The sequence below is a fragment of the Pseudomonas sp. 1 genome (genome assembly GCF_056626735.1).
In genome coordinates this window covers 396,267-453,937 of the sequence record NZ_JBWXMQ010000002.1, presented here as the reverse complement: position 1 = coordinate 453,937, position 57,671 = coordinate 396,267, and the positions used below count along the sequence as shown (strand labels likewise).

The 57,671-nt window shown below is 57.7% G+C and carries 48 protein-coding genes (2 of these 48 cut by a window edge); 13 read left to right on the top strand and 35 right to left on the bottom strand.

Annotation, left to right across the window (positions count from 1 at the left end):
• Together AC1MDC_RS05260 and AC1MDC_RS05255 are read right to left on the bottom strand one after the other, a co-directional pair.
• Positions 1-150, bottom strand: partial view of an FAD-binding oxidoreductase gene (locus tag AC1MDC_RS05260; RefSeq protein WP_336839244.1) — the 5' end (the start) only. The gene continues 1,167 nt to the left of window position 1, outside the view; only the first 150 of its 1,317 coding nucleotides appear in the window; the start codon lies at positions 148-150; its stop codon lies off the left edge, out of view.
• A complete protein-coding gene (locus AC1MDC_RS05255) occupies positions 147-1,568 on the bottom strand; it encodes a UbiA family prenyltransferase (protein ID WP_258675576.1) in 1,422 nt (473 codons plus the stop codon). Before AC1MDC_RS05255 ends, AC1MDC_RS05260 begins: the two co-directional genes overlap by 4 nt.
• Before the next feature lie 78 nt (positions 1,569-1,646).
• Between AC1MDC_RS05255 and AC1MDC_RS05250 the strand changes: the two genes are divergently transcribed.
• The gene (locus tag AC1MDC_RS05250; RefSeq protein ID WP_336839243.1) at positions 1,647-1,829 is read left to right on the top strand and encodes a hypothetical protein; all 183 of its coding nucleotides are present in this window, start codon (positions 1,647-1,649) and stop codon (positions 1,827-1,829) included.
• A gap of 138 nt (positions 1,830-1,967) precedes the next feature.
• On the opposite strand, the gene AC1MDC_RS05245 is transcribed toward AC1MDC_RS05250, so the two are convergent.
• The 23 genes from AC1MDC_RS05245 to mtnA form a co-directional block, all read right to left on the bottom strand.
• Entirely contained in the window at positions 1,968-3,965 is a 1,998-nt protein-coding gene (locus AC1MDC_RS05245) for a class I SAM-dependent methyltransferase (protein WP_480392614.1), read from the bottom strand.
• Positions 3,962-5,296 carry an ABC transporter ATP-binding protein gene (locus tag AC1MDC_RS05240; protein ID WP_408980443.1) on the bottom strand — a complete coding sequence of 445 codons (1,335 nt, stop codon included), beginning with the start codon at positions 5,294-5,296 and terminating at the stop codon, positions 3,962-3,964. The genes AC1MDC_RS05245 and AC1MDC_RS05240 overlap by 4 nt, the downstream gene beginning before the upstream one ends.
• A gap of 92 nt (positions 5,297-5,388) precedes the next feature.
• A complete protein-coding gene (locus AC1MDC_RS05235; RefSeq protein ID WP_480392613.1) occupies positions 5,389-6,432 on the bottom strand; it encodes a glycosyltransferase in 1,044 nt (347 codons plus the stop codon).
• A complete protein-coding gene (locus AC1MDC_RS05230; RefSeq protein WP_480392612.1) occupies positions 6,432-7,376 on the bottom strand; it encodes an NAD-dependent epimerase/dehydratase family protein in 945 nt (314 codons plus the stop codon). The genes AC1MDC_RS05235 and AC1MDC_RS05230 overlap by 1 nt, the downstream gene beginning before the upstream one ends.
• Complete coding sequence (locus AC1MDC_RS05225) at positions 7,373-10,861, bottom strand: glycosyltransferase (RefSeq protein WP_480392611.1); 3,489 nt, start codon at positions 10,859-10,861, stop codon at positions 7,373-7,375. Before AC1MDC_RS05225 ends, AC1MDC_RS05230 begins: the two co-directional genes overlap by 4 nt.
• Positions 10,862-10,905: 44 nt before the next feature.
• Positions 10,906-11,736 (bottom strand): ABC transporter permease, encoded by an 831-nt coding sequence (locus AC1MDC_RS05220; protein WP_480392610.1) that lies wholly within the window; start codon positions 11,734-11,736, stop codon positions 10,906-10,908.
• A gap of 117 nt (positions 11,737-11,853) precedes the next feature.
• Positions 11,854-12,846: a glycosyltransferase family 2 protein gene (locus AC1MDC_RS05215; protein WP_480392609.1), complete on the bottom strand. Its 993-nt coding sequence runs from the start codon at positions 12,844-12,846 to the stop codon at positions 11,854-11,856.
• A gap of 383 nt (positions 12,847-13,229) precedes the next feature.
• Positions 13,230-14,192, bottom strand: a complete 963-nt coding sequence (locus tag AC1MDC_RS05210) for a UDP-glucose 4-epimerase family protein (RefSeq protein ID WP_480392608.1) — start codon at positions 14,190-14,192, stop codon at positions 13,230-13,232.
• On the bottom strand, positions 14,189-15,112 hold the full coding sequence (locus AC1MDC_RS05205) for a glycosyltransferase (protein ID WP_480392607.1): 924 nt from the start codon (positions 15,110-15,112) through the stop codon (positions 14,189-14,191). The genes AC1MDC_RS05210 and AC1MDC_RS05205 overlap by 4 nt, the downstream gene beginning before the upstream one ends.
• 53 nt (positions 15,113-15,165) lie before the next feature.
• A complete protein-coding gene (gene rfbA / locus AC1MDC_RS05200) occupies positions 15,166-16,056 on the bottom strand; it encodes a glucose-1-phosphate thymidylyltransferase RfbA (RefSeq protein WP_480392606.1) in 891 nt (296 codons plus the stop codon).
• Positions 16,053-16,946 carry a dTDP-4-dehydrorhamnose reductase gene (gene rfbD, locus AC1MDC_RS05195; RefSeq protein WP_480392605.1) on the bottom strand — a complete coding sequence of 298 codons (894 nt, stop codon included), beginning with the start codon at positions 16,944-16,946 and terminating at the stop codon, positions 16,053-16,055. Before rfbD ends, rfbA begins: the two co-directional genes overlap by 4 nt.
• Positions 16,943-18,019: a dTDP-glucose 4,6-dehydratase gene (gene rfbB, locus AC1MDC_RS05190; protein WP_480392604.1), complete on the bottom strand. Its 1,077-nt coding sequence runs from the start codon at positions 18,017-18,019 to the stop codon at positions 16,943-16,945. The genes rfbD and rfbB overlap by 4 nt, the downstream gene beginning before the upstream one ends.
• A 231-nt stretch (positions 18,020-18,250) precedes the next feature.
• The gene (locus AC1MDC_RS05185) at positions 18,251-18,490 is read right to left on the bottom strand and encodes a LapA family protein (protein WP_480392603.1); all 240 of its coding nucleotides are present in this window, start codon (positions 18,488-18,490) and stop codon (positions 18,251-18,253) included.
• A gap of 27 nt (positions 18,491-18,517) precedes the next feature.
• Positions 18,518-18,814 (bottom strand): integration host factor subunit beta, encoded by a 297-nt coding sequence (ihfB, locus tag AC1MDC_RS05180; RefSeq protein ID WP_003189779.1) that lies wholly within the window; start codon positions 18,812-18,814, stop codon positions 18,518-18,520.
• A 151-nt stretch (positions 18,815-18,965) separates the two neighbouring features.
• Positions 18,966-19,244, bottom strand: coding sequence for a hypothetical protein (locus tag AC1MDC_RS05175; RefSeq protein ID WP_085699939.1), 279 nt, complete (start codon positions 19,242-19,244; stop codon positions 18,966-18,968).
• 204 nt (positions 19,245-19,448) lie between these two features.
• Positions 19,449-21,134 (bottom strand): 30S ribosomal protein S1, encoded by a 1,686-nt coding sequence (rpsA, locus tag AC1MDC_RS05170; RefSeq protein WP_085699937.1) that lies wholly within the window; start codon positions 21,132-21,134, stop codon positions 19,449-19,451.
• 120 nt (positions 21,135-21,254) lie between these two features.
• Positions 21,255-21,944, bottom strand: a complete 690-nt coding sequence (gene cmk, locus AC1MDC_RS05165; protein ID WP_480392602.1) for a (d)CMP kinase — start codon at positions 21,942-21,944, stop codon at positions 21,255-21,257.
• A complete protein-coding gene (locus AC1MDC_RS05160; RefSeq protein WP_234206545.1) occupies positions 21,941-24,148 on the bottom strand; it encodes a bifunctional prephenate dehydrogenase/3-phosphoshikimate 1-carboxyvinyltransferase in 2,208 nt (735 codons plus the stop codon). Before AC1MDC_RS05160 ends, cmk begins: the two co-directional genes overlap by 4 nt.
• 28 nt (positions 24,149-24,176) lie before the next feature.
• Entirely contained in the window at positions 24,177-25,289 is a 1,113-nt protein-coding gene (gene hisC / locus AC1MDC_RS05155) for a histidinol-phosphate transaminase (RefSeq protein ID WP_007950914.1), read from the bottom strand.
• Between the two features lie 12 nt (positions 25,290-25,301).
• Complete coding sequence (gene pheA, locus AC1MDC_RS05150) at positions 25,302-26,396, bottom strand: prephenate dehydratase (RefSeq protein ID WP_007950913.1); 1,095 nt, start codon at positions 26,394-26,396, stop codon at positions 25,302-25,304.
• Positions 26,396-27,481 (bottom strand): 3-phosphoserine/phosphohydroxythreonine transaminase, encoded by a 1,086-nt coding sequence (serC, locus tag AC1MDC_RS05145; protein ID WP_234205761.1) that lies wholly within the window; start codon positions 27,479-27,481, stop codon positions 26,396-26,398. The genes pheA and serC overlap by 1 nt, the downstream gene beginning before the upstream one ends.
• A gap of 64 nt (positions 27,482-27,545) precedes the next feature.
• The gene (gyrA, locus tag AC1MDC_RS05140; protein ID WP_085699927.1) at positions 27,546-30,209 is read right to left on the bottom strand and encodes a DNA gyrase subunit A; all 2,664 of its coding nucleotides are present in this window, start codon (positions 30,207-30,209) and stop codon (positions 27,546-27,548) included.
• 439 nt (positions 30,210-30,648) lie between these two features.
• Complete coding sequence (gene mtnA, locus AC1MDC_RS05135) at positions 30,649-31,725, bottom strand: S-methyl-5-thioribose-1-phosphate isomerase (RefSeq protein WP_085699925.1); 1,077 nt, start codon at positions 31,723-31,725, stop codon at positions 30,649-30,651.
• Between the two features lie 108 nt (positions 31,726-31,833).
• On the opposite strand from mtnA, the gene AC1MDC_RS05130 reads away from it, so the two are divergent.
• From AC1MDC_RS05130 to AC1MDC_RS05110, 5 genes are all read left to right on the top strand, one after another.
• Positions 31,834-33,168: a TRZ/ATZ family hydrolase gene (locus tag AC1MDC_RS05130; RefSeq protein WP_227233187.1), complete on the top strand. Its 1,335-nt coding sequence runs from the start codon at positions 31,834-31,836 to the stop codon at positions 33,166-33,168.
• Between the two features lie 57 nt (positions 33,169-33,225).
• Positions 33,226-33,924: a bifunctional 2-polyprenyl-6-hydroxyphenol methylase/3-demethylubiquinol 3-O-methyltransferase UbiG gene (gene ubiG / locus AC1MDC_RS05125; RefSeq protein WP_480392601.1), complete on the top strand. Its 699-nt coding sequence runs from the start codon at positions 33,226-33,228 to the stop codon at positions 33,922-33,924.
• A gap of 4 nt (positions 33,925-33,928) precedes the next feature.
• Positions 33,929-34,600, top strand: coding sequence for an N-acetylmuramic acid 6-phosphate phosphatase MupP (gene mupP / locus AC1MDC_RS05120; protein WP_085699919.1), 672 nt, complete (start codon positions 33,929-33,931; stop codon positions 34,598-34,600).
• A gap of 90 nt (positions 34,601-34,690) precedes the next feature.
• Positions 34,691-35,431 carry a YciK family oxidoreductase gene (locus tag AC1MDC_RS05115; protein ID WP_085705398.1) on the top strand — a complete coding sequence of 247 codons (741 nt, stop codon included), beginning with the start codon at positions 34,691-34,693 and terminating at the stop codon, positions 35,429-35,431.
• A gap of 362 nt (positions 35,432-35,793) precedes the next feature.
• Positions 35,794-36,720, top strand: a complete 927-nt coding sequence (locus tag AC1MDC_RS05110; RefSeq protein WP_085705395.1) for a GGDEF domain-containing protein — start codon at positions 35,794-35,796, stop codon at positions 36,718-36,720.
• A gap of 60 nt (positions 36,721-36,780) precedes the next feature.
• On the opposite strand, the gene AC1MDC_RS05105 is transcribed toward AC1MDC_RS05110, so the two are convergent.
• Positions 36,781-37,575 carry an iron-containing redox enzyme family protein gene (locus AC1MDC_RS05105; RefSeq protein ID WP_085705394.1) on the bottom strand — a complete coding sequence of 265 codons (795 nt, stop codon included), beginning with the start codon at positions 37,573-37,575 and terminating at the stop codon, positions 36,781-36,783.
• Positions 37,576-37,621: 46 nt separating this feature from the next.
• The gene (locus tag AC1MDC_RS05100) at positions 37,622-40,084 is read right to left on the bottom strand and encodes an EAL domain-containing protein (protein ID WP_480392600.1); all 2,463 of its coding nucleotides are present in this window, start codon (positions 40,082-40,084) and stop codon (positions 37,622-37,624) included.
• Positions 40,085-40,437: 353 nt separating this feature from the next.
• Here AC1MDC_RS05100 and AC1MDC_RS05095 point away from each other — a divergent pair, with 353 nt between their 5' ends.
• The gene (locus AC1MDC_RS05095) at positions 40,438-40,620 is read left to right on the top strand and encodes a hypothetical protein (RefSeq protein WP_480392599.1); all 183 of its coding nucleotides are present in this window, start codon (positions 40,438-40,440) and stop codon (positions 40,618-40,620) included.
• An 18-nt stretch (positions 40,621-40,638) separates the two neighbouring features.
• Here the strand turns inward: AC1MDC_RS05095 and AC1MDC_RS05090 are convergent, their stop codons facing one another.
• The 5 genes from AC1MDC_RS05090 to AC1MDC_RS05070 all read right to left on the bottom strand — a co-directional run bounded on the left by AC1MDC_RS05090 (position 40,639) and on the right by AC1MDC_RS05070 (position 44,985).
• Entirely contained in the window at positions 40,639-42,456 is a 1,818-nt protein-coding gene (locus tag AC1MDC_RS05090; protein WP_085705391.1) for an ABC transporter ATP-binding protein, read from the bottom strand.
• The gene (locus tag AC1MDC_RS05085; RefSeq protein ID WP_170929764.1) at positions 42,449-43,051 is read right to left on the bottom strand and encodes a DsbA family protein; all 603 of its coding nucleotides are present in this window, start codon (positions 43,049-43,051) and stop codon (positions 42,449-42,451) included. Before AC1MDC_RS05085 ends, AC1MDC_RS05090 begins: the two co-directional genes overlap by 8 nt.
• 35 nt (positions 43,052-43,086) lie before the next feature.
• Positions 43,087-44,037, bottom strand: a complete 951-nt coding sequence (gene trhO, locus AC1MDC_RS05080) for an oxygen-dependent tRNA uridine(34) hydroxylase TrhO (protein WP_085699904.1) — start codon at positions 44,035-44,037, stop codon at positions 43,087-43,089.
• 117 nt (positions 44,038-44,154) lie between these two features.
• A complete protein-coding gene (locus tag AC1MDC_RS05075; RefSeq protein WP_065257175.1) occupies positions 44,155-44,454 on the bottom strand; it encodes a BolA family protein in 300 nt (99 codons plus the stop codon).
• A 12-nt stretch (positions 44,455-44,466) separates the two neighbouring features.
• Positions 44,467-44,985 (bottom strand): DUF2059 domain-containing protein, encoded by a 519-nt coding sequence (locus AC1MDC_RS05070; RefSeq protein ID WP_085699902.1) that lies wholly within the window; start codon positions 44,983-44,985, stop codon positions 44,467-44,469.
• A gap of 193 nt (positions 44,986-45,178) precedes the next feature.
• On the opposite strand from AC1MDC_RS05070, the gene AC1MDC_RS05065 reads away from it, so the two are divergent.
• Positions 45,179-46,573, top strand: a complete 1,395-nt coding sequence (locus AC1MDC_RS05065) for a class II fumarate hydratase (protein WP_480392598.1) — start codon at positions 45,179-45,181, stop codon at positions 46,571-46,573.
• A 123-nt stretch (positions 46,574-46,696) separates the two neighbouring features.
• Here the strand turns inward: AC1MDC_RS05065 and AC1MDC_RS05060 are convergent, their stop codons facing one another.
• Positions 46,697-47,656: a DMT family transporter gene (locus AC1MDC_RS05060; protein WP_480392597.1), complete on the bottom strand. Its 960-nt coding sequence runs from the start codon at positions 47,654-47,656 to the stop codon at positions 46,697-46,699.
• Between the two features lie 214 nt (positions 47,657-47,870).
• On the opposite strand from AC1MDC_RS05060, the gene AC1MDC_RS05055 reads away from it, so the two are divergent.
• A complete protein-coding gene (locus tag AC1MDC_RS05055) occupies positions 47,871-48,065 on the top strand; it encodes a DUF6316 family protein (protein ID WP_085696950.1) in 195 nt (64 codons plus the stop codon).
• 129 nt (positions 48,066-48,194) lie between these two features.
• On the opposite strand, the gene AC1MDC_RS05050 is transcribed toward AC1MDC_RS05055, so the two are convergent.
• Both AC1MDC_RS05050 and pap read right to left on the bottom strand, forming a co-directional pair.
• Positions 48,195-49,379 carry a thiolase family protein gene (locus tag AC1MDC_RS05050; RefSeq protein WP_064383416.1) on the bottom strand — a complete coding sequence of 395 codons (1,185 nt, stop codon included), beginning with the start codon at positions 49,377-49,379 and terminating at the stop codon, positions 48,195-48,197.
• Positions 49,380-49,481: 102 nt separating this feature from the next.
• Complete coding sequence (gene pap / locus AC1MDC_RS05045; protein WP_085704678.1) at positions 49,482-50,996, bottom strand: polyphosphate:AMP phosphotransferase; 1,515 nt, start codon at positions 50,994-50,996, stop codon at positions 49,482-49,484.
• 173 nt (positions 50,997-51,169) lie between these two features.
• Here pap and mnmC point away from each other — a divergent pair, with 173 nt between their 5' ends.
• From mnmC to AC1MDC_RS05025, 4 genes are all read left to right on the top strand, one after another.
• The gene (gene mnmC / locus AC1MDC_RS05040) at positions 51,170-53,149 is read left to right on the top strand and encodes a bifunctional tRNA (5-methylaminomethyl-2-thiouridine)(34)-methyltransferase MnmC2/FAD-dependent 5-carboxymethylaminomethyl-2-thiouridine(34) oxidoreductase MnmC1 (RefSeq protein ID WP_480392596.1); all 1,980 of its coding nucleotides are present in this window, start codon (positions 51,170-51,172) and stop codon (positions 53,147-53,149) included.
• 166 nt (positions 53,150-53,315) lie between these two features.
• Positions 53,316-55,088 carry an N-acetylglutaminylglutamine amidotransferase gene (locus AC1MDC_RS05035; RefSeq protein WP_480392595.1) on the top strand — a complete coding sequence of 591 codons (1,773 nt, stop codon included), beginning with the start codon at positions 53,316-53,318 and terminating at the stop codon, positions 55,086-55,088.
• 3 nt (positions 55,089-55,091) lie between these two features.
• Positions 55,092-56,837 (top strand): N-acetylglutaminylglutamine synthetase, encoded by a 1,746-nt coding sequence (ngg, locus tag AC1MDC_RS05030; protein WP_480392594.1) that lies wholly within the window; start codon positions 55,092-55,094, stop codon positions 56,835-56,837.
• 61 nt (positions 56,838-56,898) lie between these two features.
• A protein-coding gene (locus AC1MDC_RS05025) for an osmoprotectant NAGGN system M42 family peptidase (protein ID WP_085696955.1) crosses the window boundary here: on the top strand, positions 56,899-57,671 show its 5' portion. The gene runs 418 nt beyond the window's last position; only the first 773 of its 1,191 coding nucleotides appear in the window; it begins with the start codon at positions 56,899-56,901; the stop codon falls past the right edge of the window.

The following is a 57,671-nucleotide window of genomic DNA, read 5'->3' as shown; positions in this document are numbered from 1 at the left end:
GTAACTGCGACCGTTACCAAAAGGCAGTGTCGTGCCGTGGGTATCCACGATGCGCCGCAGTGCAACAGGCAAATCACTCTGCCACTGACAAGCCTCGCCAGTCAGCCGCTCATAAGGATAACGCCCCCAGGAATGGTACGAGGCACTCATGCTGCCGCCCAGAAAACGAGGCAGAACAATGCGCCTACCATCAGACTGACGCGATCCCGTATGGCGAATACAACCGGGTCATCATGCATCTGACCACGATGCGTCAGCATCCAGACTCGCGTCACCCAGAACAGCAAGAGCGGGCAAGCTAGCCAGATGATTTGCGGATGAGCATATAAACTGGTAGTGGCCTGATCATGGATATAAAGAGCCAAAACCATGACCGCGAGGTAACCGGATGATGCTCCCAATGAAGAGATCATCTCTAGATCGCCCGGGTAATATCCACGACCGCGGGTTTTCTGGGTAAGACCTTTGCGCCTGGCTTCTCCAAGCTCCGCGTAGCGCTTGACCAGTGCAAGACTAAGAAACATGAACATGGAAAACGCCAGGATCCAGAAGGTAAGCTCCAGACCGAAAGCCGCCGCGCCTGCGATAATGCGTAAAGTATAAAGTGCTGCCAATGCGATTACGTCCACCGCCATTTGCCGCTTCAGCCAAAGCGAATAAGCAAATGTGAGGATGTAATAGGCAACCAATGTGGCAACAAACGCCCAAGGTAAAAACAACGCGGCGCCGGCAAAGGCACCGGTCAACAGTAACGGAAACACCATAATCCCGGAACCGATGCTCAAGCGACCGGACGCAAAAGGTCGAAACCTCTTGGTTCCATGGTGCCTGTCATCCGCCAGATCCAATAAATCATTGAGAAGATAGACGCTGGAAGCACAAAGGCCAAAAAACAAAAAGGCCATGACTCCCTGCCAGATCAATAAATAATTACCCAACTGGTGTGCAGCCAAAAGCGGTACAAAAATAAGGATATTTTTCATCCACTGATGTAGCCGCAACGCTTTGCGCCAGTCTTTGACGCCGGCCACGTTGGAGAGCATTACCTCCTTGACGTTACCTATTGCCTGAGCACGCCGCTCCACCCCGCGCTCAGGGTTAACGACATAAGCGTCACGCGACACTTCCCACACAGACAAGTCGTCCGAAGAGTTCCCTACATAGTCAAAGCCTTTCACACCAAAATGCTCGACCAGCAAATCTCGCTTTCGATGGGATGACAGATTGACCTTTTCGTCGGAGGCGAGCACCTGATCGAAAATACCCAGATGCTCAGCAATACGTTCGGCCAGGGAAATGTGGCTGGCCGTCGCCAAGACTACCTTTCGCCCGGAATTTCGCGCTGAATTAACAAGATCAAGAACCGCGGGGTCATAAGGTAAAACGGTGACATCAATGTCTACCGCGCGAGCAAGATTAGCTTTGAGCGTAGCCTTGCCCTTTACAAGCCATTTGAACAGTCGGAGAGCCTTGAGAGGTCGGTGGCGAACAAAGGCCATCCCGGTTTCCAAGAGTAAATCCGAGCGCAATAGGGTGCCGTCGAGATCGACAACGAGGGGGGTATTCAAGCTTTAACTTCCTTGAGTGCGACTCTGGTTGTGCCTGTTTTAAAGCGATCTTGAGCTAGAGACCCCCATCAGCCACTGATGAACAACCAAAGCAAATCAATTCGCCGTCTGCCAATCATTTGGGCGGAGAAATTAACACAAGAGATGACTTTTTTCACGGATTCGAGAGGGCAACAACTGCAGAACGGCCTGCAGCGAGCGGCGCTAGCCCAAAGCGCCAAGGCTGCAAGAATCACAGAAAAGGACGAAAACAGTTGGTAAATCACTCCACCAGACATTTATGCGAGGACACGCAGGCCAGGGACCGAGCAAGACCTGACTGGCAACACACATCGCGGCAAAAGCCGATCGTCGTCTACACCGTATGCGCATTGCCTGTCAGAGCAGTTGACCTCTATGTCAACCTCTCGAAAAAAGGCGTCGAATAGAACGTAAACGGCAAATCAAATTCCAGCTTTTCGATTTTTTTATTGATTCAAGCTCTTCTGCCAGGGCCAGAAGCTTGTTTTCACTTTCGACTGACGAAGCCTGCATTTGCGCCTGAATCTGGCCAACTAACTGATTAAGGTGATCAATCTGCTCGCGTCGCGAGTCATTTTGTCCCTCAAGCCATTTGATCTGAGCCAGATAGGTGTCGGACAAATCCTGTAGCTGGCCAACAAACTCAACCAAAGGTTGCGTCAGAGAGCGTGATCGATCAAGAAAAGTTGGTAATTGATGTGCCGACCAATCAGTGTATTTGACCGCTTCGTTTTTTTCGCCCGAGACAAAAGTCATGAATTGGGCCTCCCGGAGGGAGTACTCCTCAAACATGGATTCGGTAAAATCGACTCCAAGATGAGCAAAAACCACACAAAACAACTGCCCTTGATTCAACAGACGCATATCGGCAGGCACAGCAAAACTGGAAATCATCCGTACCAGAGTAGTCAGTGATCGATAGGCCAGATAGCCCAGCGAGATATCACCTTTTACTGACCACTCCTGATCGATAATCGCAGGAGCGACGTCAGACAGGATAATGTTCTGAGGAATGGTGTCCAGTAACTTACCTGATACTTTGACGAAAAGATCAAGTTCAGACCCTTCCGGCTCCAGACCGGCCGACTGCCGCACGATGTTCAGGTAAGTGGAGAGAAACCGGGCAATCTGCTTCGCCGTCCAACCCGGCGTCTGGACGATACGAACAAATTCAGCACTCATCGCCTGGCCGGAGGAGAAGGCCTCTGCTGGCAAAACATGCTGGTATTCATCTTCTGAACCCACAGCTATCGCATCAGGACATAGACGCTGATGCAACACACTGACCACCTCGCCCATCTGTTTGAATTCCGCAAACTTGCAGAAAGCCGCCTGCCGCTCGCTTGAATAATGAATGGCCAGGGTTTGGTTATCAAAGATGGGCTCATCACTATTCGCAGCAGGTGATACGGCGAACAAGAAGGAGTTCGCCATATCAGGAAACAGGCCATTCTGCGCGATAACTGGCCATACACATTCAAGTGAAAAGTTCAGGTATTCGGATGAGGTTTGTGCGTCCCGAGACGCGGTCTGAGCAGCAAGCACCGAGCCATTGAAGGAAGAATTTTCTGCACTGGCAGCAGGCAATACGACGCTGGATGGCAATTTGTAATCTGGAAGCGGGAGTGCCAGCTCAATGCGCTGAAAACCCGCCTGAAGAAATCGGTTCGAGAGCTCTACGCGACCAAATGTTTCAACACCAGGCCGCTGGTATAAGCCCTGAATACCTACCATCGGAACACTTAGATGATCTTCCGGCGCTCCTGCAAAGTATTTAAGCCCCAACTGGTTTTCAATAGCGACAACAAGTATCCCTTCAGGCTTGAGCAACTTTCTGGCCGCCATAAGCATAGACTGAACCGGATCTGCGCCCGCGCCATAAACCCCGGAATATTCCAGAACACCAATCAATGTGATCACGTCAAAGCGTACTTCTGTCTCGAACAGATCAAAGTGATCGTTTATCACTGTGACATTCGGCAGGTCCCGCGTGCGCTCGGCAGCGATCATTGCACGACGACTGCTACCTTCGATTGCGATGATATTGCCACCATTTTCGCCCAGAAAACGGGTAATGGCACCGCATCCAGCACCGATCTCAAGCACATCGCCCTTAAGACGCTGCGACAATGGTCGTAATAGATTTCCCCGCGAAGCGCTCAAATGATAGCGCGTGGGCCAGTCATTACACGCGTTACGCAGCTCTTTGGAAAAAATAGAAACGTCGGATGCTTCGTGGATAATCCGATACAGCTTATTTTCGGTTCCATCGCCATCACTGTAATTAAAGGGCGCCGGTGTTGTGCGTGCCCAGATTCGCTGTTCAGCCTGAAATGCATATCCCAGTTCGGCGAGATCAAGAGATGAATGGCTCATTTAATACTCATCCCCATGTTCAAATTTGTAAGTCCAAAAAAACGAGAGTCAGTTTTGACTGCAAAGTGGATTGAGTCATAACGTCGGTCGTGCGGGACGATCTCCTCACCCTCACGAGTTGCAAGACCTAGCGATATGAAAAAATCGCCGTCACCCAGATTACAGTTGAAAGAGATGTCCGCGGTGAGCGTCTTGCCTCCTTCGTAAACGGTCTGAACACCATCACATTGTAGAAGCTCAGAGTTGCTGCCAAAAAGGGTAACACCATCTTTGGTTTTTATCGTCATGCCGAGGATCGGCCGCATCAACGGCTGGATAATTTTTATTGCAACTTTCAAATTGACCTGAGAACCATTGCTTATTAGCGCCGGAAACTCCACTCCTTCACTGAAAAACGAAAAATCAGTTATCTGAGCGCTGCCATCTCCCCAGCGATATTCGTAAGAATTATAAAGTGGACGCTTGCTAAAGCTGTCTACATCAAACGATAGCTGAGTAGTGTCCATTGGAACGGGCTCGGCTTCGCTGAGTTCGGACTCAACGTCCACTACATCTTCAGAAGGCGATGGTAGCTCTACTTTTTTCTTCTGTTCCCGGCCAAACAGCAAATCCAAGTAACTATTGATAACGTCTCGCGGGTTACCTTGCTGAACCATATGACCTTGATCAAGCAGCACGGCACTTGAGCAATGCGTCACTACCTGCTCACTACTGTGTGTCACAAGCAAAATACTAGTGCCGTTGTCTTTTAATCTTTTAAGTCGATCAAAACATTTCGCCTGAAACTTTGCGTCGCCTACTGCCAGTGCTTCGTCGACAATCAGAATCTCAGGATCAATTTGTGCCTGAACTGCGAAAGCTAGTCGCACCAGCATGCCACTGGAATAAGTCTTTACGGGCTGATCAATAAAATGACCGATATCCGCAAAAGCGGCAATACTGTCAAAGCGATTATCGATCTCTTCCTGACTCAATCCCAACAGCGCGGCGTTCATGTAAACATTTTCGCGGCCAGTGAATTCGGCATTGAATCCGGAGCCTAGCTCAAGCAGCGCCGCGACTCGACCATGACTGGCGACGGAGCCGTTGGTAGGTGTCAGTGTACCGGCGATAATTTGAAGCAACGTCGACTTGCCAGAACCGTTTCTTCCGACAATGCCGACTGTCTCACCACGAGGCACTTCGAAAGAAATGTTCTTCAGCGCCCAAAACTCTCTGAACAGGTTCTGCCGCCCACGAAAGATCATCTGTTTCAGACGATCCTGAGGATTGTCGTAAATATGGTAACACTTGCTAATATCTGAAATGATGATCGCGCTATCTGATGACATTATACAGCCTATATATTTCGGGAGCGGCAACACCACGCTCAATCAAACAATCGTTCCTAGAGCCGCTCAAAAACTGGCTCCTCACGACTCGGTTACGCCTTGATGTATTGCTTGAGCCACATTTTCAACAGCGAAAACAATGACATTCGCTGGACTCCGGCAACACTGACGGGCTCCGCGAGAGGCTGCTCAATCACAATATATTCAATGAAGCCGGCGCGAAGCTCGGCGCTATCCAGCAGAAGTAGCTCTGGCTCCATTACACCCTTGGCTTCCTGCGAGCTGATAAACTGCTGAATCATCCAATAAACTTTGTCGTTACCTTGGAGATTCACCGAATTATGCAATCGGTGGACGTCGACCAGCCAGCTCTCGACGCTCGATCCCTTATAAAACAAATCACGTTCAAAACGCCGCATTCCAGTTGCCATCACCCAACAGATCTCAAACAGCATCCATGCTCGATTTGAAGAGATGGTGTTACTCCCGTGAATCCGGTATTGCATAAGCGCTTCAGGCAAAAGGACGCACTTCGACGTTTCAGCAGCACGAAACATAAAATCCCAGTCGTGGGCAAATCTGAGATTGCGCATACCGCCAACTTTTTCGTAAAGCTTGCGGGTGAATACTATATTACTAGTGGTCGATACAAAGTTTGACACGATCAAATTCAAGGAAAAATCGTCTGTCGCTGAAAATGATTTCTCCATATCCGGGATCGACCAAGGCAGCATGTTTTTCCATGCTTCCTTGACGCCTAATGGCTTACCATCGGCATTGATAACCTCGATCCACGTGGTAACCAGGTCAGCATTTTCACGCTGAAGTGCTTCGATGCAACGCTTCAACCTATCGGGATGAAAAATATCATCGGAGTTTAGAATGGCCAGATACTCACCTTGAGCAAGCGCCAACCCTCGATTGATTGCGTTATGTGCCCCAGCATTTTTCTGTTCAACAAGCTTGAATCGCGAGTCACTGATCTGCCGCAGATAAGACAACGAGTCGTCTGTCGATCCATCATCGATAACGATAAGCTCAAGATCGTGCTCACTTTGATTTAAAACGCTATCGACAGCCTTTTCAATATAGTGGCGGTGGTTATAACTTGGAATTACTACCGAAATCTTGGTCATCAGTTACGACTCAGATGGTTCTGAACCCATTCCCAACTGCCAGGCAAGCCTGCAGCTAGAGTAATGGGTGAAAAATGAATGCAGCGACTCAGCTTTTCTACATCAAGCACGTTGTAAGCAACGTCAATCGCGCGCGCGTCCCTTCTTTCCAACTGCAGATTGTACCCCGCGCTTCTGACAATCGGCAAAACATGCTCTTCAACGAGCTGCAGAACCGAAGTCCCTACTCCGCTACCCACGTTGTAAACTTCGCCAATCTGGCCAGCTTCGAGAAGCCCGATAATTGCAAAGGCAATATCATTGACGTGCACATAATCACGTACTGCCCCGCCATCACCAAAAATCGTAATGGATTTGCCCTGCAGAGCAGACGCAAACGCCGTCGCCACCAAGCCCTGCCCCTTGAAAGGAATCTGGCCAGGGCCGTAGGCGTTTGCCGGGCGCACAACGATACCCGGCAAACCACGCTGCCGGCAGTACAAGTGCACCATATGCTCAATACAGAGCTTAGAGGTCCCGTAGAGAGAAATGGGCTGTGCTGCCGCGTCTTCTCTTAGCGGGCTTCTGGAATCCGGATTGCCGTAGACTGTGCCACCGGAAGAAACAAATATGAATCGGGCAACGCCAGCGGCAATACACTCCTCCATCAACTGGATAGCGGGGGCGATATTGCGCTGATACTCATCCGCCATATCGCAGGCCTGGTTCAATTGCAAACTGTCATGAGCCAGATGAACTACCGCGTGCGCTCCTGACAAGACTTTCCGCAACAGCTCGCGATCAGCATAATCGCCATTATGAACATCCAGATTCTGAATGACGGCGTCGGGTTCAGAATGGCTGTTGCGGCACAACAGATCAACCTTAAGGCCATCTTTTAATAAGTGACGAGCAACGTGCTGCCCAATAAAACCGCCACCGCCGATCAGGACAACCTTCTTCATGACGCAGCCTCTTCATAACCTAGACTGGCTTTATTGAAGCAATCGATGTACTGATTGGCTATCTCAGCGCTGGAGAATCGCTGCAAAATATCATTTTCAAAAGCCAGCAGTGATGCCTTGTATTGGGCCAACGATGCTAACCATTCTGCATATGCGATGTCGCGCGATTCGCCGCCAAGCTCTACCGGGATAGTTCGCCCGCCAGCATAATCGTCCAGGACATTCTGAATATCACCTGTATCCGTGGCAAAAACAGGAACAGCAAAGTTCAAAACCTCAATCATTGCAATTGGCAGACCTTCGTATGCCGATGTGATGATCAAGCCGTCCGTGACACTGGCAAGTTCAAGTGTATTTTCGACGTACGGAATACGCATGACATTATCGAGCTTTTCTCGCCGGATGAAATCAACGCACTCTTTCGCAAGCTCCCCATCACCGACAAGAACGTAGAATTCGTCCGGATATCCCTGGCGTGACTTCGCAATCTTCAGGAATTCAAGAGGGCGTTTCTGATCCGTCAGGCGCCCGACAAATGTAAACAGTTTACTGCTTGCCGGCAGTCCCAACTTTAGTCGGACAGCCTCGGGGGTGCTCTGTGTCGCCTTAAAATCGATTATCCGCTGAATATCGACTGCTGAATAAATCAAATCAACCTTACTCGCGGGAATGTTCAAATCGCCCACGAAACGCTGACGAATCTTTTGATTGATTGCTATAAACCGATCAAAGGAACGAATACCGGGTTCATGGTAACGATTAATCCATCCTTCCCTGGCGTCATATACTTCTTGGTCGACGATCGGAATATCGCGAAATAGCGCTCGCAGGTTCAATGCGTTATCGCAAAGCCATGGTGAGCCGTTGCAAATCCATACCAAATCCGGTGCAAGCCAGTTTTTCAAGCGCAGGAGAATACGCAAATACTCGGAGTGCGGCGCGATTTCCGACATCTCGATTACTCGCGCGCCCGCATCCTGGAACTGACTGGCCAAGCTACCCTGCTCATGGCGCAAGCGCTCCATCGTGACGATTACAAAATCATAGGAATCCTTGAGTCGTCGGATGACTTCTACCGTATTACGCTCCACCCCACCCACCGCGACAAATACCGGGAACACGAAAACAAGCGGGCGATTCTTTGGTGATTTTATCAGCGCGGGTAAAGACTGACCGGCTGATCGTTGTTTGAATTGGCTGGTCTGAAACCAGGAATTATGCTCATTGAACTGGACTTCTCTACCTAGGAGCTCAGAAACGGATGAAATGTTATCCGCACTGACATGCCTGCACTCAGTTCGATACAGCTTTCCGCAAAACTCCACGCCCTTCAGGTCCTGGCGCAGAATATTGATGCTAATGGCCCGCGAGAACACCATCTGATTGCGCAGTTGCTCATAACTAACGTTACCGTCATTGCGCAAGTCATAGGAAAGCAGCACGACGTCGCAAGCATTTTCGACGAGCGCAAGCCAAGCTCCGATCAGATGGTCGCGGTGCGGAAAATCGGTGAGGGTATTGGGCCAAAAGTAACAGAAATCCTGAGCTGCATCGTCACTGTCAACTTTTTCAGCAGACAACTTTCCGTCATTTTCAAGCCAGGATATCAAGGCGTCGGTACCCATAATGCCCCGAAAACGCTCGATAATTTGCTCAGACTGCGCATTGTCACGGTTTACGATCAAGCGCAACGAAACCCGTGAGCCCGATGCCGGAAAATCTTGAACCTTTACTTGCGGCGCGGCGGTACGACGCTTCACGGCCTCATGTAGACGCCTGAAAAGATAACGTGGATCCTTGGCGAGGTAGTAGAGCGCCCGGCCAGCCTGTCGTTGGAGACGAACACGCTTGTTGTTATCAGCACTTGGCTGATTGGACATAGCAAACAGCATCTCTAGTTCATCGAACGCCTGGCGCTGTATTTGAGGCTGGAGCAACTCTGAGGCAGAGCGACTGATATGAGCGGCAAATAAGTTGGACGTCAACTCGTCATCGAACTCCAGAGACTCAGTTTTGTGCTTTTCCAACTGCGTCCAGTAACTATTCCAGATCGGACCAAAATGTCGCGACATTGCTATGGCCAAAACCTGGTCACTACCCGAAATTCTTTGCAGGACGCCATATTCGTACATCGCCCGAAAGAGCGTCGTATAAATAAAACTCAAATAAGCGCCAATCACCTTTCTGGCTTTCTTTCCATTTTTCTGGATTAAGCTTTCAAGATAATTGCAACGCTCGACGAGCCTATCAAGCCTCGCCTGCCACTCTGCCTGGCTTACCCCCTGACGCTCCGTTTTGGAATTCTTCAATGCCTCCGCGAGCGTATCGATCCCGAGTATCCTGCCTACGCCCGGGTGAGCATCTCGAAAAACCACAGCCATACGACCGGCACAGATCTGGCGCTTGCAGAAACCATCCACAACGTATGGATGATAATGATCGCCCTTGGCACTGGTACTGTAGTAAATCTTCATACCCTGCAAAGAGAGGCGATATCCCAACTCGATGTCTTCAAATCCGTATTGATCAAAACGACCATCAAAAATCGTTTCCTGAGAGGCAACGAGCTCCCGATCAATACAAATATTACAGGTATAAAAGTGCCTGAAATCCACAAAGGACTCGTCCGGCAACCGATTATAACTAAATTGCTCATTACCGATTTCAGTAATGTGCTCCATCAAGTGGTTGACCGTCAGATCAGAAGCCCAATCAACAACGCCAAGCGTTGCAACATTGCGACCCAGTCGCTTTGCCAGATTTGCGTGGACATTCAACAGATCCGGTGCGGGGAAAATATCATCGCCAATGATGAGTAAGCGCTCGCCTGCGGCGGCGCCTATGGCAGCATTTCTCGCTTTCGACGCACCACCGTGATCGTTTTTCAGAACCCTGATTGGAAGATCGGAGACCTGTTCAAGAAATTCGACGCTGCCATCTTCCGAGCCGTCATCCGAAAAGATAATCTCGTACGGAAAATCAGTTTGCCTATCAACAATACGCCATGCCTCGATTACCGTGGGCAACAGGCGCAGTCTGTTGTAGGTCGGAATGATCACACTGATGTAGGGAGCCAAGTTTGACGTAGTAGATGAAAGAATCGGCACGGTTGTATCCGCATCCGTTTGCTCTGCAAGATGCTTGGCGTTTATCCATTCCAGATCCAGTGACGGATTGAGATGGCGGCCCTCATGACGCCCATGCAGCCAGTAATGCACTAACGGAGGAACGCCCAAAGCGGCCACATCCGGATAACGGGTGAGATAATAAGTCCCATCGAACTCCGCGCACGGATCACGCATCTCTCTCCAGCCGACACTCAGGTAGTGCCGTAGCGGATCAACTCCCGCGGCAGCCACATCGGCATTTTGTGCCAGATACCAAGGGGCGTTGAACAGCGCGCTCGTCTCCAACGCAGCTTGCCATCGCCGCTGCTCCAGTTTTTTTCCCAGTCTGGATGGGAGCGTTTTGAAGAGTCGTTTCATGGAATGTTCTCTACGAATACATTTATCGAACGGTTCGCGCATCCTTAAAGGACGTCGGCAAAACCTTTACGGGTTTTTTGGAACCACCAAAAGCCCGCCCAAGCGACGACGATGCTCAATAAATAATAGCTAGCCAGTGGAATGATCGAAGGCAAAGTTCCCCAGATCAAAACACCCCGGGATGTTTCGATAATGAAGGTCAACGGATTCAGGTAAAGAAGATATCTGTATTGTTCGGATACAGCGGTCATAGGGTAAAACATCGGTGACAAAAACATCAGAACGGTAGTGATGATACCCGTGAGTTGGGAAATATCCCGAAAGTAGACGCCAGTCGCAGCCAGAAACCAGGAAAACCCCATAGTGAGCAACACCAAGGGAAACAACACGACCGGAAATAATATGGCTGTCCAGGGAATCGAGCCCTTGAGCAACAACTCTGCTACCAGCAAAACAAACCAACTGATGGCTGTGTGAAACAGCGCAGCCCCCATCGAAATCCATGGCAGGATCTCTAAAGGGAAAATAATTTTTTTGACGTAGTTGGGATTACCGACGATTTGACCGGGCGCGCGGTTGAAACATTCTGCAAATAGTCCATGCACAATCATCCCCGAAAAGATAATGATAGCGAATTCACCTGTGTCGTGAGTCTCCGTATTACCCCAACGAGACTTGAAAATCACGCCAAAAATAAATGTATAAACAACCAGTAGTAAAATCGGGTTGAAAAAAGACCACGCCAGTCCCATGACCGAACCGCGGTATCTACCGATGACCTCTCGGACTGTCATTTTTTGGATAATGGATCGACGCTGCCAAAAGGTGAGGACCATATCGAACATGCTGGAAGGTGACGGTGTATGGGGGTTCATTAGCGAATCCGAGGAAAAGCGAAGTTTGAAATGAAGAGCATCATCATCTTGGTAATACGTATGCGAAAGCCCGGCTTTTGACCTTTCGGATACGTCGAAGCACTGGCAGGCGCCTCTTCAAATACCGTCGAAGATTGCCGCGAGGATCAGGCCGAGATTGCCCAAAAAAGTTTGCCGGTAGACTCCCGAGCGCCGCAGATACATAAACCGCCTCACGCCCCGGTGCGCCCTCGCCTCCTTAAAACTGTTCAATATGCTACGGCTTTCTTCGCTCAATCGGTAGTCGATCGAGTCCAAGGCACGGACATTCGACTCATTCCAACTGCGAAACCGCCCTTTGAAGATCATGCGCAGCCGATCAATCCGAGAGAAAAAGCCGGAATTCGAACCAATAATATTATCATCGTGCTGCCGGTAAAGGACGGTGGGCGTAGCATCATAAAGAATACGCCCACCAGCCCCGGTCACGGCCAGATATGCCCACCAGTCGTGGGACACGATGGTCAGATCCTTGCCCGTTTCTCGCAAGAGGCGGCAGGCTGCGTGATTGAACACCATCGTATTTCCCCCACCGATACTTTGCACCAATGCGTTGGAGAATGTGGCAGGACGATTGAATAACGGTGAGAGTCCGATGGATTGGCAATCCTCGTTGATCAACTCGGTCCTGCCGCAATACAGAGCGGGTATATCTTGAGGAATGGTCTGAAGCTGATCGAGTGCGGTCTCAAGCTTATGATCACGCCAGATGTCATCCTGGTCAGCCCAGGCGTAAAATGCTGAATCAATTTCACTCCGGCACGCCAGCGAGATGAAATTTAAAGCAAATCCTTGTCGTGGACCGGAAAAAACCTTGAGCTTTTCCTCTCCCCACTTTTCCTTGTATTCCTGAAGAATCTCCAAAGTCGAATCCGTAGAGCCGTCATCAGAAACCGCAACAACCCAGCCAGAATATGTCTGCCGTGCAATTGATTCCAACTGTTCTCTTAAAAACCGCTCACCGTTGTAAGTACACAGGAGTACTGAAACCAACGGTACTCCAGTGGCAGCATCTGAACCGAAGGATCCGGGACCCGGCTCTTGCTGAACAGATGAAAAAGGGATTACCACCGAGCACTCCATCGCATAAAAATAAAAATATTACCGTATTCATTCACTACACGAGCGCAGCAGAAAACGTACAAAGTTCCCGAGAGCCTCATCATTGAGCCAAGGCGACGCAAAACAAAGTATTGTAGCGAATTAAGCCTTGCCGTTAATAGCTCGATGACATCACCCTACGATTGATTAGATTTGCGCATCCACGGATCGGCGACAAATACGCCTCGCAGCCCAGTCAGCTAGGGTATCAAAGCGCCCCACATTGGCAAAAGGGTAGCATTCTGCCCCTCTTGTGTTTCGAATTCAAAACGTGTCGACTCATCTGCTCGTTCCGACCGAAGGCGTCAACCTCGTCGATTTTTGCAAGCCTTCCGTCCAAGAAGCCCGAGAGTTCAATGCACGCCATGTTGCAAGAACTCATTCGCTACCCTGCGCAAGGCTTGATCTATCTTCTCTGGAGGTGACCACTCCAATATCCTGCAGGTCTGCTGAATATCGACCTGCAACGAACCGCACAACCGCTGCGCTATCGCAGGACGACACACGAGAGACGCCCCCAAGCGCAACAGTACTGGTGGAACCGCCACCAGCCGCGATTTTACACCCATGGCAGCGGCCATGCTCCGGAGCAATTGAGTGGTGCTCAAATCCTCGCCATCGCTGACTAAAAAGGTGTTGCCCGCTGCAGCAGGGTGAGCAATGCAGCGTTCAATCAGATCCACCAAATTACCAATAGAGACCAGGCTTCGATTATTGCACAGCCCACCCAATGGCAATGGAACGCCCTTGGCCACCCAGCGCATCATGCTATGGAAATTGGCCTTTACTCCCGGTCCGTATACCAAAGGGGGACGGATAATGACGATTTCCATCCCCAACTGCCTACCTAGCTGTTGCAGCGCTATTTCGGCCTCCAGCTTTGAGACACCGTAAGGATCTACCGGGGTCGGCGTATCGTCAGGCATAAACCTCTCACCCCGTGCAGTACTCTCGCCGTTCACCTTAATCGAACTCAGGTAAATGAACCTCTTCACCCCCGCTTCTGCCGCCAACCTGGCAAGCCCCAAAGTCCCCTCCACATTGACCTTGCGAAATTCCGCCAGTGCATCCGTCACAGTCTCATGCATCACGTGCACTCTAGCTGCAGCGTGCACGACTACCTCGACGTCAGCGAGCGACGGCAAGGTGCGGAGTTCGACGAGATCGAAGCGGACAACGGGACACAGCCCCTGCAAACGCGTCTCGCCGCGCACTGCGGCGATCGGCGTGAATTTCTTGTCCAGAAGCAGTCGAAATACCAGCGCCTCACCAACGAAACCTTTCGCCCCCGTCACAAGCACTCTGGGTTTTCTCATCCGTTCTTACTTCCAAAAACTGCAGCGGCCCAACAGACAAAAAAGAAAAAAAACTTGTCCCGAACACGACGCCGACACTTCCAGGCACTGAAAGACAATCCCATCAGATTTCGACGGCGAAGTCCCAGCCATGGTTTTATAAACGGCTCACTCTGCAAACCGACCAGACAGGCTATGAGCTGCACCTGATGGAACCACCAGCCTTCATGAATCGTCTTGTAACGAACGACCAGGGAACTGAGGCCCTTGTTGGCCCCCACTTGGTTACGCTCATGCTGTCGGTAATTCATGGAGGGTACAGGGTCGATGTACCAACGGTAGCCATGACTGCGCGCAAAGGCGTAGCAATACCAGTCGTGAAGGCTGACATCTTGCAATCGCTGCCAATTGGCAAGCATGTCGGTTTTCAGCGCACCGGCCATTTTGTTGCTCATGACATAAGTGCAGCCAGGCCCAGCCGCCTCGAACAGATAGTCCCAAGCGACCTGCGGCTGCGCCTTGTTAACTAGATGGGTATCGCCGTTCGGCCAGAATGCGGTGACGTTGCTCGAATAGGCGTCTATATGGCCTGCCTGGATGTGACGAGTTGCACGCAAGAGCTTGTCCGCGTGCCAGACATCGTCCTGATCGGCAAAAGCGACATAATCAAAACCATGAAAGTCGACATCGCGAATCAGCCGAAAAAAGTTACGGGATGCACCGCCAAATTTACCTGCTGTTGGCAGAACAAGAACAGCTGGGTGCCGAGCAGCAAAGGCGCAGCACCATTCTTCCGTACCATCACTGGAGGGATCAATACTGATAAACAGTGTGACGTCAACAAGCGACTGCCCAAGAATCGAAGCCAACTGCTCCTCGATCCATTGCATGCCATTGAAGGCAGCCAACAAAACCGCAACCTTGGGATGTTCTACTGGCATGCCGTTCCTACTTGAACCGATTAGCGCTACCGTTCGAAAAATGCTATTTCGAATCAGTTAGAGGGCGAGTCCAGGAGCTTCTGCAGGTACTGGCCGTAACCCGTCTTTTTCAGAGCTTCAGCCTGTGCAGCCAGTTGCTCGGGAGTGATCCAGCCGTTGTGATAGGCAATCTCTTCCAGGCAAGCGACTTTAAGGCCCTGTCGCTGTTCAATGGTATGTACAAAATGACTGGCTTCCAGCAGGGAATCATGAGTCCCGGTATCGAGCCAGGCAAAGCCACGGCCCAACATTTCGACGTTGAGAGTCTTGCGCTCAAGATAGGCCCGGTTCACGTCCGTGATTTCCAACTCACCACGCTCGGAAGGCTTGATGTTCTTGGCGATCTCAACCACTTCGTTGTCGTAGAAGTAGAGACCGGTCACCGCATAGTTCGACTTGGGCTTGAGGGGTTTCTCCTCAATACTCAAGGCCCGACCGTCTTTGTCAAATTCGACGACACCAAAACGCTCTGGATCGGATACGTGATAGCCGAATACGGTAGCCCCTTTCGTTTGCGAACTGGCGGAACGCAAATTGTCGGAGAAATGCTGACCATAAAAAATATTGTCGCCAAGAATCAAACAGCAAGGATCACTGCCGATAAATTCCTCACCGATGATGAAAGCCTGTGCCAGACCATCCGGACTAGGCTGCTCAGCATAGGACAGCTTGATCCCGTAAAGGCTGCCATCGCCAAGCAGCTTGCGAAATAACGGCAAGTCTTCAGGGGTGGAGATGATCAGAATCTCTCGCATACCCGCCAGCATCAGCACCGACAACGGATAAAAGATCATCGGCTTGTCGTAGATCGGCAGCATCTGTTTGGACACGCCAAGAGTCAGCGGGTGCAGGCGCGTGCCCGAGCCGCCGGCGAGAATAATGCCTTTACGATTTGTCGTGGTCATTTGTTCAGAACTTCCCTAAGCATTCGGGTTACACCACTTTGCCAATCCGGCAAGTGTAGAGAAAAATTGTCGCGCAGCTTCTGGGTATTCAAGCGTGAATTCAAAGGCCGACGCGCGGGGGTAGGATAAGCGGTTGTATCGATCGCACTTATCGTGGTTACCGCAAGCTGCTCGCCATTGGCCTGAGCAAACTCGATAACGTAACTTGCGTAACCGTGCCACGACACCTCGCCAGCGGCGGCCAGATGATATAAACCTGACAGTTCCGGTCGTTGGAGCACTTGGCGAATCGTTAACGCAGTGACATCGGCAATCAGATCGGCACCCGTTGGCGCACCAATCTGATCGGCAATAACACTCAGTGTCTCGCGATCTTTCGCAAGACGCATCATGGTTTTGGCAAAGTTATTGCCTCGGGCGCCGTAGACCCAGCTTGTACGGAAGATCAAGTGCTTGCATCCCGACACAATGATCGCCTGCTCACCTGCCAGCTTGCTCGCGCCATACCGATTGACCGGAGCGACCGCGTCGGTCTCTTGCCAGGGGCGGTGGCCTTCGCCGCTGAAAACATAATCAGTGGAGTAATGAACCAGCAAGGCACCCAAAAGTGCGGCCTCTTCGCCCAAGAGTCGGCTTGCCTCACCATTCACACGATCGGCCAGCTCTACGTCGGACTCAGCCTTGTCGACTGCGGTGTATGCGGCGGCGTTGACGATGATATCGGGTTTAATCTGCCGGATCGTTGCCCGCAATGCTTCCAGATCGGACAAATCACCGCACAACCCATCGACAGAGTGACGATCCAGGGCGATCAACTCGCCAAGCGGCGCCAAGGACCGTTGCAACTCCCAGCCGACCTGGCCGTTCTTGCCCAACAAAAGGATTCTCATGCCTCGCTCGAACGATCCGCGTAGTTCTGGTCGATCCACTGCTGGTAGCTTCCACTTTTCACGTGGGCGACCCACTCAGAATTGTTGAGGTACCACTCGACAGTCTTGCGAATACCAGTCTCGAAAGTCTCTTCCGGTGTCCAGCCCAGCTCACGCTGAATCTTGCTCGCGTCGATTGCATAACGCACGTCATGCCCAGGACGATCCTGAACATAAGTGATCAGGCTGGCATGCGGACGATGGGCAGAATCAGGACGCAACTCATCGAGCAACGCACACAGGGTATGCACCACTTCAATGTTTTGTTTTTCGTTATGACCGCCAATGTTGTAAGTCTCGCCGATCACACCTTCGGTGACGACTTTGTATAGCGCGCGGGCGTGATCTTCGACGTACAGCCAGTCACGAACCTGGTTGCCTTTGCCGTACACCGGCAGCGGCTTGCCTTCCAGCGCGTTGAGGATGATCAGCGGGATCAGCTTCTCTGGGAAGTGGCACGGGCCGTAGTTGTTCGAGCAGTTGGTGACCAATGTCGGCAGGCCGTAAGTGCGGGCCCAGGCACGGACCAGGTGGTCGGAGCTGGCCTTGCTGGCCGAATAAGGCGAGCTTGGCTGGTAAGGTGTGGTTTCGGTGAAGAGGTCTTCCGGACCTTCGAGGTCTCCGTAAACTTCGTCAGTCGAAATGTGGTGGAAGCGGAAGTTGGCTTTGCGCGTGTCATCCAGCGCAGCCCAGTAGTGGCGCGCTGCTTCGAGTAGCGTGTAGGTGCCAATGATATTGGTCTGGATGAATTCGGACGGGCCGGAGATCGAGCGGTCGACGTGGGATTCTGCGGCCAGGTGCATGATTGCATCTGGTTGATGTTCACGCAGTACGCGATCGATCTGATCACGGTCGCAGATGTCGACGCGCTCGAACGCATAACGATCGCTACCGCTGACGTCGGCCAACGACTCAAGGTTACCGGCATACGTCAGCTTGTCGACGTTTACCACTGCGTCGGTAGTGTTGGAGATGATATGACGGATAACAGCTGAGCCGATAAACCCGGCGCCGCCGGTTACTAGAATTTTCACGCGAAACCATACCCTTGAGTTGCTGACAGGGCTGCCAACCGAGCACTGTCTAATCCATAAATGCAAAAGCCATCAATCCAGCCGCGGCTTCTGACTAGAGTCAGTCTGTACCGACGTGGGAATATGCCACTATCGGACAAGCGCAGCATTTTACAGCTTAATGAATGTTTTACTAATGGATATAGACAAGCTGTGGCTAAAGTTTAGTTCACCTTTCCCTGCATGTCGCAATCAGACCACACGCTTGCGTGAAGCTCTGGACGAACGTCCCAGAAACCAGCCAAAAAACGGCCCGATCAGCATACCCACCAGCAATGCACCAACCGTAATCACTGATACCGGAAGTTGTGGTCCTGTCCAACCAAGAAATAACAGGGAGACCGATTGCTGATTTTCGAGAACGAACGCAAGGATCGCCAATACAAGCAATAGAATTAAAACAGAAAACAAAATGCGCTTGAGATTACTCATGAGCGGCTCCTCGCGTAACGGTGACCGTCAAACCCCCTCCTCCTCTTCTTCATTCACGCGATCTCGCAGCTCTTTGCCTGGCTTGAAATGCGGAACGAATTTTCCATCAAGGCTGACGGACTGACCGGTCTTTGGATTTCGACCGACGCGCGGCGCACGATAGTGCAAGGAAAAGCTGCCAAAACCACGGATCTCGATACGATCCCCCGTAGCCAGACACTGGGACATTTGCTCAAGCATGGTCTTGATAGCCAGCTCCACATCCTTGGATGAGAGCAGACCCTGATGGGTGACAATTCGTTCGATCAACTCCGACTTCGTCATATTTTTCCCTTCTTTTTCAAGCAGCTAGATCAGCGCTTGAAAGGTTTTAGCACGCCCTGAAGATTTTGAACAGCCCAGGGCTTGACATATCTTTCCGCTCGCCGAAACGCCCATTTTCAGGGCATCGGATCGCAAGCACGCCAACGCTTATTCACCGACAAATCACCAGCATGGTTCGAGTGACGTAGCCGGCAGGATTAAAGCCAAAGGGAAACTCATCCTCATCCCGGGCATCATCAGATCGCGTAATCACCTTATAACCCGCACCCTTGCACTCCTTGGCTGCGCGCTTCTGACACCTCTCCCAGCCCGACCCCAAACCCGAGCAATCGACTTCGATGCCGCTAACTCCGCGCACCGCATGGGTCTTGGCGCTGGTAGTACACCCTGCCAACACCAACACACCCAACAGAACTATAAACTTGTTCATTCACATCCTTATGCCAGGCGCCTGCCCGACTACCGCGATCTTCAGACTAAGCCTAGACGCGAATAGACGATTGATCCGATTAAAGAAACAGACCGCCGCACAAAGGGAATGGTTTCACCGGGACAACGCACAGCATGACGCCAAATAAATCACAGGCACAAAAAAGGGCGACCGAAGTCGCCCTTTTTAATGATCAGACAGAACTCAGTTCTGTTTGGCCATTGCTTGACGCAGCAGTGCCGCCATGGTGGTGTCAGCTGCTTCACCTTCCGGAGCTGCTTTCAGGCTCTGGATGGCTTCTTTCTCTTCAGCATCGTCTTTCGATTTGATCGACAGCTGGATTACGCGGCTCTTACGATCAACGCTGATGATCTTGGCTTCTACTTGCTGACCTTCTTTCAGAACGTTGCGCGCGTCTTCAACGCGGTCACGGCTGATTTCGGAGGCTTTCAGAGTCGCTTCGATATCGTCGGCCAGAACGATGATGGCGCCTTTGGCGTCAACTTCTTTCACGGTGCCAGTAACGATTGCGCCTTTGTCGTTAACCGAGACGTACTCGGAGAACGGATCGCTTTCCAGTTGCTTGATACCCAGGGAGATACGCTCACGCTCCGGGTCAACCGACAGGATAACGGTGTCCAGCTCGTCGCCCTTCTTGTAACGACGCACGGCTTCTTCGCCGGTTTCGTTCCAGGAGATGTCGGACAGGTGAACCAGACCGTCGATACCGCCGTCAAGACCAATGAAGATACCGAAATCGGTGATCGACTTGATGGTGCCGGAGATCTTGTCGCCCTTGTTGAACTGGCCAGAGAAGTCTTCCCATGGGTTCGACTTGCACTGCTTGATGCCCAGGGAGATACGACGACGCTCTTCGTCGATGTCCAGAACCATGACTTCCACTTCGTCGCCGACTTGTACGACTTTCGAAGGGTGGATGTTCTTGTTGGTCCAGTCCATTTCCGAAACGTGTACCAGACCTTCAACGCCTTCTTCCAGCTCAGCGAAGCAGCCGTAGTCGGTCAGGTTGGTTACACGAGCGGTAACGCGAGTGCCTTCTGGGTAACGGGCTTTGATAGCAACCCATGGATCTTCACCCAGTTGCTTCAGGCCCAGGGAAACACGGTTGCGTTCGCGATCGTATTTCAGAACCTTGACGTCAATCTCGTCACCAACGTTGACGATCTCGGAAGGATGCTTGATGCGCTTCCAGGCCATGTCGGTGATGTGCAGCAGGCCGTCCACGCCACCCAGATCGACGAATGCGCCGTAATCGGTGAGGTTTTTGACGATACCTTTGACTTGCTGGCCTTCTTGCAGGGATTCCAGCAGAGCTTCACGCTCGGCGGAGTTCTCGGCTTCCAGGACGCTGCGACGCGAAACGACAACGTTGTTGCGCTTCTGGTCCAGCTTGATGACCTTGAATTCCAGCTCTTTGCCTTCCAGGTGCGTGGTGTCGCGCACTGGACGGACGTCAACCAGGGAACCTGGCAGGAACGCACGGATGCCGTTAACGTCGACAGTGAAGCCGCCTTTAACCTTACCGTTGATAACGCCCTTGACCACTTCCTCAGCTGCGAAGGCTGCTTCCAGAACGATCCAGCATTCAGCGCGCTTGGCTTTTTCACGGGACAGCTTGGTTTCACCGAAACCGTCTTCAACCGAGTCCAGAGCAACGTGAGTTTCGTCACCGACGTTGATGGTCAGTTCGCCAGCTTCGTTGTAGAACTGCTCAAGCGGGATGAGCGCTTCAGACTTCAGGCCCGCATGAACGGTAACCCAGCCATTTCTGTCGTCGATATCAACGATAACGCCGGTGATGATGGAGCCTGTCTGAAGGTTCAGAGTCTTCAGGCTTTCTTCAAAGAGTTCCGCAAAGCTTTCGCTCATTTTAATTCCTGTTGATTAGGGCGAAAAATACGCCCATCTCCACATCCCAGACGATGCGGGTCAGTTTCATGTAAAGGAAGCCACCGCAGGACTATGACTGGTCCCCTGCGGCCTTCCTGGTCACCCGGCGATATCGCGAATGGCAATCTCGCTCATGATGCGTTCAAGCACCTGATCGATGGACAACTCCGTGGAATCCAGCTGTATCGCGTCGGCCGCCGGCTTGAGCGGGGCCACCGCTCGCTGGGTATCACGCTCATCGCGCGCACGGATCTCATCTAGCAGACTCGACAGACTAACACCCTCGACTTTGCCCTTCAACTGCAAATATCGACGGCGCGCCCGCTCCTCGGCACTGGCGGTCAGGAAAATCTTCAAGGGTGCGTTCGGAAAAACCACCGTTCCCATGTCGCGACCATCGGCCACCAGACCAGGCGTTTCCTGGAAAGCGCGCTGGCGCTGCAGCAGCGCCTCGCGAACGGCCGGCAATGCAGCCACCTGGGAAGCGCCGGAGCCGACGCTCTCGGTGCGAATGACATCGCTGACTTCGTCACCTTCCAGAATGATGCGCTGCAACTGACCGTCGGTCGCGGCGATGAACTGCACATCCAGATGAGCGGCCAGTTTCTTCAGCAGCTCTTCATTGGTCAGGTCGACACCATGATTGCGCGCAGCAAACGCCAGCAGGCGATAAAGCGCGCCGGAATCCAGCAGATTCCAGCCCAGACGCTTGGCCAGAATCCCGGCTACGGTGCCTTTGCCCGAGCCGCTTGGCCCATCGATGGTGATGACCGGTGCAATGTTGTTCACGACTGAGCCTCTTGCGCCACACGAATGCCGACCTGCGCGCACAGCGCCAGGAAGTTCGGGAACGACGTCGCGACGTTGGCGCAATCATGGATGCGGATCGGTGCAGTGGCGCGCAGCGAGGCCACGCTGAAAGCCATCGCGATGCGGTGATCGCCATGACCATGCACTTCGCCGCCGCCGATCTGGCCGCCGTCGATGATGATGCCGTCCGGGGTCGGCTCGCACTTGACGCCCAGCGCCAGCAAACCGTCCGCCATGACCTGGATACGATCCGACTCCTTGACCCGCAGCTCCTCGGCGCCGGTCAGCACGGTGCGCCCTTCGGCACAGGCCGCAGCCACGAACAGCACCGGGAATTCGTCGATGGCCAGAGGAACCAGCGCCTCCGGAATCTCGATACCCTTGAGTTTAGCTGCCCGCACGCGAAGATCCGCTACTGGTTCGCCGCCTACTTCACGCTGGTTTTCCAGGGTGATGTCGGCACCCATCAGGCGCAGGATGTCGATTACGCCAGTACGGGTCGGGTTGATGCCGACGTGTTCGAGCACCAGCTCCGAACCTTCAGCGATCGACGCTGCTACCAGGAAGAACGCCGATGACGAGATATCACCCGGCACTTCGATGTGGGTCGCAGCCAGCTTGCCACCGGACTCGACGGACGCAGTCGCGCCGTCAACGCTCACCGGATAGCCAAAGCCGCGCAGCATGCGCTCGGTATGGTCACGAGTCGGAGCCGGCTCGGTCACGGTGGTCTTGCCTTCGGCGTACAGACCCGCCAGCAACAGGCAGGATTTAACCTGGGCACTGGCCATCGGCATGGTGTAGGTCAGGCCTTTGAGCTTGTGACCGCCACGAATGGTCATCGGCGGACGACCGTCGGCAGCGGTTTCGATCACGGCGCCCATTTCCCGCAGCGGGTTTGCGACGCGATTCATCGGGCGTTTGGACAGCGACGCGTCACCGGTCAGGGTGCTGTCGAAGTCCTGCGCGGCCAGCAGGCCGGACAGCAGGCGCATCGAAGTACCGGAGTTGCCCAGATAGATCGGGCCCGGCGCCGGTTTCAGGCCATGCAGGCCGACACCGTGGATGGTCACACGGCCGTGATGCGGGCCTTCGATGACCACGCCCATGTCGCGGAACGCCTGCAAGGTCGCCAGGGCGTCTTCACCCTCCAGGAAGCCTTCGACTTCGGTGACGCCTTCAGCCAGGGAACCGAGCATGATCGAACGGTGGGAAATCGATTTGTCACCCGGTACGCGAATCCGACCGGACAGGCGGCCACCAGGTTGAGCCAGGAAGATCAGATCGTTGGAATTCATAGCGTCCACATAGGCCCTGCGGGCCAGGATTTTACTGAAATGCTCGCGGGCAACCCGGGCGCGCGTGAAGACGCCCAACAATTGGTGCCCATCCCCTGCATCGACCGCGTCGCGCAAGGCGTCGAGGTCGCTGCGAAATGTATCGAGTGTGCGCAGGACAGCCTCGCGGTTGGCGAGAAAGATGTCATGCCACATGACCGGGTCGCTTCCGGCAATTCTTGTGAAATCACGGAAACCGCCCGCAGCGTAACGGAAGATCTCAAGATTTTCATTGCGCTTGGCCAACGAATCGACCAGACCGAAGGCCAGCAAGTGCGGCAGATGGCTGGTCGCGGCCAGCACTTCATCGTGACGCTCGACCTGCATGTGCTCGACGTCGGCGCCCAGCTCGCGCCACAAGCGATCAACCACCGCCACGGCAGACGGATCGGTCTGCTCCAGCGGGGTCAAAATCACTTTATGACGGCGGAACAGCTCCGAGTTGGAGGCTTCCACCCCGCTCTGCTCGGAACCGGCAATCGGATGCCCCGGTACGAAACGCGTCGGCATGCCGCCAAACGCTTCGGTCGCCGCGCGCACCACATTGCCCTTGGCGCTGCCGACGTCCGTCAGGATTGCCTGCCCAAGATCCATGCCGGCCAGACGAGCCAGCACTTTTTCCATGGCCAGGATCGGCACCGCCAACTGGATCACGTCCGCGCCCTGGCAAGCGGCCACCAGATCGTCTTCGCAGCGATCCACCACGCCCAACTCGACCGCCAGCTTGCGCGATTGCGGGTCGAGATCAACGCCGACCACTTCGCGGCACACACCGCTTTCACGCAAGCCTTTGGCAAACGAACCACCGATCAACCCAAGACCGACCACCACCAGGCGCCCGATCATAGGTGCAGCAGATTGCAGCGCAGTGACATCACCCACGAGCCAGAACCTTGCGCAGCGCTTCGAGGAAGCGGCTGTTTTCCGCCGGCAGACCGATGGTCACCCGCAGATGGTTCGGCATGCCGTAGTTGGCCACCGGACGCACGATCACGCCTTCGCGCAGCAGACCCTGGAACACCGGAGCCGCCACTTGACCCAGATCGACACAGATAAAGTTGCCCTTGGACGGTATCCAGCTCAGACCCAGCTCGCGAAAACCCGCTTCCAGCTGCTGCATGCCGGACTCGTTGAGCTGACGGCTCTGCGCCAGATATTCCTCGTCCTTCAGCGCCGCACAGGCCGCGGCCAAGGCCAGGCTGTTGACGTTGAACGGCTGGCGTACACGGTTCAGCACGTCTGCCACTACCGGAGTGGACAGACCATAGCCAACGCGCAGCGCCGCCAGACCGTAGGCCTTGGAGAAGGTGCGCGAGACCAGCAGGTTCGGGTAAGCCGCGAGGAAGTCCAGACCATCCGGCAGATCGCTGCCTTCGGCATATTCGATGTAGGCTTCGTCCAGTACCACCAGCACATGCTCAGGCACGTCCTGCAGGAACTCATCCAGCGCTTCAGCGCCGAACCAGGTACCGGTCGGGTTGTTCGGGTTGGCGATGAACACGACGCGAGTGTTGGCGTCGATGGCCGCCAGCATGGCCGGCAGGTCATGGCCCCAATCCTTGGCCGGAACGACCTTTGCCTGAGCGCCGACCGCCTGGGTCGCGATCGGATAGACCGCGAACGCGTGCTCACTGAACACCGCATTCAGGCCCGGCGCCAGATAGGCGCGCGCCACCAGTTCGAGAATGTCGTTGGAGCCATTGCCCAGCGTCACCTGATTCAGCTCGACGCGACACTGCTCGGCCAGCAGGGATTTGAGTGCGAAGCCGTTGCCGTCCGGGTAGCGGGTCAGCTCGTCCAGCGCTTCGCGGATCGCGGCCAGCGCTTTCGGACTTGCGCCCAACGGGTTTTCGTTGCTTGCCAGTTTGACGATGCTTGCCGGATCCAGGTCCAGCTCGCGCGCCAGCTCGTCCACGGGCTTGCCCGGCACGTATGGCGAAAGTTGTTGCACGCCCGGCTGTGCCAGAGCGAGGAAGTTGCCACTCATTGCTACCACCCCTTAAAGAACTGCTTTCGGGTAGGAACCCAGCACCTTGAGTGCTACTGCTTCCTGACTGATCTTTTCCAGTACACCTTTGATCAGCGGATCACGGTGGTGACCGACGAAGTCGATGAAGAACACGTAGGTCCACTTACCGCTGCGCGACGGACGGGTTTCGATCCGGGTCAGGTCGATCCCGTTGTCATGGAACGGCACCAGCAGCTCATGGAGCGCGCCGGGTTTGTTGCTCATCGACACGATGATCGAAGTTTTGTCGTCGCCGGTCGGCGGCACTTCCTGGTTACCGATCATCAGGAAGCGCGTGGAGTTGTCCGGACGATCCTCGATCTTCTCGGCCAGACGCGTCAGGCCGTACAGCCCGGCCGCCATGTCACCGGCGATCGCCGCCGAGTTCCACTCACCCTTGACCCGCTTGGCCGCTTCGGCGTTGCTGGACACCGCCACACGCTCGACATTCGGGTAATGGGCATCCAGCCATTTGCGGCACTGGGCCAGCGACTGGGCGTGGGAATAGATGCGGCTGATGCTGTCGGTCTTGGTGTTTTCACCGACCAGCAGGTGGTGGTGAATCCGCAGCTCGACTTCACCGCAGATCACCATGTCGTGCTCAAGGAAGCTGTCGAGGGTGTGGTTGACCGCGCCTTCGGTGGAGTTCTCCACCGGCACCACGCCGAAATTCACCGCACCAGCCGCCACTTCACGGAACACTTCGTCGATCGCCGCCATCGGCTTGCTGATCACCGCGTGCCCGAAGTGCTTCATCGCCGCCGCCTGGGTGAAGGTGCCTTCCGGACCGAGATAAGCGACTTTCAGCGGGTTCTCGAGGGCCAGGCACGAAGACATGATTTCGCGGAACAAGCGCGCCATCTCTTCATTGCCCAGCGGCCCCTTGTTGCGCTCCATCACGCGCTTGAGGACCTGCGCCTCACGTTCGGGACGATAGAACACCGGCTGCTCGCCCTCGGCCAGACTGGCCATCTTGACCCGGGCAACCTCTTCGGCACAGCGCGCGCGATCGCTGATCAACTGGAGGATTTTCTCATCCAGGTTGTCGATGCGAACGCGCAGCGCCTTGAGCTCCTGCTCGGACATCAGGAATGCTCCTTCTCGAATTCAGCCATGTAGCCAACCAGGGCTTCGACGGCGTCCAGCCCCAGGGCGTTGTAGATCGAGGCACGCATGCCGCCGACCGAACGATGACCCTTGAGGTTGAGCAGGCCACGGGCGTCGGCGCCAGCCAGGAACGCTTTGTCCAGACGTTCGTCAGCCAGACGGAACGGCACGTTCATCCACGAGCGGGCGTTGGTGCTGATCGGGTTGGTATAGAAGTCGCTGTTGTCGATGAAGCCGTACAGGCGATCTTTCTTCGCCTTGTTGCGCTGCTCCATCGCGGCGACGCCGCCCTGCTCCTTCAGCCACTCGAAGACCAGACCCGAGAGGTACCAGGAATAGGTGGCCGGCGTGTTGTACATCGAACCGTTGTCGGCCGAAACCTTGTAGTCGAGCATGGTCGGGCACGAACTGCGGGCACGACCCAGCAGATCCTCACGAACGATCACAACGACGAGACCACTCGGGCCGATGTTCTTCTGTGCGCCGGCATAAATCAGGCCGTACTGCGACACATCGATCGGACGCGAGAGGATGTCAGAGGACATGTCGACCACCAGCGGAACGTCACCGGCCTCGGGAACCCAGTCGAACTGCAGGCCGCCGATGGTTTCGTTCGACGCGTAATGCAGATAGGCCGCACCCGGGGTCAGCTTCCACTCGTTCTGGCCAGGGATGGCCAGGTAGTCATAAGGCTTGGCGCTGGCAGCGACGTTGACGTTGCCGAAGCGACGCGCTTCCTCGATGGCTTTCTTCGACCAGATGCCGGTTTCGACATAGTCGGCAGTGCCGTTCTCGGGCAGCAGGTTCAGCGGAATCTCGGCGAACTGCTGGCTCGCACCGCCCTGCAGGAACAGCACTTTGTAATTGGAGGGGATGGACAGCAGGTCGCGCAGGTCTTGTTCCGCCTTCTCGGCGATGGCCACGTAGTCATCACTGCGATGGCTCATTTCCATGACCGACAGACCCTTGCCATGCCAGTCGAGCATCTCGGACTGGGCACGCAACAGGACAGCTTCAGGCAGCGCAGCGGGACCTGCGCAGAAGTTAAAGGCTCGTTTGCTCACATCCACTCTCGCTATGCAATCACGGTAGCGGACAGAGCAAACACTCTGCCCTGCTACGATTTGGTTAGTCTTGCGACTCTTCTTCGTCTGCGGCGTCCGCCTGCAGGTTGTCGACCGCATCGTCCGGTTCGGCGCCGGTCACGCCTTGTTCCAGCTCGACACCTTCTTCACCTTCCAGCTCGTCACCTTCGACTTCCGACGGTTCCTGGACTCGCTCCAGACCGACCAGGGTTTCATCCTTGGCCAGTTTGATCAGGGTCACACCCTGGGTGTTACGACCCAGGCTGGAAACTTCGTCGACACGGGTACGCACCAGCGTGCCCTGGTCGGAAATCAGCATGATCTCCTCGCCGTCGAGCACCTGAACTGCACCGACCAGACGGCCGTTACGCTCGTTGCTGACCATGGCGATCACGCCTTGACCGCCACGCTTGTACTCAGGGAACTCGGTGATCGCGGTGCGCTTGCCATAACCACGCTCGGAAGCGGTGAGGATCTGGCTGCCTTCTTCCGGGATCAGCATCGAAATCAGCTTCTGCCCTTCCGGCAGACGCATGCCGCGCACACCACGAGCGGTACGGCCCATGGCACGAACGTCGGATTCCTTGAAGCGAGTCACCTTGCCGCCGTCGGAGAACAGCATCACTTCACGCGCGCCATCGGTGATGGCCGCGGAAATCAGCACGTCGCCTTCGTCCAGCTCCAGCGCGATCAGACCGACGCTGCGCTGACGACTGAAGGATTCCAGTGGAGTCTTCTTCACGGTGCCGTTGGCGGTGGCCATGAAGATGTAGTGACCTTCGGTGTATTCCTCGACCGGCAGCATGGTGGTGATGTATTCACCGTCATCCAGCGGCAGCAGGTTGACCAGCGGACGACCACGGGCAGCACGGGATGCTTCCGGGATTTCGTAGGTTTTCAGCCAGTACACCTTGCCCTTGCTGGAGAACAGCAGCAGCGTGGTGTGGCTGTTGGCAACCAGCAGGTGAGCGATGTAGTCCTCATCCTTGACGCCGGTCGCCGATTTGCCTTTACCGCCACGACGCTGGGCCTGATACGCAGCCAGCGGCTGGGTCTTGGCATAACCGCCGTGGGAGATGGTCACGACGCGCTCTTCTTCCGGGATCATGTCGCCCAGGGTCAGGTCGAGACGGGCATCGAGGATTTCGGTGCGGCGCACGTCGCCGTATTCGGCGCGGATCACTTCCAGCTCTTCGCGAATCACTTCCATCAGGCGCGTGGCGCTGTTGAGGATGCGGATCAGCTCGCCGATCTGGTTGAGGATCTCTTGATACTCGGCCAGCAGCTTTTCGTGCTCCAGACCGGTCAGACGGTGCAGACGCAGCTCCAGAATGGCTTGCGCCTGTTCCGGCGACAGGAAGTACTTGCCGTCGCGCAGACCGTATTGCGGATCGAGGTTTTCCGGACGGCACGAATCGGCACCGGCGCGCTCGACCATGGTCATCACCGCACTGGATTCCCACGGCGTGCTGACCAGCGCTTCCTTGGCTTCCGACGGGGTCGGCGAGGCCTTGATCAGGGCGATGACCGGGTCGATGTTCGACAGGGCGACGGCCTGACCTTCGAGAATGTGACCACGCTCGCGCGCCTTGCGCAGTTCGAACACCGTGCGGCGGGTAACCACTTCGCGACGGTGACGGACGAAGGCTTCCAGCAGGTCCTTGAGGTTCAGGATCCGTGGGCGGCCGTCGATCAGCGCAACGATGTTGATGCCGAATACCGATTGCAGCTGGGTCTGGGCGTAGAGGTTGTTGAGGATCACCTCAGGCACTTCGCCGCGACGCAGCTCGATCACGACGCGCATACCGTCCTTGTCGGACTCGTCGCGCAGCTCGGTGATGCCTTCGAGTTTCTTCTCTTTTACCAGCTCGGCGATCTTCTCGATCAGACGCGCCTTGTTCAGCTGATAAGGGAGTTCAGTGATGACGATCTGCTGACGGCCACCGACCTTGTCGATGTCTTCAATGATCGAACGGGCGCGCATGTAAATGCGGCCGCGACCCGTGCGGTAGGCTTCAATGATGCCGGCGCGACCGTTGATGATCGCGGCCGTCGGGAAGTCCGGACCGGGGATGTATTGCATCAGCTCATCGACGGTCAGCTCAGGGTTGTCGATGAGGGCCAGGCAACCGTCGATGACTTCACCGAGGTTGTGCGGCGGAATGTTGGTTGCCATGCCCACGGCGATACCGCTGGAACCGTTGACCAGCAGGTTCGGCACGCGGGTCGGCATGACCGCCGGGATCAGTTCGGTGCCGTCGTAGTTCGGCACCCAGTCCACCGTTTCCTTGTGCAGGTCGGCCAGCAGCTCGTGCGCCAGCTTGGTCATGCGCACTTCGGTGTATCGCATGGCCGCGGCGTTGTCGCCGTCCACCGAACCGAAGTTGCCTTGGCCGTCGACCAGCAGGTAACGCAGGGAGAAAGGCTGCGCCATGCGGACGATGGTGTCATACACCGCGGTATCACCGTGCGGGTGATACTTACCGATCACGTCACCGACGACACGGGCAGATTTCTTGTACGGCTTGTTGAAGTCGTTGCCCAGCTCGCTCATCGCGAACAGCACGCGACGGTGCACGGGCTTCAAGCCATCGCGCGCATCCGGCAGCGCACGGCCGACGATCACGCTCATCGCGTAGTCGAGATAGGACTGTTTCAGCTCGTCTTCGATATTGACCGGGAGGATTTCTTTGGCCAGTTCGCCCATGAGAAGCCTGATTCCTTTTTCTGGTGAAACTTCGCCATATCCATAGGGGACGCACGAAGCTCGTCGATGCAGGCCGAGTGCCATGCGCCGACTTACGACAAATCGACAAGTTGACCCTGGATTTGCGCAGTGAAGACAACCCCGTGGGACTGCCTCGGAAAACGCCGGATGTTATCACAAGAGCCGCCACGCACCTATCCCCCAGATGCGCATGGAGCATAGTTAGATGACCGATGACAGGCTTAACGGGGACGAGAGAGGCTCAGAGCTTCCCTGAATGCAAATTTGAGGTCAGGTTTGGGGATGTTTATTGACATTTATGGCCTCATCGCTGGCACGTCGAGTCGTCGCACCGCAGCTCCCACAAGATCGGCGGCATGCACAAAACCTGCGGGAGCTGGCTTGCCAGCGATAGCGTCCGAACAGACGCCAGAGTCAATCAATGCAGGCGCTTGCGGCACATCAACTGCGCCATTTTCGCGGTATCCGGGCGCTCGACGATGCCTTTCTCGGTGACGATCGCATCGATCAGGTCTGCCGGGGTCACGTCAAAGACCGGGTTGAACGCTTCAACGTCAGCGCCGACGCGCTTGCCGCCAACTTCCAGCAATTCGGCGCCGGCGCGCTCTTCGATCGGGATGTCATCACCGCTGGCCAGATTCATGTCGATGGTCGAACTCGGCGCCACCACCATGAAACGAACGCCATGATGCATGGCGTTGACTGCCAGTTGATAGGTGCCAATCTTGTTCGCCACGTCGCCGTTGGCAGTGATCCGGTCGGCGCCGACGATCACCCAGGTCACGCCTTTGGTTTTCATGATGTGCGCGGCGGCAGAGTCAGCATTCAGGGTCACCGGAATGCCTTCATTAGCCAGTTCCCACGCGGTCAGGCGCGAGCCCTGCAGCCACGGCCGGGTTTCGTCGGCGTAGACGCGCTCGACCATACCCTCGATGAATGCTGCGCGAATCACTCCGAGTGCCGTGCCGAAACCGCCGGTGGCCAGGGCGCCGGTGTTGCAGTGCGTCAGAATGGCCTGGGCATTGCCCTGATGCTTGCGGATCAGGTCAACGCCGAGCTGGGCCATAGTCAGGTTGGCTTCGCGATCGCTTTCATGGATGGCGATGGCTTCGGCCTCCAGCGTCGCCAGCGGATCGGCGTTTTCTTTCAACCGGTCCAGCCGGTCATGCATGCGGTTCAACGCCCAGAACAGATTCACCGCCGTCGGCCGGGAATCGGCCAGCAGCATGAAATCCTCTTCCAGCGCCGCGTACCAGTCGCCACCTTCGGCAATCCGGGCACGGGCGGCCAGCACGATGCCGTAGGCCGCACTGATGCCGATGGCCGGCGCACCGCGCACTACCATCGAACGAATCGCCTCGGCCACGCCGGCGGCGCTGGTGTAGGCGATCCAGTTTTCCTCGAACGGCAAAACGCGCTGATCCAGCAGGTGGAGCGCGCCATCACGCCAATCGATGGCCTTTACTTTCTCCGCAGCCAACAGTCGATCGCGCATCCCTCACCCCGCACTCATGAACAAAAGCCGCCGATTATAGCGATCCCCCCGCGAAGACGCTCGGGTATACTTCGCCATCCTTTACATAAGCACTGGAACCGACCCTCGATGCCGAAACCTGCCGTTGCGCTCGACTTATTATTGCTGCCGACCTGGCTGGTACCCGTCGAACCTGCAGGCGTTGTGCTCAAGGAGCATGGCCTGGGCATCCGCGACGGCCGCATCGTGTTTATCGGCCCGCGCGCCGAAGCGCTGAAGTGTAACGCCGCCGAAGTCCGCGAACTGCCGGACGTACTGCTCAGTCCCGGTCTGATCAACGCTCACGGCCACGCCGCGATGACGCTGTTCCGCGGCCTGGCCGACGATCTGCCGCTGATGACCTGGCTGGAAAACCACATCTGGCCGGCCGAGGGCAAATGGGTCGATGAAGATTTTGTGCGTGACGGCACCGATCTGGCCATCGCCGAACAGATAAAAGGTGGCATCACCTGTTTTTCGGACATGTACTTCTTCCCGAAGGTTGCCAGCGAGCGCGTGCACAACAGCGGAATCCGCGCACAGATTGCGATTCCGATCCTCGACTTCCCGATTCCGGGGGCCGCCAGCGCCGATGAAGCCATTCGTCAGGGTGTCGAACTGTTCGGCGACCTCAAGCATCACGAGCGCATCAAGATCACTTTCGGCCCTCATGCACCCTACACGGTTGGCGATGAGAACCTGGAAAAAATCCGTGTGATCGCCGAAGAACTGGACGCCTCGATCCACATGCACGTCCACGAAACCGCTTTCGAAGTACAGCAAGCAGTCGAACAGCGCGGCGAACGCCCGCTGGCCCGGCTCGGTCGCCTCGGCCTGCTCGGCCCGCGCTTCCAGGCCGTGCACATGACCCAGATCAGCGATGACGACCTGGCGTTGCTGGTAGAAAGCAACACCAGCGTGATCCATTGCCCGGAGTCGAACCTGAAACTGGCCAGCGGTTTCTGCCCGGTCGAGCGCCTGTGGCAGGCCGGGGTCAACGTGGCCGTCGGCACCGATGGCGCCGCGAGCAACAACGATCTGGACCTGCTGGGCGAAACCCGCACCGCTGCATTGCTGGCCAAAGCTGTCGCCGGCTCGGCCACTGCGCTGGACGCCCATCGGGCGCTGCGCATGGCCACGCTGAACGGCGCGCGAGCCTTGGGGATCGAAGCAGAGACCGGCTCGCTGGAACTCGGCAAGGCGGCAGACATCGTCGCCTTCGACCTGTCCGGCCTGGCGCAGCAACCGGTCTATGACCCGGTCTCGCAGCTTATTTACGCCACCGGCCGCGACTGCGTGAAACACCTGTGGGTTGCCGGCAAGCAGTTGCTCGACGACCGCCGTCTGACCCGCCTGGACGAACAACAGCTCGGCGAAACCGCCCGAGCCTGGGGCCGACGCATCAGTGGCCACACCGAATCGTAAACACCCCGGGAAAAACTCCGGGGCTACAGCCTTTTTCAAGTTTTAGAGGATTGAATCATGAGCAACGTCGACCACGCCGAAATCGCCAAATTCGAAGCCCTGGCCCATCGCTGGTGGGACCGCGAAAGCGAATTCAAACCGCTGCACGACATCAACCCGCTGCGGGTCAACTGGATTGACGAACGGGTCAATCTGGCCGGCAAGAAGGTTCTGGACGTCGGTTGCGGCGGCGGCATCCTCAGCGAAGCCATGGCCCTGCGCGGCGCGACCGTGACCGGCATCGACATGGGCGAAGCGCCGTTGGCGGTCGCGCAACTGCATCAGCTGGAGTCCGGCGTGAACGTTGAGTACCGGCAGATCACCGCCGAAGCCCTGGCCGAAGAAATGCCCGAGCAGTTCGACGTCGTCACCTGCCTGGAAATGCTCGAGCACGTACCGGATCCATCCTCGGTGATCCGTGCCTGCTTCCGCATGGTCAAGCCCGGCGGCCAGGTGTTCTTCTCCACCATCAACCGCAACCCGAAGGCGTACCTGTTCGCCATCGTCGGCGCCGAATACATCATGAAGCTGCTGCCGCGCGGCACCCACGACTTCAAGAAATTCATCCGCCCTTCCGAGCTCGGCGCCTGGAGCCGCATGGCCGGCCTGACCGTCAAGGACATCATCGGTCTGACCTACAACCCGCTGACCAAGCACTACAAACTGTCGGCGGACGTTGACGTCAACTACATGATCCAGACCCTGCGCGAGGAGTAAGCCGATGGCCATCAGAGCAGTCCTTTTCGACATGGACGGCACTCTGCTCGACACCGCGCCGGACTTCATCGCCATCTGCCAGGCGATGCGCGCGGATCGTGGCTTGCCGCCGATGAACGACAAACACATCCGCGATGAAATTTCCGGCGGTGCCAAGGCCATGGTCGCGGTGACATTCTCGATGGATCCGGAGTCGCCGGGTTTCGAGGAACTGCGCCTGGAGTTCCTTGAGCGCTACCTCGTCGGTTGCGCCGTGCACAGCAAGCTGTTCGAGGGCATGGGCGAATTGCTGGCCGACATCGAGAAAGCCAATCTGGTCTGGGGCGTGGTCACTAACAAACCGCTGCGCTTCGCCGAGCCGATCATGCAGCAACTGGGGCTGGCCGAGCGCTCGGCACTGCTGATCTGCCCGGATCACGTGAAGAACAGCAAGCCGGATCCCGAGATGCTGATCCTCGCCTGCAAGATGCTTGATCTGGATCCGTCGACCGTTCTGTTTATCGGCGATGATCTGCGCGATATCGAATCCGGCCGTGACGCCGGCACCAGGACCGCTGCCGTGACCTATGGCTACATTCACCCGGACGACAACCCTCGGCACTGGGGCGCGGACGTGGTGGTGGATCATCCGCTGGAGCTGCGCAAGGTGCTGGATAACGCACTTTGCAGCTGCTGAGGCCTGACGCGGAGCGTTATTGGCTGCATTCCCGCGCCGACAGTTCGACGCCTCGACGTGGGAATGATCTGACTCTTGATGAGGTTTTTTATGTTTGATTACTCCGCTCGCCCCGAATTGCTCAAGGATCGGGTCATTCTGGTCACCGGTGCCGGTCGTGGCATCGGCGCGGCTGCCGCCAAGACCTACGCCGCCCACGGCGCGACCGTGCTGTTGCTGGGCAAGACCGAAGCCAACCTGACCCAGGTCTACGACGAGATCGAAGCGGCCGGGCATCCGCAGCCGGCCGTAATCCCGTTCAACCTCGAAACCGCCCTGCCCCATCAATACGACGAGCTGGCGGCGATGATCGAGACCGAGTTCGGCCACCTCGACGGCCTGCTGCACAACGCCTCGATCATCGGCCCGCGCACGCCGATCGAGCAGTTGTCCGGTGAAAACTTCATGCGCGTCATGCAGGTCAACGTCAACGCCACTTTCATGCTGACCAGCACGCTGTTGCCGCTGCTCAAACTGTCGCAGGACGCGTCGGTGGTCTTCACCTCCAGCAGTGTCGGGCGCAAGGGTCGTGCTTACTGGGGCGCCTATGGCGTGTCGAAGTTCGCCACCGAAGGCTTGATGCAAACCCTGGCCGACGAAGTCGAAAACGTGGCCCCGGTGCGCTCCAACAGCATCAACCCGGGTGCCACCCGCACCAGCATGCGCGCCCAGGCTTACCCGGGTGAAAACCCGCTGAACAACCCGACACCGGAAGAGATCATGCCGGTCTATCTGTACCTGATGGGCCCCGACAGCACCGGTATCAATGGCCAGGCCTTCAACGCCCAGTAATGCCATACGTCGCATTTGTTGCCGTGGCGGAATACCGTCGCGGCATGCAATTGCCGCTCTGAGCAGCGCAAACTCAGTCAAATATCCATCATCTTTACCGCCTACAAAGCCCCAACCTGTTGATTCAAAACGGTTTTCAAAAAATATGAACCGTATGGCACGACTTTCGCTCTACATTTCCTCAAAGCACGCCGAGTGAAGGCAGTCGGGCGAGGCCCGATTCGATAGCTGACTAATCGTCATCGCGCAGACTAAACTTGTGACAAATGTCCTACGGGACTGATGGATCAGTATGACGCGCAGCCCATAGCCGCTCTCACCCAGCCTGTAAGACAGACTTACTGCTTAGGGGCTCACGCCATATGAAATCACCCTCCCAGACCACTGCAATTGACTTCGACAGTGCCAAATTGCAACGCCTGGGCTTTGGTCAGCATCCGTCTCTGCTGGCGCGACCTGTCAGCCTGGCGCAATTGCGCCAGCAAATGAGCCTGCAACTGCAAACCAGCCTCGAGCCACAACGCATCCTCGGTCTTTTTTTCCGCGAAGTTCAGCGCCTCGTGCCGCTGGACGCTCTGACTTATGTGCACAGCGGCAGCGACCTGCGCCTGGAATTCGGCGCCCGCGGACACCACTCGGCCAGTTACAGCCTCAGTCACGAAGGCGAGCACATGGGTGAACTGGTATTCCGCCGCAACCAGCGCTTCAGCGAACAGGAACTGGGCAATCTCGAGTCGCTGCTGTCGGCCCTGCTGTATCCGATGCGCAATGCCCTGCTGTACCGTGCCGCCACGCAAAGCGCCTTGCGTGATCCGTTGACCGGTGCCGGCAACCGCATTGCCATGGAGCAGACGCTGCAACGGGAAATCGAAATGTCCCGCCGACACCTGCAACCGCTGTCGTTGCTGATGCTGGACATCGATCATTTCAAACAGGTCAACGACCTTCACGGCCACGGCGCCGGCGATGACGTACTCAAAGCCGTGGCCGCATCGATCAAGGGCCAGTTGCGCAATGTCGACATGGTGTTTCGCTATGGCGGCGAAGAGTTTCTGATCCTGCTGTCCAACACCGCTCGCGATGCGGCCGCCATGGTCGGCGAGCGCCTGCGTCAGGCAGCGCAGGCCCAGGATTACTACGCCAATAATCAATTGATCGAACTCACCGTGAGCCTCGGCTGCTCGACCCTGTTGCCGGGCGAATCCGCCGACAGCCTGCTGCGCCGCGCCGACAGCGCGCTATATGTCGCCAAGCGCGAGGGTCGCAATCGCCTGACCATGGCGGGCTGATTTTTCGCAGCCGACAAAAACGGGAGCCGAGGCTCCCGTTTTTTATTGATGTCGCCGAAATCAGCTCTCGACCAGCGCCCGACGCTCACGTCCGACCATCACCCGCTCCGACAGCTCAAGCTGCATGCAGCGCTCCAGAAACAGGTACATGTAGTCGTAGCTCTTGCAAATCGCCTGTCGCAGTTCCACCTGCAAGGCCTTGCTAGGGTTCGTCCCGGCCAGGGTGCAGATGATCTCCAGCGCTTCCCAAGGGTGGGCATCGTCGTACTGGGCGTGCATCTTCAGCCACTTCATCGCCCGCTTGCGATCCTCTTCAGGGAAGGCGGCGGCATAGACACCCGTCGAACACACCAGCGCCGACCACTCCCCGGTCGCGCCTTCGATGGCGTAGTTGGTGGCCGCAATGGCCACGATCAGTGAATCCGCCGAACTGGTGTGCCAGCACCAATGGCTCAGGGCATGCAGCTCCGGTGGCACTTGCTGCGCCTGCAAATCTTCCAGGCTCACCCCATGGGCCCGGCTCCAGTGCAGCCAGTAATCGGCATGGTTGAGTTCGACGCGGATGTTGCGCATCAACCAGCGCCGCGCCATGTCTTCACCCGGGTGACGGGCGAATTTGGTTTTGGTGAGGTTCTGCGCCATGTACAAGGCGAATTGCTCAACGACGGGCCAGCCCCCGATCAGGTACTGGCGCATGGTTTTGGCGCTGAGCTTGTTATCACGCATGCGCAGATAAAGTTCATGTTCGACAACCCGGCGTTTGCTCTCGCTGCAATCCTGGATCAACTGTTGCGCCCAGGCGGGATAACTTGCAGCTTCCATGAGTGGTCCGGTTCGGTTGAATGTGTCGATCACTGTTCGGCTCCTTTTGATTTGTGATTGTAAGGATCGGCAAGAGACTTCAACGGAATTTGCCAGGCGCCTTGAATAACAGTGGCTGCGGTCTGGCGGGCCGACTTTGCAAACTGTCACAGGTAAACAACTGCGGGCGTTCCACAACATAACCCTGAGCGTAATCCACGCCGATTTCAAGCAACGCCTGCTCGATCTGCGCCGTTTCAACAAACTCGGCAATTGTCTGCTTACCCATGACATGCCCGATGTGATTGATCACTTCGACCATTGCACGGTTAATCGGGTCGTCCAGCATATCCTTTACGAAACTCCCGTCGATCTTCAGGAAGTCTACAGGCAAATGTTTCAAATAAGCGAATGAAGACATTCCGGCACAAAAGTCATCGAGCGAAAAATAACAACCCAAGCCCTTGAGTTCATTAATAAATCTGATTGCACTACCGAGATTTGCAATGGCACTGGTTTCTGTAATTTCAAAACAAATCATTTCAGGCGGTATGCCGTAGTTATCAAACTGCTCGCGTAGAAAGTGCAAAAAAGCGTCATCTCCGATAGTAATGCCTGAAAGATTAATCGCACACATTGCCAGAGGCCCTTCGCACTCTTCGTTAATACATTGAGCAATAACCTTAAATACATTCTGCACAACCCAGCGATCCAATGAGGTCATCAAACCGTAACGCTCAGCCGCCGGTATGAAACTGTCCGGGAGAATCATCCGACCCGCTTCGTCATGCAGGCGCAGCAGAATTTCGATGTGCCCGCGGGAGCCTCCGGCAACCGAATTCAGCGGAGCGATTTCCTGGGCGTAGAGACAGAAACGGTTTTCCTCCAGGGCCATGTGCAGGCGTTGTACCCATGCCATCTCGCCGAAGCGCAGAGACAGCTCCGAATCGTCGGCGTGATAGACCTGCACCCGGTTGCGGCCCTTTTCCTTGGCCATGTAGCAGGCCATGTCGGCGGCCCGCAATGAGGCTTCGAGGGTGGTCGGGGTTTGCGCGACGTGCACCAGGCCGATGCTGACAGTGGTCAGGAACGGCCGGCCCTTCCAGACGAAATGCAGGTTCTGCACGGTCTGGCGCAGCCCCTCGGCGATTTTCTCGGCCGCCTCCGGCGCGCAGTTCTCCAGCAGGATGCCGAACTCGTCCCCGCCCAGCCGCGCCAGAGTGTCGCCCTCGCGCAGGCCCGATTGCAGCAACGCACAGATATGCCGCAACAACTCGTCGCCGGCCGCATGCCCGCAAGTGTCATTGACCAGCTTGAACTGATCGAGATCGAGGAACATCAGCGCATGCCGTCCCGGCTGCCGGGTCAGGTTGTGCAGGGCCTGTTCGAGGCGGTATTCGAACTCGCGACGGTTGGCCAGCCCGGTCAGCGCATCGTGAGTGGCCTGCCACGACAGATTGGCGATGTATTGCCGCTCCTGAGTCATGTCATGTAGCACCAGCACGGTACCGCTGACCTTGCCGGCGTTGCGGATCGGCGCGCCGACCAGGGTCACTGACACGGTGCTGCCATCCAGCCGCTGGATCAGCTTCGAATGCTCGCTGCCGCCCGTGAGCTGGCCGCTGAGAATGTGCTCGATCAGCGTCAACCCCTCACTCTGGGCGTTGTCATCCAGCAGGTTGAACAACGCCGCCAGCGGGAGACCGGCAGCCTGCTCGGCCTTCCAGTGGGTCAACGCCTCGGCGGCCGGGTTCATATAGTCGATCGCCCCGCTCACATCGGTGGTGATCACCCCGTCGCCGATCGAGTGCAAGGTGACATGGGCGCGGTCCTTTTCCAGTTGCAGCGCTTCGGCGAAAGCGTGCCGCTGCTTGAGCAATTTGCGGGTGCGCAGCAGTGCCAGCACAATCAGGCCCAGCGCGGTGGCAAGGTTGGTGAACAGCAGCAGGCGCAGGATCATCCGCGAGCCTTCGCCCAAGGCATCGCTGAACGCCTTGGCGGCCGGGGTCACGCCATCATTGATGGCAAAAATCCGCTCTTTCCAGCGCCGGATATCGGCCTCGGTGGCGGCATTGGCAGTGATGCGCTGATGCATCTCCTGCGCCACGCCGTCGAGCTCCACCAGATAGGCATCGCCCAGCGTCCAGCGGTCGATGGCGGTTTCCAGGTAACTGAAGTGACGGAAATTCAGGTACAGCCAGATCAGACTGGACACGTCGTCCGGATGATTGCCGCCCTTGAGGATGCCTTCGCGCGCCGCTTGCAGGTCGGGCGGTTGCTTGTCCAGCGCCAGACGCAACTGATGGCCACCCTGAGGCACGGCAATCGCGGTCTGGTATTTGAGGTAAATCGCCTCGTCTCGGCTGTCGGCATACAGATTGAGGTAATAGATGGCGTCTTTCTGGCCCTTGGACCAGAGGCTTTCGCCCGCCACATAACCTCGAACGGCCGACAGGACGTAAAGACTCACGCCCCCCAGCAAGGCTTGAAACAACACGACGGCAATGAATGGCCAGACGATGCCCAGCAACCGAGGCGTTCCGAGAGTCCGCTTTTGTTTCATTGGATTCCTTGCGTGGTCACTGCCTGATCGTCCGTCTCTATCAGACCAACTCCCAAAGACTAGGAGGCGTTCGGGGTTCCGGCAAGCGGCGGATCGGCCCTGATTCAGTACAAACGCAGCCTTATACATATGTAACGCCACACAATTGGCTGGCGGCGTTTCACTGGCACTCCAGTTGTTCCCTCTCAGGGCGGGAAATCGTTCTCGCGGAGTGCTGCATCACATCGATCTCTCTTGCTACAACCGACACACCAGACACTCAGGAGTTTCGTGTCAGACAGGCAAAGGGACTTGATTCGGGCCCCGACATCAAAGACCTGGTTCCCTCACCCGCCGCACGGGAAAACCATCAATTGCATAACGCGAGAAACATCGCGCACGCCCACGTCGTGACCGCCAGCAATGACGTGCCGACCTCACTGGACAGCGAGGTCAAACTGGTGGGCTTGTTGCGCAAAAAGTATCGCCTCGGTGGACGTGGCCACAAGCCTGCCGCCGAGCAACAGCTGGTCACGACGCCACGACAGATGGATTGAAGGTGCTGCGCAGCTGATCTACAACCGCTGCAAATGCCCATAAAGCTTGGCGTACAACCCGCCATCGGCAATCAGTTGCTGATGGTCGCCATCCTCGGCCACTTGCCCGCCGTCGAACACCAGCACCCGGTCCGCCTGCTTCACCGCTGACAAGCGGTGGGCGATGATCAGCGTGGTGCGGCCATGGAGGAACCGCGCCATGGCCTGGTGCAGGTTGTATTCGGTGGCGGCGTCGAGGGCTGACGTCGCCTCGTCGAGAATCACCACTTTGGGTTCCGCGAGAATCATCCGCGCGATCGCCAGACGTTGCCGCTGACCGCCGGACAAACGCACGCCGGAGCGGCCGACGATGCTGTCCAGCCCGTCCGGCAAGGCGCGGATGGTGGGTTCGAGCTGGGCGATTTCCAGTGCCTGCCAGCAGGCTTCGTCGCTACGGGTGCGGCCCATGGTCAGGTTGGCGCGCACGCTGTCGTTGAACAGCGCCGGATGTTGCAGCACCACCGCGACATTTTCCCGAACCGTTTCCAGGCCGATTTCCTGCTGGGTCGATCCGCCGAAACGGATCGTCCCGGCCAGTGGCGTGTAGAGCCCCAGCAGCAATTGCACGAGGGTACTTTTGCCGCCACCACTGGCGCCGACAATCGCCACTTTTTCACCAGGAGCGATGGACAGATTCAACTGGTCCAGCACCAGTTCGTCGCCGTAACCGAAGCTCAACCCTTGCACCTGAATCCCGACGGTATCGCGGCCCTTGAACGGATCGACACCGCCGGGGTATTGCGGCTCGTCGGCGCGCGCCAGCAGTTCGTTGATCCGCGACAGCGCACCGCCTGCCGCGTAGTAGGCGTATTGCAGGTTCAGCAGTTGTTCGACCGGGCCGATCATGAACCACAGATAGCTGAACACCGCGAGCATCTGGCCGATCGACAGATCGGAGAACAACACCGTGAGCATGGCCGCCGCGCGGAAGATATCGATGCCGAACTGAAACAGCAGACCACTGGCCCGGTTCGAGGCGTCGGTCTTCCATTGCGAATTGACTGCGTAGTTGCGTACTTCTTGCGCTCGCAGGCCGAGGCGCCCGAGAAAAAAGCCCTGACGGTTGCCTGCGCGCACTTCCTGTATCGCATCAAGGGTTTCGCTCAGCGCCTGAGTGAAGCGCGAGGTGCTGTCATTCTCCAGTTTCTTCAGGTGCTTGACCCGCTTGCCCAACTGCACCGTGGCGTAGATCACCAGCGGGTTGAACAGCAGGATCAGCAATGCCAGTTTCCAGTGCATCCACATCAGGATGCTGGCGGTGCCGACCAGGGTCAGCATCGCCACCAGGAAACGGCTGAGGGTTTCGCCGACAAACTTGTCGAGGGTGTCGAGATCGGTGACCAGGTGGGTGGTGACCGTGCCGCTGCCCAGGCTTTCGTATTCACCGAGGGAAATGCGTTTCAGACGCTCGATCAGCCGCACGCGAATGCGATAAACGATGTCCTTGGCCAGCCGCGCAAACAACCGCGCCTGCAATACGCCAAAACACAGGGCGCTGCAGCGCAGGGTCAGCGTCACCACCAACATCAGGCCGATATAGCCTGCCGCCTGCTGCCACATCGAAGGCAGCACATGGTTCATGACTTTCAGCGCCGCATCGCCGTGACCGAGCAGGACTTCGTCCACCAACAACGGCAACAGCAGCGGAATCGGCACGCTGCACAGCGTCGCCAGTACGGCCACGCCGTTGGCGATCCACAGGGATTTTTTGTGATGAAGTGCCAATCGCCGGACTTCAGCCCAGCTCAGCCGGTCGACACGCTTGACGGCTGGCGTGTCATCGGCCGGGTCAGACACAGGCGGCGCGCTCCAGCCATCGACCGAGCAACGGCGACAGTTCACTGAGCGGCTGGTAACCGTTGGTCAGCAACGCCAGTTGGCCATTGCGCTCGGCGAGCAGGGTCGGGAATCCGGCGATGCCCAGATCCTGCACCCAGCTGAAATCGGCCTGGGTCGCCTTGTGTTGATCGGCATGATCAAACAGGGCAGCAAATTCGATGCGCGGGACGCCGGCCTTCTCGGCCAGCTCCACCAGAACGCTGGCCTGGGTGACATCGCGACCTTCGACGTAAAACGCGTGCTGGATCAACCCGACCAGTTTCCACGCGCAATCCGGCGCCAGGCTGCGCGCGGTGACGATGGCCCGGCAGGCAGGTTCGGTGTCGTAGACAAAACCGTCCGGCAATGCGCCTTCCAACTTGAACGGCTGGCCAGTGGCCTCGGTAACCGCCTGCCAGTGTTCGAGAATGTAGCGCCGGGTGGTCGGCTCAAGCGCCGCACCGCTGCCGGTACGCAACCCGCCGACCACCAGGTGCAGTTCCACCCCGGCTGCCTGCGCCTGCTCCACCAATGCCTTGGCTACCGGAGCAAATCCCCAGCACCACGAACACATCGGATCCATCACATAGAGCAGGCGTGCAGACATGATTAAGCCTCGGTGGATGCTTGCTTATCTTGCTTATAGTTGTAGCCGATCGGGTGCGGCATGTTGCGCGCTTTTGCCAGTTCGATCTGCTTCTGGCGGTCGATGGCGCTGCGGCGGGTCTTCTCGCTCAGGGTGTCCCAGCAGTGCGGGCAGCTGATGCCGGCCACGTAATGCTCGGAGGCGCGATCTTCAACGCTCACCGGGGTGCGGCAGGCATGGCACTGATCGTAGTCGCCTTCGCTCAGGTCATGGCGCACGGTCACGCGGTTGTCGAATACAAAGCAGTCGCCCTGCCATTTGGTTTCTTCCTGCGGCACTTCTTCGAGGTACTTCAGGATGCCGCCCTTGAGGTGGTAAACCTCTTCGAAACCTTCGCCGAGCATGTAGCTGGAGGCTTTTTCACAACGAATGCCGCCGGTGCAGAACATCGCGACCTTCTTGTGCACGGCCGGATCGAAGTGTTCTTTGATGTAGTCGGGGAATTCGCGAAAACTGGTGGTTTTCGGATCGATGGCGCCTTCGAAGGTGCCGATCGAGACTTCGTAATCGTTGCGGGTGTCGATCAGCAACACTTCCGGATCGCTGATCAGCGCATTCCAGTCCCGCGGTTCAACGTAGGTGCCGACCTTCTTGTTCGGGTCGACGCCTTCCACGCCCAGGGTCACGATCTCTTTCTTGAGCTTGACCTTGGTGCGATAGAACGGCTGCTCGTCGCAGTACGATTCCTTGTGATCGATATCGACCATGCGCGGATCGTTGCGCAGCCAGGCCAGCAGGCCGTCGATGCCTTCACGGCTGCCGGAAACCGTGCCGTTGATGCCTTCTTCGGCGATCAGCAGAGTGCCTTTGATGCCGTTGTCGACCATCGCTTGCAACAGGGGCTCGCGCAGGCTGACGTAATCTTCGAGGGTGACGAACTTGTACAGTGCCGCCACGACAATCGGTTGTGTCATGGGTATTTCTCCAGGTGGCTACCCTCGTAAAGGGTGAACCGGATGCGAAAAAAAACGCGCCGGGTCAGCGGCGCGTTGCGGATTCTAGCAAAAAACCTCAGTTCATTGCTGCAAGGCTCAATGCTTGCTGCCGCCGGCACAGGTCGGCGACGCCGGAGCGGCACCTACCTCTGCCCATTCCTGCGGGGTGTAGGTGTGCAGCGCCAACGCATGGAACTCGCCCATCAGCTCGCCGAGCGTGCCGTAGACTTTCTGGTGGCGCTTGACCCGGTTCAGGCCTTCGAACTGCGCACTGACCACCACTGCCTTGAAGTGGGTCTGCAACCCGCGACTGTGCATGTGGCTTTCGTCCAGCACTTGCAGATGCTCAGGCTGAAGCAGCGCCAGCGTCGATTCGATGCGTTGTTGCATGGTCATCACGAACTCCGCTTACTTCTTCTTGGCCGGAGCCGCGCCTTTCGGTGCCAGCTCGTTGGTCATGTCGTCCAGCAGCTTGTTGACCACCGGTACCGCGCTTTCCAGTTTGGCCTGGGTCATCTGGGCCGATTGCTGAGTCAGCTGCGGCATTTTTTCCAGGACTTTCTTGCCCAGTGGCGACTGGTAGAACGCGACCAGATCTTTCAACTCCTGTTCGCTGAAGTTGCTGGTGTAGAGCTTGACCATGTCCGGCTTCAGCTTGTTCCAGCCGATGGCCTGGTCCAGGGCGGCGTTGGCCTTGGCCTGGTAGGTATCCAGTACGGCTTTCTTGGATTCCGGCGCCTTGGTCTGTTCAAAACGCTGGGCAAACATCTGCTGAACCTGCATGTACACCGGAGTGCCCAGCTTGTCAGCGTGCGCCAGGGTCAGGAAAGTTTCGGCACTGGCGTTGTGGCTGGCGGTATCGGCAAACACCTGGCCGCTGGCGCAAACCAGGGCAACCGCGGTGCAGATGGCACGAAGACGAATCATCGAGTTTCCTTTTCAGCTAGGCGAGGTCAAACCCCAAGGGCGACCATTCTGCGCCTGAATAACGCTGCGGCTCAACCCCCGGCCCTTGCCGCGCTTGATTGGCGGGGATTTGCCAGTCAACAATCGGCCGGAGGGAACCACCCGGGCCGACACCGGCCTAAACTGCGCAAACAGACCAACAGGAGTGTGCACGATGAGCCGTAACGAAACCGACAGCCTGGGCCCGATCGAAGTCCCGGACGACGCTTACTGGGGCGCTCAGACGCAACGCTCGCTGATCAACTTCGCCATTGGCCAGGAACGCATGCCCTTGCCGGTACTGCACGCCCTGGCCCTGATCAAGAAAGCCGCCGCCCGGGTCAACGACCGCAACGGCGACCTGCCAGCCGACATCGCCCGCCTGATCGAACAGGCCGCCGACGAAGTGCTCGACGGCCAGCATGACGACCAGTTCCCGCTGGTGGTCTGGCAGACCGGCAGCGGCACGCAAAGCAACATGAACGTCAACGAAGTGATCGCCGGCCGTGCCAACGAACTGGCCGGTAACCCGCGCGGCGGCAAGACGCCAGTGCACCCCAACGATCACGTCAACCGCTCGCAGAGTTCCAACGACTGCTTTCCCACCGCCATGAGCATCGCCACTGCGCAAGCGGTGCAGGCCCAACTGCTGCCCGCCATCGCCGAGTTGTCGGGCGGCCTCGCCGAGCTGTCGGCACGGCATATGAAACTGGTGAAAACCGGTCGCACCCACATGATGGACGCCACGCCGATCACTTTCGGCCAGGAAATCTCCGGCTTCATAGCGCAGCTGGATTACGCCGAACGAGCGATCCGCGCAGCGTTGCCCGCAGTCTGCGAACTGGCGCAGGGCGGCACGGCCGTCGGCACCGGACTCAATTCGCCACACGGTTTCGGCGAAGCGATTGCCGCGGAACTGGCGGCACTGTCGGGCCTGCCATTCGTCACCGCGCCGAACAAGTTCGCAGCCCTCGCCGGCCATGAGCCGCTGACTACGCTGTCCGGCGCCCTGAAAACCCTCGCCGTGGCGCTGATGAAAATCGCCAACGACTTGCGTCTGCTGGGCTCGGGCCCACGCGCAGGTTTTGCTGAAGTGAAATTGCCGGCCAACGAACCAGGCAGTTCGATCATGCCCGGCAAGGTCAACCCGACGCAGTGCGAAGCGTTGTCGATGCTCGCCTGTCAGGTGCTGGGCAACGACGTGGCAATCGGTTTTGCCGCCAGCCAGGGTCATCTGCAACTGAACGTGTTCAAACCGGTGATCATCCACAACATGCTGCAATCGATCCGCCTGCTGGCCGACGGTTGCAGCAACTTCCAGCAGCACTGCATCGCCGGGCTTGAACCGGATGCCGAAATCATGGCGAAACATCTGGAACGCGGGCTGATGCTGGTGACGGCGCTGAACCCGCACATCGGCTACGACAAGTCGGCGGAAATCGCCAAGAAGGCCTACAGCGAGGGCAAGACCCTGCGCGAAGCCGCGCTGGAACTGGGTTATCTGACCGATGAGGAGTTCGACGCCTGGGTACGGCCGGAGAACATGATCGAGGCCGGGGCCAAGGGCTGAATCCCGTAGCGCCAGAAAGTCCGTCATCGCGAGCAAGCTCGCTCCCACAGTTGACCGCATTCCACTGTCAGGAATGCGGTTGAATGTGGGAGCGAGCTTGCTCGCGAATGAGGTTGACGCGGTTTAACTGGCGGCCATCTTCATCCGCCGGGCCCTGAGCCCGGCAATCAGCGAAGGCCCGAGCGCCACCAGCGCCGACCCCAGCACCACCAGCACCGCCCCACCATACCCCAGCAGATTGATTTGCTCGGCATGCACATACTCGGGCCACACCACGGCCGCCACCGCTACTGCGCCGAACGTCACCAGCGGCGTGATCGCGAGCGTCGCACTGACGCGTGAGGCTTCCCAATGCGCCAGTGCCTCGGCAAATGCGCCGTAGGCGATCAGGGTGTTCATGCAGCACGCCAGCAGCAGCCAGCCCTGCAACGGGCTCAGCGACAGTGCTTCGAGCGGATGCACCCAAGGCGTCAGCAACATGGCGCAGAACAGGTAGATCACCATCATCACCTGCAACGAATTCCACACCGTCAGCAATTGCTTCTGCCCCAGCGCGTAAAAGGTCCAGACGGTCGAGGCCAACAGCACCAGCAACACGCCGGCGGTGTAATCAGATAAAGAGGTGAGCAATTCCGCCAGACGCTGGTTGAAGAACAGCGCAAAACCGATCAGCAGTACCGCCAGGCCAATGCCCTGGCCGATGCTGAAGCGTTCCTTGAACACGAACAGGCTGGCGATCAGCAACATGATCGGCCCCATCTGCACCACCAGTTGCGCAGTGCCGGGGCTGAGCAGGTTCAGGCCCATCAGGTACAGCACGTAGTTGCCCACCAGCCCGAGCACGGCCATCAATACCAGCCATCCGCCCTTCGGCCCGAGCACCTTGCGACTCGGCAGCCGTTTGGTCGCCGCCAGATAAATGAACAGACAGCCGCCGGACACCAGCAGACGAAACCAGGTCACCGTGACCGGATCCATCACCATCAGCACCTGCTTGAGCTTGATCGGCAGGATTCCCCACAGAAACGCCGTCAACAGCGCCAGGAACATGCCGTACACCCAACGACCCGATGAAACGTGCATGAGAACCCCAAGCGCCAGAGACAGGAGCGCTCATTCTAGGCGCACAGATCCGCCCGACACAGGGACAGTTGCGCTCAAGCCGCAAATGAAACTGTGCAGGTCGCAGCAGAAAATTGACGAAGGGCCGTTGATCGGCTGGCCGGGCAAGGTAAGTGGTTCAGGCATAAGCTCCTTGGATCCAGCCCGGGACAACACTCACCAAGGAGACGCCGTCATGTTAGGCATGCGCGCCCAGGACACCGCCCCCGCCATGCACTTTCGCAGCGACCGCATATGCCGGGTCAATGGCGAGCTGTATTTCAGCACCCGGGAAAACACCCTCGAAGGGCCGTTCGACAGCCCCGAGAAAGCCGAGCAGCAGATAAAGGCCTACATCGCGCGGATGCAGTTGCTGGATTCCGGCAGGTAGATCCGGTCGCCCCATTCGCGAGCAAGCTCGCTCCCGCATTCGATCACATTCCTTCAATAAGAATAGGGTCAACTGTGGGAGCGAGCTTGCTCGCGAAAGCCATCGAGAGAGCAAAACAGATTCCCGGACTTAACGCACCGCCTCAAACAATCCGGTCGCGCCCATCCCGCCGCCCACGCACATGGTCACGATCCCATAGCGCAGATTGCGTCGCTGCAACTCGCGCACCAGATGCCCGACCTGCCGCGACCCGGTCATGCCGAACGGGTGACCGATGGAAATCGAGCCGCCGTTGACGTTGTATTTCTCGTTGTCGATTTCCAGTCGGTCACGGGCGTACAGGCACTGCGAGGCGAACGCTTCGTTCAATTCCCAAAGATCGATGTCCGCCACCTGCAAGCCTTTGGCCTTGAGCAGTTTCGGCACCGAGAACACCGGGCCGATGCCCATTTCGTCCGGCTCGCACCCGGCCACGGTAAACCCGCGGAAAAACGCTTTCGGCTTGAGCCCCAGTTGCAGGGCTTTTTCCAGGCTCATCACCAGCGTCATCGAGGCGCCATCGGACAACTGCGACGAGTTGCCGGCGGTCACCGAACCGTCCTCGGCGAATACCGGTTTCAATCCGGCGAGGCTTTCATAAGTGGTATCCGGACGGTTGCAGTCATCGCGATCAACGATGCCGTCGAGGATCTGCACTTCACCGCTGTTCTTGTCTTCAACGCGGTACTTCACCGCCATCGGCACGATTTCATCGTTGAACAGGCCGGCGGCCTGCGCCTGAGCAGTACGGATCTGACTTTGCAGCGAGTAACGATCCTGCGCCTCGCGACTCACGCCATAACGGCGCGCCACCACTTCGGCGGTCTGGCCCATGGTGTAGTAGATCCCTGGCGTCTGCTGCTTGAGCAACGGGTTGATCAGGTGATCAGTGTTGACGCTTTTCAGGGTCAGGCTGATCGACTCGACGCCGCCGGCGACGATGATGTCGCTGCAACCCGATGCAATCTGGTTGGCGGCAATCGCAATCGCCTGCAAGCCCGACGAACAGAAACGGTTGAGGGTCATGCCCGCCGTGCCAGTGCCCAATTGCGAGAGCACCGCCACGTTACGACCGATGTTGTAGCCCTGGGCGCCTTCGTTGGAGCCGGCGCCGACGATGCAATCCTCGACGCTGGCCGGGTCGATGTCGTTGCGCGAGAGCAACGCATTGACGCAATGGGCCGCCATGTCATCGGGACGGGTCTGGTTGAACTTGCCGCGAAAGGACTTGGCCAGGCCGGTCCGTACGCTGTCGACGATCACCACTTCACGCATGGCATACCTCATTGTTGCAGTCAGTTGAGAGTGGACCGAGCATATGTCCACTCAATCGCCGACCGCGACAATCATTCACCTCGCGTATGCGGGCCCATCGGCTCAGTCCTTGTGTTTCCTGGCTCGTTTGTCGGACTTCTCGAAAGCTTCTTCCAGCGCACGGTTGATCGTGCGCAAGACCTTGACCCGAGCCCAGCGCTTGTCGTTGGCCTCAACCAGGGTCCAGGGGGAAATTTCGGTGCTGGTGCGGTCGACCATGTCGCCCACCGCGGCACGATAGGCGTCCCACTTGTCGCGGTTGCGCCAGTCGTCTTCGGTGATCTTGAAGCGCTTGAAGGGGATTTCTTCACGCGCCTGGAAGCGTTCAATCTGCGTGTCCTTGTCGATGGCCAGCCAGAACTTGACCACGATCACCCCGGCATCGGCGAGCTGCTCTTCGAAGTCGTTGATTTCGCCGTAGGCACGCATCCAGTCGGCGGTGCTGCAAAAACCTTCGATCCGCTCTACCAGCACCCGGCCGTACCACGAGCGGTCGAACACGGTGAACTTGCCCCGGGCCGGGATGTGTCGCCAGAAACGCCACAGGTAAGGCTGCGCCCGCTCCTCTTCGGTCGGCGCGGCAATCGGCACGATGTTGTACTGACGCGGATCGAGCGCCGCCGCCACCCGACGGATCGCCCCGCCCTTGCCCGCCGCATCGTTGCCTTCGAAAACCGCCACCAGTGCATGGCGGCGCATGCGTTTGTCGCGCATCAGGCCGGACAGCCTCGCCTGTTCGGTGATCAATTGTTCTTCGTAATCTTTCTTTTCCAGACGCTGATCCAGGTTGAGGCTGTCGAGCAGATTCAACTGATCCACCGACGTGCCCAGCGGTTGGGCACTGACCGCACTCGAATGCACGTCGGGGCGCTTCAACGCGTTTTGCAGGCCTTCAAGCAAAATCTTGCCAACGGTCAGGCTGCGGTAGTTTGCGTCCACCCCTTCGATGACATGCCACGGCGCATAGTCGCGGCTGGTTCGGCGCAACACACGTTCGCCGTATTTGACGAACTTGTCGTAGGTCTGCGATTGCTGCCAGTCCAGCGGGCTGATCCGCCAGCTGTGCAGAGGGTCGTCGGCCAACGCCTTGAGCCGCGCCTTCATTTGCTTCTTGGACAGGTGGAACCAGAACTTGAAGATCAGCGCACCTTCGTCGCACAGCATCTTTTCCAGGCGTTCGGCCCCGGCGATGGCCTGATCCAGTCGCGGATCCTTGAACAAGCCGTGGACCCTGCCCTGCAGCATCTGGCTGTACCAGTTGCCAAAGAAAACCCCCATCCGCCCCTTGGCCGGCAGCATCCGCCAGTAACGCCAGGCCGGTGGCCGCGCCAGCTCTTCATCGGTCTGCTGGTCGAAAGTGCGCACTTCGATCAGACGCGGATCCATCCACTCGTTGAGCAATTTCACCGTCTCGCCCTTGCCGGCGCCTTCGATGCCGTTGATCAAAATGATCACCGGAAAACGCTTCTGCTGCTGCAACTCGAATTGGGCTTCCAGCAACGCTTCACGCAGAGCGGGCACGGCGGCTTCGTAGGTGTCTTTGTCGATGGCGTGACCGATTTCAGCGGATTCGAACATAGGGACGGCTCCTTCCAGGATTCAGCAAGACTAGCGGATTGGGCTCTGGCGCGGCACAGAAATTCCCGTCGGCGGCGGATTGTCCTCGAGTGATCGTCAGCCAGGCTTGCCATGGATCAAGCGCCGCCTGCGTGATCGGCTAGAATGGCCGCCTTGTCGTTGCCGAGCCTGCCATGAAACCTGTAATGCCCCACGCCCAAATCGACTGGGATGACCAGGGACGCCCGCGTTCGCGAGTGTTCGACGATGTGTATTTTTCCGACCAGTCGGGGCTGGATGAAACCCGCTACGTGTTCCTCGAACAAAACCGTCTGGCCGAGCGTTTTGCCGCGCTGCCGGCGGGTGGGCGACTGGTGATCGGTGAAACCGGCTTCGGCACCGGGCTGAATTTTCTCTGCGCCTGGCAGTTGTTCGAACAGCATGCGGTGGTCGGTGCGCGGCTGCATTTCGTCAGCGTGGAAAAGTACCCGCTGAGCCCTGCCGACCTGCAGCGGGCGTTGGCGTTGTGGCCGGATCTCAAGCCGCTGTCCGATCAACTGCTCAAGCATTACGTGGCAATCCATCAAGGCTTCCAGCGTATTGTTCTGGATAACGGTCGCGTGACCCTGACGCTGCTGATCGGCGATGCGCTGGAACAGTTGCCGCAACTGGACGGCCAGATCGACGCCTGGTTTCTCGACGGTTTCGCCCCGGCGAAAAACCCGGAGATGTGGACCGCCGAACTGTTCGCCGAACTGGCGCGACTGGCGGCGCCCGACTCGACCATCAGCACCTTCACCAGTACCGGCTGGGTGCGGCGCCTGCTCAACGCTGCCGGCTTCAAAATGAAGCGCACGCCGGGCATCGGCCACAAGTGGGAAATCCTGCGCGGCGAGTTTCTTGGCTGGCCCGAGAATGTGCCTTTACCCGCCGCGACCAAACCATGGTTTGCCCGCCCGATTCAGTTGAGCAGTGAGCGTCGCGCTCTGGTGATCGGCGCCGGTCTGGCCGGTTGCGCCACGGCGGCCAGCCTCGCGGCGCGGGGCTGGCAGGTCAGTCTGCTGGAGCGACATGACGCCGTGGCCCGGGAAGCCTCGGGCAATCCTCAAGGCGTGCTGTACCTGAAACTGTCCGCCCACGGCACCGCACTGTCGCAGTTGATCGTCAGCGGTTTCGGCTACACCCGGCGCCTGCTGGAAACCCTGCAACGGGGTACCGACTGGGACGACTGCGGCGTGCTGCAATTGGCGTTCAATGAAAAGGAACGCGAACGTCAGGCGCAATTGGCGGCCACGTTTGCGGAAGACCTTCTGCAATGGCTTGATCAACCCGAAGCGCAGGCCCGTGCCGGGATCAGTCTGGCCCATGGCGGTTTGTACTATCCCGAGGGCGGCTGGGTGCATCCGCCGGCATTGTGTCAGGCGCAATCCGCACAACCGGGCGTCACGCTGCTCACCCATCAGGAAGCCGTGGAACTGCGCAAGTTCGACGGCCAGTGGCAGGCCTTCGACGGTGATCGATTGATCGCAACAGCACCCGTCGTGGTGTTGGCGGGTGCCGCCGAGATCAAGCGTTTCCCCCAGAGTGCCGACCTGCCCCTCAAACGCATTCGCGGACAAATCACCCGACTGGCGCAGACCACACAAAGTCAGGCACTGGCCACCGTGGTGTGCGCCGAGGGTTATGTCGCACCGGCACGCTTGGGCGAGCACACCCTCGGCGCCAGTTTCGATTTCAACAACGACGACCTGACCCCGACCACCGCTGAACACCTGGGCAATCTGGCGATGCTCGAAGAAATCTCCACGGATCTGGTCGCACGCCTGCACATCAGCGAACCCGACGCCGACCGCCTCGAGGGTCGCGCCGCCTTCCGTTGCACCAGTCCCGACTACCTGCCGATTGTCGGCCCGCTCGCCGATCACGAAGCCTTCACCGACGCGTATCGCGCCTTGAGCAAGGATGCCCGGCAAGTGCCGGACGTTCCCTGCCCATGGCTGGACGGTCTGTACGTCAACAGCGGTCATGGTTCACGCGGATTGATCACCGCACCACTGTCTGGCGAGTTGCTGGCCGCGTGGCTCGATAACGAACCGCTGCCGCTGCCGCGCAGCGTGGCCGAAGCCTGTCATCCCAACCGGTTTGCCCTGCGCCGTCTGATTCGTGGCAAATGAACCCGGGCTCGATCAGTCAGCGGGCACAATGCGATCGGTCAGGTCGACACGCTTATAACCGATCGTTCTAAAACTCCCACATGCGTGCCGGGTCAGTTTCTGGGTACCGGCCATTTCGGCGCGGTTCAGCAACACCCTCCCCAACGGAAAAACCGGTAAGGACCTTATGTGCGGATTAGCTGGCGAGTTACGTTTTGATCAACAACCTGCAGACCTTGCAGCCATCGAGCGAATCACCCATCACCTGGCCCCTCGCGGCCCCGATGCGTGGGGCTTCCATGCCCAGGGACCGATTGCCCTGGGCCATCGACGCCTGAAAATCATGGACCTGTCGGACGGCTCGGCGCAGCCGATGATCGACAGTCAACTGGGCCTGTCCCTGGCCTTCAACGGCGCGATCTACAACTTCCCGGAACTGCGCGCCGAACTCGAAGCGCTCGGTTACGCGTTCTATTCCGGCGGCGACACCGAAGTGCTGCTCAAGGGGTATCACGCCTGGGGCGAAGCGCTGCTGCCGAAACTCAACGGCATGTTCGCCTTCGCCATCTGGGAGCGTGACGCCCAGCGCTTGTTCATCGCCCGCGACCGTCTCGGTGTGAAGCCGCTGTACCTGTCGCGCACCGGCCAGCGCCTGCGTTTTGCGTCAGCCCTGCCGGCACTGCTCAAGTGCGGCGACATCAACCCGATCCTCGATCCGGTGGCGCTCAATCATTACCTGAATTTCCACGCCGTGGTGCCCGCGCCGCGCACCTTGCTGGCCGGCATCGAAAAGCTGCCGCCAGCGAGCTGGATGCGCATCGAAGCGGATGGCACCACCGAGCAGAAAACCTGGTGGACCCTGCCCTACGGCCCACGCGACGACGAGAAAAATCTGACACTCGAAGACTGGCGCGACCGCGTGCTCGACAGCACCCGCGAAGCCGTGGCGATCCGCCAACGAGCGGCAGTGGATGTGGGTGTGCTGCTTTCCGGCGGCGTCGATTCCAGCATGCTCGTCGGCTTGCTTCGTGAAGTCGGCGTGGAAAACCTGTCGACCTTTTCCATCGGTTTCCAGGATGCCGGCGGCGAGCGCGGTGACGAATTCCAGTATTCCGATCTCATCGCCAGGCACTACGGCACCCGGCACCATCAATTGCGCATCGATGAAAAAGAGATCATCGAGCAACTGCCCGCCGCGTTCCGCGCCATGAGCGAGCCGATGGTCAGCCACGATTGCATCGCCTTCTATCTGCTGTCCCGCGAAGTGGCCAAGCACTGCAAAGTGGTACAGAGCGGCCAGGGCGCCGACGAACTGTTCGCCGGTTATCACTGGTATCCGCAAGTCGACGGCGCGGCCGATCCGTATGCGGCCTATCGTGAGGCGTTTTTCGACCGCAGCTACGACGATTACGCCGCCACGGTGCAGCCGAAATGGCTGACCGCCAATGACGCCGCCGGCGACTTCGTGAAGGAACATTTCGCACAGCCCGGCGCCAATGCAGCAGTCGACAAGGCTCTGCGCCTGGACAGCACCGTGATGCTGGTGGACGACCCGGTCAAACGCGTCGACAACATGACCATGGCCTGGGGCCTGGAGGCGCGCACGCCGTTTCTCGACTATCGCCTGGTGGAGTTGTCGGCCCGTATTCCCGGCAAATTCAAACTGCCGGACGGCGGCAAGCAGGTGTTGAAAGAAGCCGCGCGACGGGTGATTCCGAGCGAAGTGATCGACCGCAAGAAGGGTTACTTCCCGGTGCCGGGTCTCAAGCATTTGCAGGGCGATACCCTGAACTGGGTACGCGAACTGCTGCTCGATCCAAGTCAGGATCGCGGCCTGTTCAACCCGGCCATGGTCGACAAATTGCTGACCGACCCACAAGGTCAGTTGACCCCGCTGCGCGGCTCCAAGCTATGGCAACTGGCGGCCCTGAACCTGTGGCTCAGCGAACAAGGAATCTGATCGATGAAACCTCACGCCACGGCTTACAGCCAACGGCTGCTGCGCGGTCAGACGCCGTCCTACGAGCGCTTGCAGGCGCGACTGGCCGAGGACGGCAGCGAGCCGGCCGCCGAACCGATTGCAGTGCACTGCGGCTGGGGCCGATTGCTGATCGGCCACACCTTTCCCGATCCGGCGAGCCTTGCCCGGGAACTGCTGAACGAGCAGACCGGCGAGCGCGACATCGCGTTGTACGTCGCCGCGCCGCAGCAGATTCTCGGCCTGGAACCGACCCAACTGTTTCTCGACCCGTCCGACACCCTGCGGTTGTGGTTCAGCGATTATCGTCAGGCAACCCGGGTATTTCGTGGCTTTCGCATTCGTCGTGCGCAAAGTGACGCGGACTGGCAGGCGATCAATCAGCTGTATCAGGCACGCGGCATGTTGCCGATCGATCCCACCCTGCTCACCCCGCACCATCAGGGCGGCCCGGTGTATTGGCTGGCGGAAGACGACGACAGCGGCGCGGTAATCGGCAGCGTCATGGGCCTCAATCACCAGAAGGCTTACAACGACCCGGAAAGCGGCAGCAGTCTCTGGTGCCTGGCAGTCGATCCACAGTGCTCGCGTCCCGGTGTCGGCGAAGTGCTGGTACGGCATCTGATCGAGCATTTCATGAGCCGCGGCCTGAGCTACCTCGATCTGTCGGTGCTGCATGACAACCGTCTGGCGAAAAATCTCTACGCCAAGCTCGGTTTTCGCAACCTGCCGACCTTCGCCATCAAGCGCAAGAACGGCATCAATCAGCCGCTGTTCCTCGGGCCGGGGCCGGAGGCACAGTTCAACCCTTATGCGCGGATCATCGTCGAGGAAGCCCATCGGCGCGGCATCGATGTGCAGGTGGACGACGCCGACGCCGGGCTGTTCACCCTCAGCCACGGCGGGCGCCGGGTGCGTTGCCGCGAATCCCTGAGCGACCTGACCAGCGCCATCAGCATGAACCTGTGTCAGGACAAGAGCCTGACCCACAAGGTGTTGAAATCTGCCGGACTGAATGTGCCGTCGCAGCAATTGGCGGGGAACGCGGACGACAATCTGGCGTTTCTCGACGAATACCAGCGAGTAGTCGTCAAACCGCTGGATGGCGAACAGGGCCAGGGCGTGGCGGTGGATCTGCAGACCATCGAGGACGTGCAGCAGGCCATCGAAGCCGCCAGGCAGTTCGACACTCGCGTACTGCTCGAAAGCTTCCACGAAGGCCTGGACCTGCGGATTCTGGTGATCGGTTTCGAGGTGGTTGCAGCGGCAATCCGGCGGCCGGCAGAAGTGGTCGGCGACGGTCATCATTCCATCGGCGCGCTGATCGAAGCCCAGAGCCGGCGACGGCAAGCGGCGACCAGCGGCGAAAGCAAAATCCCGCTGGATCACGAAACCCAGCGCACCCTGCACGCGGCCGGTTATGACTACAACAGCATCCTGCCGGCCGGTGAGCATCTGTTCGTGCGACGCACGGCGAACCTGCACACCGGCGGCACGCTGGAAGACGTCACGGCGATTCTGCACCCGACTCTGGCCGACGCTGCCGTGCGCGCGGCCAGGGCACTGGAGATCCCGATGGTCGGCCTCGACCTGATGGTGCCAGCGGCGGATCAACCGGCGTACGTGTTCATCGAAGCCAACGAGCGGGCGGGTCTTGCCAACCATGAGCCGCAACCGACGGCCGAGCGGTTTGTCGATCTGTTGTTTCCGCACAGTCAGCCGGCCGTTTGATTTCTCTTCGGCGTCATTCCCGCGTTCAACGCGCGAATGACGCCCCGCAACAGGAGTTTCCATGACCACCCAAATTCCCGAACCGGATCTGAACTACCTGCAGAAAGTCCTGCTGGAAATGCTCGCCATTCCCAGCCCCACCGGGTTCACCGACACCATCGTGCGCTACGTCGCCGAGCGTCTAGAAGAACTTGGCATTCCCTTCGAAATGACCCGTCGCGGCACGATCCGCGCCACCCTCAAAGGCAAGAAAAACAGCCCCGACCGCGCAGTGTCGGCGCACCTCGACACCATCGGCGCCGCCGTGCGCGCGGTGAAAGACAATGGGCGTCTGACCCTGGCCCCGGTGGGTTGCTGGTCGAGCCGGTTTGCCGAGGGCAGTCGCGTCAGCCTGTTCACCGACAACGGCGTGATTCGCGGCAGCGTGTTGCCATTGATGGCTTCCGGTCATGCCTTCAACACTGCCGTGGACGAGATGCCGATCAGTTGGGATCACGTCGAGCTGCGTCTGGACGCCTACTGCGCGACCCGCGCCGATTGCGATTCGCTGGGCATCAGTGTTGGCGATGTGGTGGCCTTCGATCCTTTGCCCGAGTTCACCGAAAGCGGCCACATCAGTGCCCGCCATCTGGACGACAAGGCCGGTGTCGCCGCGCTGCTGGCCGCGCTGAAAGCCATCGTCGACAGCGGCCAGGAGTTGATGATCGACTGTCATCCGCTGTTCACCATCACCGAGGAAACCGGCAGCGGCGCGGCGGCAGCGTTGCCGTGGGACGTCAGCGAATTCGTCGGCATCGACATCGCCCCGGTCGCACCGGGCCAGCACTCCAGCGA

What these genes read in the sequence shown, in the direction of transcription:
- AC1MDC_RS05205 (WP_480392607.1), bottom strand. Translation starts at nt 15,112, where the DNA reads ATGCCAGTAGAACATCCCAAGGTTGCGGTTTTGTTGGCTGCCTTCAAT.
- pap (WP_085704678.1), bottom strand. Translation starts at nt 50,996, where the DNA reads ATGTTCGAATCCGCTGAAATCGGTCACGCCATCGACAAAGACACCTAC.
- AC1MDC_RS05160 (WP_234206545.1), bottom strand. Translation starts at nt 24,148, where the DNA reads ATGATCGGGCGCCTGGTGGTGGTCGGTCTTGGGTTGATCGGTGGTTCG.
- AC1MDC_RS05075 (WP_065257175.1), bottom strand. Translation starts at nt 44,454, where the DNA reads ATGACCATGCAACAACGCATCGAATCGACGCTGGCGCTGCTTCAGCCT.
- mupP (WP_085699919.1), top strand. Translation starts at nt 33,929, where the DNA reads ATGGCCATCAGAGCAGTCCTTTTCGACATGGACGGCACTCTGCTCGAC.
- AC1MDC_RS05055 (WP_085696950.1), top strand. Translation starts at nt 47,871, where the DNA reads ATGTTAGGCATGCGCGCCCAGGACACCGCCCCCGCCATGCACTTTCGC.
- AC1MDC_RS05035 (WP_480392595.1), top strand. Translation starts at nt 53,316, where the DNA reads ATGTGCGGATTAGCTGGCGAGTTACGTTTTGATCAACAACCTGCAGAC.
- AC1MDC_RS05065 (WP_480392598.1), top strand. Translation starts at nt 45,179, where the DNA reads ATGAGCCGTAACGAAACCGACAGCCTGGGCCCGATCGAAGTCCCGGAC.
- ihfB (WP_003189779.1), bottom strand. Translation starts at nt 18,814, where the DNA reads ATGACGAAGTCGGAGTTGATCGAACGAATTGTCACCCATCAGGGTCTG.
- AC1MDC_RS05115 (WP_085705398.1), top strand. Translation starts at nt 34,691, where the DNA reads ATGTTTGATTACTCCGCTCGCCCCGAATTGCTCAAGGATCGGGTCATT.
- ubiG (WP_480392601.1), top strand. Translation starts at nt 33,226, where the DNA reads ATGAGCAACGTCGACCACGCCGAAATCGCCAAATTCGAAGCCCTGGCC.
- AC1MDC_RS05210 (WP_480392608.1), bottom strand. Translation starts at nt 14,192, where the DNA reads ATGAGAAAACCCAGAGTGCTTGTGACGGGGGCGAAAGGTTTCGTTGGT.
- AC1MDC_RS05235 (WP_480392613.1), bottom strand. Translation starts at nt 6,432, where the DNA reads ATGACCAAGATTTCGGTAGTAATTCCAAGTTATAACCACCGCCACTAT.
- AC1MDC_RS05240 (WP_408980443.1), bottom strand. Translation starts at nt 5,296, where the DNA reads ATGTCATCAGATAGCGCGATCATCATTTCAGATATTAGCAAGTGTTAC.
- rpsA (WP_085699937.1), bottom strand. Translation starts at nt 21,134, where the DNA reads ATGAGCGAAAGCTTTGCGGAACTCTTTGAAGAAAGCCTGAAGACTCTG.
- AC1MDC_RS05250 (WP_336839243.1), top strand. Translation starts at nt 1,647, where the DNA reads ATGAACAACCAAAGCAAATCAATTCGCCGTCTGCCAATCATTTGGGCG.
- rfbA (WP_480392606.1), bottom strand. Translation starts at nt 16,056, where the DNA reads ATGACCACGACAAATCGTAAAGGCATTATTCTCGCCGGCGGCTCGGGC.
- pheA (WP_007950913.1), bottom strand. Translation starts at nt 26,396, where the DNA reads ATGTCCGAGCAGGAGCTCAAGGCGCTGCGCGTTCGCATCGACAACCTG.
- ngg (WP_480392594.1), top strand. Translation starts at nt 55,092, where the DNA reads ATGAAACCTCACGCCACGGCTTACAGCCAACGGCTGCTGCGCGGTCAG.
- AC1MDC_RS05050 (WP_064383416.1), bottom strand. Translation starts at nt 49,379, where the DNA reads ATGCGTGAAGTGGTGATCGTCGACAGCGTACGGACCGGCCTGGCCAAG.
- AC1MDC_RS05175 (WP_085699939.1), bottom strand. Translation starts at nt 19,244, where the DNA reads ATGAACAAGTTTATAGTTCTGTTGGGTGTGTTGGTGTTGGCAGGGTGT.
- AC1MDC_RS05185 (WP_480392603.1), bottom strand. Translation starts at nt 18,490, where the DNA reads ATGAGTAATCTCAAGCGCATTTTGTTTTCTGTTTTAATTCTATTGCTT.
- AC1MDC_RS05225 (WP_480392611.1), bottom strand. Translation starts at nt 10,861, where the DNA reads ATGAAACGACTCTTCAAAACGCTCCCATCCAGACTGGGAAAAAAACTG.
- AC1MDC_RS05110 (WP_085705395.1), top strand. Translation starts at nt 35,794, where the DNA reads ATGAAATCACCCTCCCAGACCACTGCAATTGACTTCGACAGTGCCAAA.
- mnmC (WP_480392596.1), top strand. Translation starts at nt 51,170, where the DNA reads ATGAAACCTGTAATGCCCCACGCCCAAATCGACTGGGATGACCAGGGA.
- gyrA (WP_085699927.1), bottom strand. Translation starts at nt 30,209, where the DNA reads ATGGGCGAACTGGCCAAAGAAATCCTCCCGGTCAATATCGAAGACGAG.
- AC1MDC_RS05100 (WP_480392600.1), bottom strand. Translation starts at nt 40,084, where the DNA reads ATGAAACAAAAGCGGACTCTCGGAACGCCTCGGTTGCTGGGCATCGTC.
- AC1MDC_RS05085 (WP_170929764.1), bottom strand. Translation starts at nt 43,051, where the DNA reads ATGTGTTCGTGGTGCTGGGGATTTGCTCCGGTAGCCAAGGCATTGGTG.
- rfbD (WP_480392605.1), bottom strand. Translation starts at nt 16,946, where the DNA reads ATGAGAATCCTTTTGTTGGGCAAGAACGGCCAGGTCGGCTGGGAGTTG.
- AC1MDC_RS05245 (WP_480392614.1), bottom strand. Translation starts at nt 3,965, where the DNA reads ATGAGCCATTCATCTCTTGATCTCGCCGAACTGGGATATGCATTTCAG.
- AC1MDC_RS05060 (WP_480392597.1), bottom strand. Translation starts at nt 47,656, where the DNA reads ATGCACGTTTCATCGGGTCGTTGGGTGTACGGCATGTTCCTGGCGCTG.
- mtnA (WP_085699925.1), bottom strand. Translation starts at nt 31,725, where the DNA reads ATGCGCGATCGACTGTTGGCTGCGGAGAAAGTAAAGGCCATCGATTGG.
- trhO (WP_085699904.1), bottom strand. Translation starts at nt 44,037, where the DNA reads ATGACACAACCGATTGTCGTGGCGGCACTGTACAAGTTCGTCACCCTC.
- AC1MDC_RS05130 (WP_227233187.1), top strand. Translation starts at nt 31,834, where the DNA reads ATGCCGAAACCTGCCGTTGCGCTCGACTTATTATTGCTGCCGACCTGG.
- AC1MDC_RS05220 (WP_480392610.1), bottom strand. Translation starts at nt 11,736, where the DNA reads ATGAACCCCCATACACCGTCACCTTCCAGCATGTTCGATATGGTCCTC.
- AC1MDC_RS05230 (WP_480392612.1), bottom strand. Translation starts at nt 7,376, where the DNA reads ATGAAGAAGGTTGTCCTGATCGGCGGTGGCGGTTTTATTGGGCAGCAC.
- AC1MDC_RS05070 (WP_085699902.1), bottom strand. Translation starts at nt 44,985, where the DNA reads ATGATTCGTCTTCGTGCCATCTGCACCGCGGTTGCCCTGGTTTGCGCC.
- hisC (WP_007950914.1), bottom strand. Translation starts at nt 25,289, where the DNA reads ATGAGTGGCAACTTCCTCGCTCTGGCACAGCCGGGCGTGCAACAACTT.